General features: G+C 61.9%; 58 protein-coding genes, 1 tRNA gene and 4 pseudogenes (2 of these 63 running past the window's edge). 32 read left to right on the top strand and 31 right to left on the bottom strand.

Annotated elements, in window-relative coordinates; genetic code table 11:
• Both repB and repC read left to right on the top strand, forming a co-directional pair.
• Positions 1-589, top strand: the 3' portion of a protein-coding gene (repB, locus tag HJC04_RS21945; RefSeq protein WP_221123512.1) for a plasmid partitioning protein RepB. 386 nt of this gene lie to the left of the window's left edge; only the last 589 of its 975 coding nucleotides appear in the window; its start codon lies beyond the left edge, outside the window; the stop codon is at positions 587-589.
• Between the two features lie 210 nt (positions 590-799).
• Positions 800-2089: a plasmid replication protein RepC gene (repC, locus tag HJC04_RS21940; protein ID WP_210632089.1), complete on the top strand. Its 1290-nt coding sequence runs from the start codon at positions 800-802 to the stop codon at positions 2087-2089.
• 11 nt (positions 2090-2100) lie between these two features.
• Here repC and HJC04_RS21935 read toward each other — a convergent pair whose 3' ends face one another.
• From HJC04_RS21935 to HJC04_RS21925, 4 genes and pseudogenes are all read right to left on the bottom strand, one after another.
• Positions 2101-3906, bottom strand: a complete 1806-nt coding sequence (locus HJC04_RS21935) for a methyl-accepting chemotaxis protein (protein ID WP_221147103.1) — start codon at positions 3904-3906, stop codon at positions 2101-2103.
• 10 nt (positions 3907-3916) lie between these two features.
• A complete protein-coding gene (locus tag HJC04_RS21930; protein ID WP_221147102.1) occupies positions 3917-4900 on the bottom strand; it encodes a cytochrome-c peroxidase in 984 nt (327 codons plus the stop codon).
• Between the two features lie 178 nt (positions 4901-5078).
• Positions 5079-5335: pseudogene (locus HJC04_RS31890) on the bottom strand (MFS transporter); the annotation flags it as partial.
• 145 nt (positions 5336-5480) lie between these two features.
• Positions 5481-5957 (bottom strand): ProQ/FINO family protein, encoded by a 477-nt coding sequence (locus tag HJC04_RS21925; RefSeq protein ID WP_221147100.1) that lies wholly within the window; start codon positions 5955-5957, stop codon positions 5481-5483.
• A gap of 243 nt (positions 5958-6200) precedes the next feature.
• Between HJC04_RS21925 and panC the strand changes: the two genes are divergently transcribed.
• Complete coding sequence (gene panC / locus HJC04_RS21920; RefSeq protein ID WP_221124298.1) at positions 6201-7127, top strand: pantoate--beta-alanine ligase; 927 nt, start codon at positions 6201-6203, stop codon at positions 7125-7127.
• The gene (gene panB / locus HJC04_RS21915; RefSeq protein WP_210632084.1) at positions 7124-7945 is read left to right on the top strand and encodes a 3-methyl-2-oxobutanoate hydroxymethyltransferase; all 822 of its coding nucleotides are present in this window, start codon (positions 7124-7126) and stop codon (positions 7943-7945) included. Before panC ends, panB begins: the two co-directional genes overlap by 4 nt.
• A gap of 45 nt (positions 7946-7990) precedes the next feature.
• Here the strand turns inward: panB and HJC04_RS21910 are convergent, their stop codons facing one another.
• Positions 7991-8905: a hydrogen peroxide-inducible genes activator gene (locus HJC04_RS21910; RefSeq protein ID WP_221147097.1), complete on the bottom strand. Its 915-nt coding sequence runs from the start codon at positions 8903-8905 to the stop codon at positions 7991-7993.
• Between the two features lie 144 nt (positions 8906-9049).
• Here HJC04_RS21910 and katG point away from each other — a divergent pair, with 144 nt between their 5' ends.
• On the top strand, positions 9050-11233 hold the full coding sequence (gene katG, locus HJC04_RS21905) for a catalase/peroxidase HPI (RefSeq protein WP_221147096.1): 2184 nt from the start codon (positions 9050-9052) through the stop codon (positions 11231-11233).
• A gap of 108 nt (positions 11234-11341) precedes the next feature.
• Here the strand turns inward: katG and HJC04_RS21900 are convergent, their stop codons facing one another.
• The 5 genes from HJC04_RS21900 to HJC04_RS21880 all read right to left on the bottom strand — a co-directional run bounded on the left by HJC04_RS21900 (position 11342) and on the right by HJC04_RS21880 (position 14212).
• Positions 11342-11752 carry a type II toxin-antitoxin system VapC family toxin gene (locus HJC04_RS21900; protein ID WP_221147092.1) on the bottom strand — a complete coding sequence of 137 codons (411 nt, stop codon included), beginning with the start codon at positions 11750-11752 and terminating at the stop codon, positions 11342-11344.
• On the bottom strand, positions 11749-12009 hold the full coding sequence (locus HJC04_RS21895; RefSeq protein WP_210632185.1) for an antitoxin: 261 nt from the start codon (positions 12007-12009) through the stop codon (positions 11749-11751). Before HJC04_RS21895 ends, HJC04_RS21900 begins: the two co-directional genes overlap by 4 nt.
• A 75-nt stretch (positions 12010-12084) precedes the next feature.
• Positions 12085-12642 carry a DUF3299 domain-containing protein gene (locus HJC04_RS21890; protein ID WP_221147091.1) on the bottom strand — a complete coding sequence of 186 codons (558 nt, stop codon included), beginning with the start codon at positions 12640-12642 and terminating at the stop codon, positions 12085-12087.
• A gap of 276 nt (positions 12643-12918) precedes the next feature.
• Complete coding sequence (locus HJC04_RS21885; protein WP_221147090.1) at positions 12919-13494, bottom strand: pyridoxamine 5'-phosphate oxidase family protein; 576 nt, start codon at positions 13492-13494, stop codon at positions 12919-12921.
• A 13-nt stretch (positions 13495-13507) separates the two neighbouring features.
• Positions 13508-14212, bottom strand: coding sequence for an SDR family oxidoreductase (locus HJC04_RS21880; protein ID WP_210632078.1), 705 nt, complete (start codon positions 14210-14212; stop codon positions 13508-13510).
• A gap of 105 nt (positions 14213-14317) precedes the next feature.
• Between HJC04_RS21880 and HJC04_RS21875 the strand changes: the two genes are divergently transcribed.
• Positions 14318-15208, top strand: a complete 891-nt coding sequence (locus HJC04_RS21875; protein WP_221147089.1) for a LysR substrate-binding domain-containing protein — start codon at positions 14318-14320, stop codon at positions 15206-15208.
• Here HJC04_RS21875 and HJC04_RS21870 read toward each other — a convergent pair.
• The 3 genes from HJC04_RS21870 to HJC04_RS21860 form a co-directional block, all read right to left on the bottom strand.
• Entirely contained in the window at positions 15205-15456 is a 252-nt protein-coding gene (locus tag HJC04_RS21870; protein WP_311043528.1) for a nuclear transport factor 2 family protein, read from the bottom strand. The two genes, HJC04_RS21875 and HJC04_RS21870, sit on opposite strands and share 4 nt — an antisense overlap.
• Before the next feature lie 3 nt (positions 15457-15459).
• Positions 15460-15567: transfer RNA gene (locus HJC04_RS21865), tRNA-OTHER, on the bottom strand.
• Positions 15568-15840: 273 nt separating this feature from the next.
• Positions 15841-16083: a BON domain-containing protein gene (locus HJC04_RS21860; RefSeq protein ID WP_210632076.1), complete on the bottom strand. Its 243-nt coding sequence runs from the start codon at positions 16081-16083 to the stop codon at positions 15841-15843.
• A 679-nt stretch (positions 16084-16762) separates the two neighbouring features.
• Between HJC04_RS21860 and HJC04_RS31885 the strand changes: the two genes are divergently transcribed.
• From HJC04_RS31885 to HJC04_RS21850, 3 genes and pseudogenes are all read left to right on the top strand, one after another.
• The gene (locus tag HJC04_RS31885; RefSeq protein WP_259665272.1) at positions 16763-16891 is read left to right on the top strand and encodes a hypothetical protein; all 129 of its coding nucleotides are present in this window, start codon (positions 16763-16765) and stop codon (positions 16889-16891) included.
• A gap of 11 nt (positions 16892-16902) precedes the next feature.
• Positions 16903-17259 (top strand): annotated as a pseudogene (locus HJC04_RS21855) (LysR substrate-binding domain-containing protein); the annotation flags it as partial.
• Positions 17260-17282: 23 nt separating this feature from the next.
• Positions 17283-17555: pseudogene (locus HJC04_RS21850) on the top strand (ketosteroid isomerase); the annotation flags it as partial.
• Between the two features lie 143 nt (positions 17556-17698).
• Here HJC04_RS21850 and HJC04_RS21845 read toward each other — a convergent pair.
• Entirely contained in the window at positions 17699-18667 is a 969-nt protein-coding gene (locus HJC04_RS21845) for a zinc-dependent alcohol dehydrogenase family protein (protein WP_221147087.1), read from the bottom strand.
• A gap of 53 nt (positions 18668-18720) precedes the next feature.
• Here HJC04_RS21845 and HJC04_RS21840 point away from each other — a divergent pair, with 53 nt between their 5' ends.
• Genes HJC04_RS21840 through HJC04_RS21830 form a run of 3 tightly spaced genes read left to right on the top strand, consistent with a single transcriptional unit; the run spans position 18721 to position 21834 of the window.
• The gene (locus tag HJC04_RS21840) at positions 18721-19137 is read left to right on the top strand and encodes a thioesterase family protein (RefSeq protein ID WP_221123504.1); all 417 of its coding nucleotides are present in this window, start codon (positions 18721-18723) and stop codon (positions 19135-19137) included.
• A 2-nt stretch (positions 19138-19139) separates the two neighbouring features.
• The gene (locus tag HJC04_RS21835) at positions 19140-20657 is read left to right on the top strand and encodes a class I adenylate-forming enzyme family protein (protein WP_221147086.1); all 1518 of its coding nucleotides are present in this window, start codon (positions 19140-19142) and stop codon (positions 20655-20657) included.
• Positions 20635-21834: a thiolase family protein gene (locus HJC04_RS21830; protein WP_221147085.1), complete on the top strand. Its 1200-nt coding sequence runs from the start codon at positions 20635-20637 to the stop codon at positions 21832-21834. The genes HJC04_RS21835 and HJC04_RS21830 overlap by 23 nt, the downstream gene beginning before the upstream one ends.
• A gap of 59 nt (positions 21835-21893) precedes the next feature.
• Here the strand turns inward: HJC04_RS21830 and HJC04_RS21825 are convergent, their stop codons facing one another.
• Positions 21894-22841 (bottom strand): LysR family transcriptional regulator, encoded by a 948-nt coding sequence (locus HJC04_RS21825; RefSeq protein ID WP_221147082.1) that lies wholly within the window; start codon positions 22839-22841, stop codon positions 21894-21896.
• A gap of 110 nt (positions 22842-22951) precedes the next feature.
• Between HJC04_RS21825 and HJC04_RS21820 the strand changes: the two genes are divergently transcribed.
• The 3 genes from HJC04_RS21820 (at position 22952) to HJC04_RS21810 (ending at position 25084) form a co-directional block, all read left to right on the top strand.
• Positions 22952-23413, top strand: coding sequence for a cupin domain-containing protein (locus HJC04_RS21820; RefSeq protein ID WP_210632070.1), 462 nt, complete (start codon positions 22952-22954; stop codon positions 23411-23413).
• A gap of 442 nt (positions 23414-23855) precedes the next feature.
• Positions 23856-24620 carry an SDR family oxidoreductase gene (locus HJC04_RS21815; protein ID WP_221147081.1) on the top strand — a complete coding sequence of 255 codons (765 nt, stop codon included), beginning with the start codon at positions 23856-23858 and terminating at the stop codon, positions 24618-24620.
• Positions 24621-24670: 50 nt separating this feature from the next.
• Positions 24671-25084 (top strand): cupin domain-containing protein, encoded by a 414-nt coding sequence (locus HJC04_RS21810; RefSeq protein ID WP_210632068.1) that lies wholly within the window; start codon positions 24671-24673, stop codon positions 25082-25084.
• Between the two features lie 47 nt (positions 25085-25131).
• On the opposite strand, the gene HJC04_RS21805 is transcribed toward HJC04_RS21810, so the two are convergent.
• From HJC04_RS21805 to HJC04_RS31880, 3 genes are all read right to left on the bottom strand, one after another.
• Complete coding sequence (locus HJC04_RS21805) at positions 25132-26415, bottom strand: cystathionine gamma-synthase family protein (RefSeq protein ID WP_221147080.1); 1284 nt, start codon at positions 26413-26415, stop codon at positions 25132-25134.
• Positions 26416-26551: 136 nt separating this feature from the next.
• Positions 26552-27631, bottom strand: a complete 1080-nt coding sequence (locus tag HJC04_RS21800) for a YihY/virulence factor BrkB family protein (RefSeq protein ID WP_221147079.1) — start codon at positions 27629-27631, stop codon at positions 26552-26554.
• Between the two features lie 434 nt (positions 27632-28065).
• Positions 28066-28650 carry a hypothetical protein gene (locus tag HJC04_RS31880; protein ID WP_247241776.1) on the bottom strand — a complete coding sequence of 195 codons (585 nt, stop codon included), beginning with the start codon at positions 28648-28650 and terminating at the stop codon, positions 28066-28068.
• A 597-nt stretch (positions 28651-29247) separates the two neighbouring features.
• Here HJC04_RS31880 and HJC04_RS21790 point away from each other — a divergent pair.
• The 3 genes and pseudogenes from HJC04_RS21790 (at position 29248) to HJC04_RS21780 (ending at position 31756) form a co-directional block, all read left to right on the top strand.
• A complete protein-coding gene (locus HJC04_RS21790) occupies positions 29248-29673 on the top strand; it encodes a hypothetical protein (RefSeq protein ID WP_221147077.1) in 426 nt (141 codons plus the stop codon).
• A 669-nt stretch (positions 29674-30342) separates the two neighbouring features.
• Complete coding sequence (locus HJC04_RS21785; RefSeq protein ID WP_221147076.1) at positions 30343-30774, top strand: GFA family protein; 432 nt, start codon at positions 30343-30345, stop codon at positions 30772-30774.
• A gap of 406 nt (positions 30775-31180) precedes the next feature.
• Positions 31181-31756 (top strand): annotated as a pseudogene (locus HJC04_RS21780) (AAA family ATPase).
• 77 nt (positions 31757-31833) lie between these two features.
• Here HJC04_RS21780 and HJC04_RS21775 read toward each other — a convergent pair.
• Together HJC04_RS21775 and HJC04_RS21770 are read right to left on the bottom strand one after the other, a co-directional pair.
• Entirely contained in the window at positions 31834-32772 is a 939-nt protein-coding gene (locus HJC04_RS21775; protein ID WP_221147075.1) for a sugar kinase, read from the bottom strand.
• Positions 32759-33793, bottom strand: coding sequence for an SPFH domain-containing protein (locus HJC04_RS21770; protein WP_221147074.1), 1035 nt, complete (start codon positions 33791-33793; stop codon positions 32759-32761). The genes HJC04_RS21775 and HJC04_RS21770 overlap by 14 nt, the downstream gene beginning before the upstream one ends.
• A 128-nt stretch (positions 33794-33921) precedes the next feature.
• Here HJC04_RS21770 and HJC04_RS21765 point away from each other — a divergent pair, with 128 nt between their 5' ends.
• From HJC04_RS21765 to HJC04_RS31870, 3 genes are all read left to right on the top strand, one after another.
• The gene (locus tag HJC04_RS21765) at positions 33922-34617 is read left to right on the top strand and encodes an NrtR DNA-binding winged helix domain-containing protein (RefSeq protein ID WP_221147073.1); all 696 of its coding nucleotides are present in this window, start codon (positions 33922-33924) and stop codon (positions 34615-34617) included.
• A gap of 100 nt (positions 34618-34717) precedes the next feature.
• Positions 34718-35413: an MFS transporter gene (locus HJC04_RS31875; RefSeq protein WP_259668915.1), complete on the top strand. Its 696-nt coding sequence runs from the start codon at positions 34718-34720 to the stop codon at positions 35411-35413.
• Entirely contained in the window at positions 35370-35912 is a 543-nt protein-coding gene (locus tag HJC04_RS31870; RefSeq protein WP_247241774.1) for an MFS transporter, read from the top strand. The genes HJC04_RS31875 and HJC04_RS31870 overlap by 44 nt, the downstream gene beginning before the upstream one ends.
• A gap of 169 nt (positions 35913-36081) precedes the next feature.
• Here the strand turns inward: HJC04_RS31870 and HJC04_RS21755 are convergent, their stop codons facing one another.
• Positions 36082-36978, bottom strand: a complete 897-nt coding sequence (locus HJC04_RS21755) for a universal stress protein (RefSeq protein ID WP_210632059.1) — start codon at positions 36976-36978, stop codon at positions 36082-36084.
• Between the two features lie 260 nt (positions 36979-37238).
• Between HJC04_RS21755 and HJC04_RS21750 the strand changes: the two genes are divergently transcribed.
• The 7 genes from HJC04_RS21750 (at position 37239) to HJC04_RS21720 (ending at position 45883) form a co-directional block, all read left to right on the top strand.
• The gene (locus tag HJC04_RS21750) at positions 37239-37559 is read left to right on the top strand and encodes a hypothetical protein (RefSeq protein WP_221147071.1); all 321 of its coding nucleotides are present in this window, start codon (positions 37239-37241) and stop codon (positions 37557-37559) included.
• Positions 37560-37992: 433 nt separating this feature from the next.
• Positions 37993-39846 (top strand): ABC transporter ATP-binding protein, encoded by a 1854-nt coding sequence (locus HJC04_RS21745; protein ID WP_221147070.1) that lies wholly within the window; start codon positions 37993-37995, stop codon positions 39844-39846.
• Between the two features lie 78 nt (positions 39847-39924).
• Positions 39925-40929 carry a LacI family DNA-binding transcriptional regulator gene (locus HJC04_RS21740; protein WP_221147069.1) on the top strand — a complete coding sequence of 335 codons (1005 nt, stop codon included), beginning with the start codon at positions 39925-39927 and terminating at the stop codon, positions 40927-40929.
• Positions 40930-40965: 36 nt separating this feature from the next.
• On the top strand, positions 40966-42258 hold the full coding sequence (locus HJC04_RS21735) for a sugar ABC transporter substrate-binding protein (RefSeq protein ID WP_221147067.1): 1293 nt from the start codon (positions 40966-40968) through the stop codon (positions 42256-42258).
• Positions 42259-42347: 89 nt separating this feature from the next.
• Entirely contained in the window at positions 42348-43280 is a 933-nt protein-coding gene (locus HJC04_RS21730) for a carbohydrate ABC transporter permease (protein WP_221147066.1), read from the top strand.
• Positions 43273-44166: a carbohydrate ABC transporter permease gene (locus HJC04_RS21725; protein WP_210632053.1), complete on the top strand. Its 894-nt coding sequence runs from the start codon at positions 43273-43275 to the stop codon at positions 44164-44166. The genes HJC04_RS21730 and HJC04_RS21725 overlap by 8 nt, the downstream gene beginning before the upstream one ends.
• A 4-nt stretch (positions 44167-44170) precedes the next feature.
• Positions 44171-45883: a glycoside hydrolase family 32 protein gene (locus HJC04_RS21720; RefSeq protein ID WP_221147065.1), complete on the top strand. Its 1713-nt coding sequence runs from the start codon at positions 44171-44173 to the stop codon at positions 45881-45883.
• A gap of 75 nt (positions 45884-45958) precedes the next feature.
• Here HJC04_RS21720 and HJC04_RS21715 read toward each other — a convergent pair whose 3' ends face one another.
• Entirely contained in the window at positions 45959-46462 is a 504-nt protein-coding gene (locus HJC04_RS21715) for a ferritin-like domain-containing protein (RefSeq protein ID WP_097601680.1), read from the bottom strand.
• A 286-nt stretch (positions 46463-46748) separates the two neighbouring features.
• On the opposite strand from HJC04_RS21715, the gene HJC04_RS21710 reads away from it, so the two are divergent.
• Together HJC04_RS21710 and HJC04_RS21705 are read left to right on the top strand one after the other, a co-directional pair.
• A complete protein-coding gene (locus tag HJC04_RS21710) occupies positions 46749-47276 on the top strand; it encodes a sigma-70 family RNA polymerase sigma factor (protein WP_183704965.1) in 528 nt (175 codons plus the stop codon).
• Between the two features lie 125 nt (positions 47277-47401).
• On the top strand, positions 47402-48724 hold the full coding sequence (locus tag HJC04_RS21705) for a cytochrome P450 (RefSeq protein WP_221147063.1): 1323 nt from the start codon (positions 47402-47404) through the stop codon (positions 48722-48724).
• Between the two features lie 42 nt (positions 48725-48766).
• Here HJC04_RS21705 and HJC04_RS21700 read toward each other — a convergent pair whose 3' ends face one another.
• The 5 genes from HJC04_RS21700 to HJC04_RS21680 all read right to left on the bottom strand — a co-directional run bounded on the left by HJC04_RS21700 (position 48767) and on the right by HJC04_RS21680 (position 51324).
• Complete coding sequence (locus HJC04_RS21700; protein ID WP_221147062.1) at positions 48767-48940, bottom strand: hypothetical protein; 174 nt, start codon at positions 48938-48940, stop codon at positions 48767-48769.
• Positions 48937-49089 (bottom strand): hypothetical protein, encoded by a 153-nt coding sequence (locus HJC04_RS21695; protein ID WP_210632049.1) that lies wholly within the window; start codon positions 49087-49089, stop codon positions 48937-48939. The genes HJC04_RS21700 and HJC04_RS21695 overlap by 4 nt, the downstream gene beginning before the upstream one ends.
• 66 nt (positions 49090-49155) lie before the next feature.
• Positions 49156-49800: an NrsF family protein gene (locus HJC04_RS21690; RefSeq protein WP_210632048.1), complete on the bottom strand. Its 645-nt coding sequence runs from the start codon at positions 49798-49800 to the stop codon at positions 49156-49158.
• Positions 49797-50345 carry a sigma-70 family RNA polymerase sigma factor gene (locus HJC04_RS21685; RefSeq protein ID WP_210632047.1) on the bottom strand — a complete coding sequence of 183 codons (549 nt, stop codon included), beginning with the start codon at positions 50343-50345 and terminating at the stop codon, positions 49797-49799. The genes HJC04_RS21690 and HJC04_RS21685 overlap by 4 nt, the downstream gene beginning before the upstream one ends.
• 223 nt (positions 50346-50568) lie before the next feature.
• Positions 50569-51324 (bottom strand): Crp/Fnr family transcriptional regulator, encoded by a 756-nt coding sequence (locus tag HJC04_RS21680; RefSeq protein ID WP_210632184.1) that lies wholly within the window; start codon positions 51322-51324, stop codon positions 50569-50571.
• Positions 51325-51722: 398 nt separating this feature from the next.
• Here HJC04_RS21680 and HJC04_RS21675 point away from each other — a divergent pair, with 398 nt between their 5' ends.
• Complete coding sequence (locus HJC04_RS21675) at positions 51723-52703, top strand: alpha/beta hydrolase (RefSeq protein ID WP_221147060.1); 981 nt, start codon at positions 51723-51725, stop codon at positions 52701-52703.
• A 113-nt stretch (positions 52704-52816) separates the two neighbouring features.
• Entirely contained in the window at positions 52817-53536 is a 720-nt protein-coding gene (locus tag HJC04_RS21670; RefSeq protein ID WP_221139250.1) for a Crp/Fnr family transcriptional regulator, read from the top strand.
• Positions 53537-53560: 24 nt separating this feature from the next.
• Here the strand turns inward: HJC04_RS21670 and HJC04_RS21665 are convergent, their stop codons facing one another.
• From HJC04_RS21665 to HJC04_RS21650, 4 genes are all read right to left on the bottom strand, one after another.
• Positions 53561-53986 (bottom strand): DUF983 domain-containing protein, encoded by a 426-nt coding sequence (locus HJC04_RS21665; protein WP_221147059.1) that lies wholly within the window; start codon positions 53984-53986, stop codon positions 53561-53563.
• Between the two features lie 68 nt (positions 53987-54054).
• The gene (locus tag HJC04_RS21660; RefSeq protein WP_221147058.1) at positions 54055-54234 is read right to left on the bottom strand and encodes a hypothetical protein; all 180 of its coding nucleotides are present in this window, start codon (positions 54232-54234) and stop codon (positions 54055-54057) included.
• Positions 54235-54251: 17 nt separating this feature from the next.
• Positions 54252-54536, bottom strand: a complete 285-nt coding sequence (locus HJC04_RS21655) for a hypothetical protein (RefSeq protein ID WP_183704944.1) — start codon at positions 54534-54536, stop codon at positions 54252-54254.
• A 134-nt stretch (positions 54537-54670) separates the two neighbouring features.
• Positions 54671-54904 carry the 3' portion of a hypothetical protein gene (locus tag HJC04_RS21650; protein WP_210632043.1) on the bottom strand. It continues 138 nt past the right edge of the window, so 234 of the gene's 372 nt are visible here — the last part of the coding sequence; its start codon lies off the right edge, out of view; the stop codon is at positions 54671-54673.

Below are 54904 nucleotides of genomic sequence, written 5' to 3'. Positions count from 1 at the left end.
GATCGACGACCGGACCCATGTGATCGCCCAGGGGCAGGAGAATTCCGCCCGCGCCGACCTCACCTTCATCGAGCGCGCGCTCTTTGCCAGGCGGCTTGAGGAACTCGGCTATGACAGGGAGGTGATCTCGACGGCGCTCGCCGCCAATGCGGCTTCAGTCTCGAAGATGCTGTCGGTCATGGATCGTATCTCGCCGGAGGTCGTCCAGGCGATCGGCGCCGCACCCGGCGTCGGCCGCGAGCGCTGGGTGGAGCTGTCGCTGCTCGCCGGCAAATCGGCCAATGCGGCAAATGTCGCCAAAGTCCTGCAAGACGACAACTTTCATCAGCTACCTTCCGACAAACGTTTCGAGGCACTCCATGCGGCGCTGAACAAAAGCGCGCGGCCGGTGAAGAAAACCGTCGCCGCGAGGAAGATGACATGGCAGCCGCTTGATAAGGCGGTCCAGGCGGAAATGAAGAATGACGGTAAGGCGTTCTCGCTCTCGATGAAGGCGAGAAATGCCGGTCGCTTCGGAGAATTTCTCTCCGGCAGGCTGGATGCGCTCTATGAGCAATTCCTCGCCGAGGAGGGCAAACAAGGAGACTGAAACCGCAAAAGAAAAAGGCCCCCAAACGAACGAGTCGTGGAAGCCCTTCTCATATCCTTAGCAAGACAGAGAATCGCATTTTCACGAATCCCCGTCAAGAGTCCTGCAGCGCCTGCGCGTCTTTTCAGACGCGTAAATGATGCTGCAGCACCTTTTCCCTCGCATCGTTTCGGTGAGCGGATTTCTTTTGCCCGATGAGAGGTGAAGGAAATGGAGAGTGACTATGTGACGACGCCCTTCGGGCGGCGGCCGATGACGCTCGCCATGCTGCTGAAACAGCGGCGAGGCGAAGCGATTGCGGCCGAGACGACGCGCAGCAAATGGAAACTGTTCCGCTCCGTCTGCGAGGCGCGGGCAGGGCTCGACGTCTCCGACAGAGCGCTGACGGTGCTCGATGCGCTGCTGAGTTTTTATCCTGAGGACGAACTGTCCAGCGAAAAAGGACTGGTGGTCTTCCCCTCGAACGCGCAGCTTTCGCTCAGAGCCCGCGGCATGGCCGCCGCCACTTTGCGCCGGCATCTCGCCGTACTCATCGAGGCCGGCCTGATCTCCCGCAAGGACAGCCCGAACGGCAAACGTTATGCCCGCCGCGGCCGGGGGGGCGGAATCGACGAGGCCTATGGCTTCAGCCTCGCCCCGCTCCTCGCCCGGGCCGGCGAGATCGAGGTGATGGCGGCACGGATCGCCGCTGACCGGCAGATGCTGCGCGCCATGAAGGAGCGGCTGACGATCTACCGGCGCGACATCGCCAAGCTGATTTCCGCAGCCGTCGAGGAAGCGGTTGCGGGAGATTGCGAGCGCGTGTCCTCAATGTTCCATTCTATCCTGGATCGGATTCCGCGAGCCGCGACGATCGAAACCCTCACGCCCGTCCTCGAAGACCTCGAGACACTCCGCACAGATATCGTCAACCTGTTGGAGCTGCACGCGAAAATGCAGATGGCGAGCACCAGTGAATCCCGGATTGAGCGCCACATACAGAATTCTCACACCGAATCCCTTTCTGAATCTGAACCGCGCTTGGAAACGGGGGCGGGGCAGGCCGGCCGGGATCCGCAACCGGGGACGAAGCCGCACGATGACGGGCCGAAAGCGCAAACACGCGGCCGGGAGGGATCGCGCCTCGCCGTTTGGCCGAGAGTATGCGAACTGAAATCCTTCCCGCTCGCCACTGTTCTCCAGGCTTGCCCCGACATCATGGACTACGGACCTGGCGGCAAGGTCGACAGCTGGCGGGATCTGATGACAGCGGCCATCGTCGTGCGCTCGATGCTCGCCGTCAGTCCGTCGGCCTATGAGGCGGCGTCACGCGTGATGGGGCCGGAAAGCGCCGCCACCGTCATGGCCTGCATCCTGCAAAGGGGAGAGTGCATCAACTCCGCCGGAGGCTATCTCAGGGACCTGACGCGGCGCGCCGAACGCAGTGAATTTGCACTCGGCCCGATGCTGATCGCCCTGCTGCGTGCAAAAAGCCCGGCTGTCAGCCGGGCCGGGACCTAATCGTGCTTACCTCACGCTGCGTCGCGATAGCTCCGCGTGCCGGAGTCTGCCCCACCCAGTTCGAACTGAGTGACCAGTTCGCGCAGCCGTTCGGCTTCGCTGGCCAGTGTGACGCTGGCGGCGGTCGTTTCCTCCACCATGGCGGCGTTCTGCTGGGTTACCTGGTCGAGCTGACTCATGGCCGAATTGACTTCCGAGAGGCTGGTCGCCTGGTCGCGCGCCGAGGCGGCGAGCGTTTCCATGCGCTGGTTGATATCGACGATGAAGCGGCCGATGTCGCCAAGTGCCGCGCCGGTGTGGTTGACCAGTTCGACGCCGCTCGCGACCTTGGCGGATGCTCGCCCGATCAGCTCCTTGATCTCCCGGGCGGCCTGGGCCGAGCGTTGGGCGAGCTCTCGCACTTCCTGGGCGACGACGGCAAAACCCTTGCCGGCCTCGCCGGCGCGTGCGGCTTCGACCCCTGCGTTGAGCGCCAGCAGATTGGTCTGGAAGGCGATCTGGTCGATGACGCCGATGATATTGTTGATCTGCTTGGAGGATTCCTCGATCTGACTCATGGCGTCGACGGTCTGGGCCACCACCTTGCCGGATGCGATCGCGCTGCGATTGGCGTTGTCGGCAACGCTGCGCGCCTCTTCGGCGATATTGAAGGCTTCGGTCACCTTGGCCGTGACGACGTCGAGCGCAGCGGCGGTCTCCTCGAGCGTTGCCGCCTGCCGCTCGGTGCGGCCGGAAAGCTCGCTGGAGCCGTTGTTGATCTCGCGGGTACCCGTATTGATGATCGACACGCTTTTTGAAACCGAAAGCAGGGTGCGCCCGAGCTGCTCCACCGACGCGTTGAAATCATGCCGCAGCGGCTCGAATTCAGGCGCGAACCGATCCAAGAGCTGGAAGGCGAGATCGCCCTCCGCAGGCCGTTTCAGGCCGGCGGCGAGGCCCGAGGTCGCAGTCTTCAGCCGTGCTGCAGCGCTGCGCTCCGCCTGCTCCTGGTCGGCCAGCCGGTTTGCTTCGGCCAGACGCCGGTTTTCCTCCGCCTGGCTTTCCAGTTGGATGCGCGCAATGGCGTTCTGGCGGAAGACTTCGACGGAGCCCGCCATCAGGCCGATCTCGTCGCCACGCCCGGCATAGGGGATCGCATTGTCAGTCTCGCCGGAGGCAAGTTCCTGCATGGATCGGGTGATGCGCTGGATCGGACGCGACACATGCCGGGCGATGGCAATGAGAATGCCGAGGCCGACGATGGCGGCAAGGCCCGCGAGCGCCAGTTCAGTTTCGATCTTCGTTTCCAGGGCCTTGCCGGCCTCGGCGACGCTTTCGGTCGCGATCCTGTCGACGATACCGTTGACGGCGGTGATGCCTTCCATGATCGCCTGCTGCGAGCGCGCCAGCTTCTCGGCCGTCGGCACTTGGTCGGCCTGCTGCAGGCCGAGGCTCACCTTGACGTCCTTTTCCCAGGCGCCGTGCGCCTCGCGAAGCGAGCGCACCCCCTCGGTCAGCGACATGGCGAGATCGACGCGCCCAAGCTCATCGAGCGACTGCGAAAGCGCGCCATTGCTTTCCTCGAACGCTGCCTTGACCTCGGCTGCCGGCACGAAATTCGTCATCGAAAGCACCCGGTCGACCACCGATGTCGCCTGCCGGAACTGCTGCTCGATATGGGCCGAGCTCAGCTTGGCGTTCACCGCCTCCTGCACCACAGCGGCAACCCGAGCCTGGCCGGTGATAGCCTGGTTGCCGATCAGGAGGGCGCTGCCGAATCCGACGACGATCGTCGCCACCATGGGGACGAGGATCTGCATGCGTATGGAGAGCTTCATGGTATGCACCTCAGTTCGGCAACGTCGGCAGGGGAATGTCCTGCTTTTCGGCGGTCAGAGTTCCCAAAAAGGCGATCAGATCATCGCGCTCCTGGTCAGTCAGCAAGAAGGGCATCATGGCGGGATCTTGCGAGGGGCGGCCGACGCCACCGCTTTCGTAGTGGGCGATCACCTCGTCCATGCTCTTCAGGCTGCCGTCGTGCATATAGGGGCCGCGATAGAGCGTGTTGCGCAGGCCCGGCGTCTTGAAAGCATGCTGATTGTTCGGGCTGCTCGGATCAATCTTGAAGCGGCCTATATCCTCATCCGGCAGGCCGATGTCATGAAACTTGTTGTCCGTGAAATTCCAGCCTGAGTGGCAGGCGGAGCAGCCGGCGCTGCTGGTGAAGACCTCGAAGCCGCGCTTGGCGCTGTCGGAAACCGCCTTCTCGTCGCCATCCACCCAGCGGTCGAAGGGCGACCAGTTGGAAACCACTGTCCGCTCATAGGTGGCGATCGCCGTCAGAATCGTCTCCCTTGTGATCCCTTTATCGGGGAAGACTTCGCCGAACCACGCCTTGTAATCGGGAATGTTCTGCATTTCGGTGACAGCAGTTTCGAGCTTGCCGTTCATCTCGGCGGCTGCGGTGATGGGGCCTGCCGCCTGATCCTCCAGGTTCTTCGCGCGGCCGTCCCAGAAGAAGGGTGAGACCCACGCGACGTTCAGGACTGTCGGCGCCTGGCGGGCGAGCGCGGTATTGGCCGCGCCGATCGGTGTCTTCACCGGCGTCTCGATGCCGAAGGAAGGATTATGACAGCTGGCGCAGGTCATGTTCTTGTTGCCGGAAAGCCGGGGATCGAAGAACAGCATCTTGCCGAGCGTCGCGAGTTGCGGCGAATAGGGCGTCACTTTCTCGAAAGGCACCGTCAGCGGCCTTTTGTAGGCGGAAAGATCGGCCGCCGCGGACTGGGCTGCGGCCATTGCAAAAAGGGAAGCTGCAACCAGAAAACGCATCGTTTTAGAACGTCCAGCGAGATTTAATAGCTGGTGCTTAAATTAGAATAATAGCGTTAAAGCTCTGTAAAGCGTGAAATACATGAAGTTATAACCACCTGACGTTGCGCAGAAAATAGTTTGGTGTGAGAATACACCAGCAGGTTATTCTTCCATTGCATGTCGAGCGCAATATTCTTCAAGACTTCTGCGTCATGGGTGCTTTCACGACGAGGAGGGCCGCGCCCGCGAGCGCCGCGAAGGCGGCGCCGGCGGTGAAGGTGATGGCGGCCCCGCCGCTTCCCACAGGGCGCCCGCCACCACACTGGCGAGCAGAATTGCAACCCCCGAGACGAGGTTGAAAAACCTAAACCCCGTGCCGCGCAGATCAGCAGGTGCCGCGTCGGCGACGAGCGCCGCGAAAACGCCTTGTGTGAAGCCCATGTGCGGGCCCCAGAAGAACCCGGCCCTTCGTGATGATATCAGCCATCTGCGGATCCTCCGGGCGGGGCATTTTTCTGGCGCAACCGTCAACCCGCCCTGTGCCATGGAAATGCTCAGGGCTTCACCGAAGGAGGAGCAAGGCTGACGTCGTTTCACCCTATTGGGCGGCGTTCCTTTTGCCGAGAAGGGCGGCGCGGATCTGCTCGTTCTTGCTGATGACAGGAGGAGGAACCACCACAGGCGCTGGCTCAGGCTCCTCGGCCTTCGCGGCGCTCTGCTTGAGGCTCAGGAAACGCTTCTGCGCGACCAGCCGGTCTTCCTCCGACAGCAGCTCAACGGGCTCGCCGTCGAGATTATGGCGCATGGAGTCGGGCTGGGCGCTGGCGAAATAATAGCGCCGGCAATGGACATAGGCAGCGGTCGCGCGCCGAAGCGTCGTCACGCCGGCATCGGGCTTCAGGAGCGGGCGCAGCTCGTTGAAGAGGCCGACGGCGAAGGGAAGGACGGGATCGCCAGGCTTTGTCGGAAGCACGCCGACCGGCCGGACCAACAGCGAGTTGATCGCGTTTGCCTTCTCCACGTCGAGCTCCGTCGCCGCAATCGGCCCACGGCTGATTTTCCAGGGTTTGTCCATGCATCCTCCATAACGGCCGACTGTGATGGTATCTTGACGGAGAGGGTAGATAGAGGCGCAGGTCGCACATTGCTAGCCCTACGGCAAGCCGGATGCGAGAGACGATTTCCCGGCGGATATGAGTGGGGTTTATCGGCCTGCCATGCATCTAATCGTTTTTTGTCGCGGAAGTGCATTGACCTCCCGCTTCGATTACACTTCTTATCCGCGCCCAAGATGAGTGACCGGCCGCGGGGAGGATGTATGCGGGTTTTCTCGAATATTGAAGAGCTGCGCCACACGCTCGATGCGCTGAAGCGGCAGGGGCGCACCGTCGGCCTCGTTCCGACCATGGGCTATCTCCACGCCGGACATCTCAAGCTCGTCACCCGCGCCCGGGCCGAGAACGACCTCGTCGTCGTCTCGATTTTCGTCAATCCGCTGCAGTTCGGCCCCGCCGAAGACCTCGGCAAATATCCGCGCGATCTCGAGCGCGATGGCGACATGCTCAAGCAGGCCGGTGTGAATTTCCTCTTCGCGCCGGGCGTCGAGGACATGTATCCCCGCCCGATGATGACGGTGGTCGACGTTCCCGATCTCGGCCGCGAACTCGAAGGCGCGGTCAGGCCCGGCCATTTTGCCGGAGTGGCCACCGTCGTCACCAAGCTTTTCAACATCGTCCAGCCGCAGACTGCCTATTTCGGCGAGAAGGACTACCAGCAGGTCGTCATCATCAAGCGCATGGTGGAAGATCTCGCCGTGCCGGTGCGGGTGATCTCGGTGCCGACGGTGCGCGACAGCGACGGCCTCGCCTTGTCCTCGCGCAATGTCTATCTCAGCCCCGATGAGCGGCGCGCGGCAGTGATCGTTCCGCAGGCGCTCGACGAGGCCGAGCGGCTCATCGCCGAAGGCCTGACGGATGCGAAAGAACTTGAGGCGAAACTCACCGCCTTCATCGGCCGCGAGCCTCTGGCAAGGGTCGAAGTCGTCGCCGTCAGGGATGCGGTAACGCTGGCACCGGTCGCTTCGCTCGAAGACCCCATCGTCGTGGCGCTCTTCGTGCGAATCGGCACGACGCGGCTTCTCGACAACAGAGTTGTCGGAGACAACAGCAGCCCGGCAAGCGGGAACAGCAAAATGATCCGGGACAACCGAGTGAGCGGCCAGCCGGGGAAGGGAGTGACGAAATGAGCGCCACCGGATCTCAGAAGCGCCTGACGCCGACGCGGATCGCAGCCATGAAGGGCGGTAAGCCGATCGTCTGCCTCACCGCCTATACGACGCCGATGGCGCGCCTTCTCGACGAGCATTGCGACCTGCTGCTGGTCGGAGACTCGCTCGGCATGGTGCTCTACGGCATGGAGACTACGATCGGCGTGACGCTCGACATGATGATCGCCCATGGCAAGGCGGTGATGCGGGGCGTCGCCAATGCCTGCGTCGTCGTCGACATGCCGTTCGGCAGCTATCAGGAATCCAAGGAGGTCGCCTTCCGCAATGCCGTGCGCATCATGCAGGAAACCGGCTGCGACGCCGTCAAGCTCGAAGGCGGCGAGGAGATGGCCGAAACAATCGCCTTCCTGACCAAGCGAGGCATTCCCGTGCTCGGCCACATCGGCCTGATGCCGCAGCTCGTTCACACTGCAGGCGGCTATCGCTCCGTTGGCCATTCCGAACACGAGACCTCCAAGATCCGCCGCGACGCGCATGCGATCGGCGGCTCCGGCGCGTTCGCCGTTGTTGTCGAAGGCACGGTGGAGCCGCTCGCCCGCGAGATGACGACCTCGATCCACATACCGACCATCGGCATCGGCGCCTCGTCCGCCTGCGATGGCCAGATCCTGGTCTCCGACGATATTCTCGGCCTCTTCAATGACTTCAGGCCGCGTTTCGTCAAGCGCTACGATGAACTCGGCAAGAGGGTCGCTGACGCCGCCGCCTCTTATGCCGAGGAGGTGCGCGCGCGCAAATTTCCGGCAGCCGAACATACGTTCAAGCGCCGCAGCTGAGGCGAGGGCAGGGGTCTTTGGCACTCAACTGGCAGCCATCGTCCGTCACCCGCCCATATGCTGCTCCCGCATCGTCTCGGCTGAGCGGCGGACCGCGTCGGCGACCTCCTGCAACTGCTTGGCCATCGGTGTCGAATTGCGCCAGACCATGCCGATCGTTCGCGAGGGCTGTGGCGAGGGGAAGCGGGAGATCGAGACATGGGCCGAGCGTGTTTCGACGGGAACGGCCATCTCCGGGATCAGTGTCACGCCGATGCCGGCGCCGACCATCTGGACGAGAGTGGAGAGCGAGCTGCCTTCCATGATCTCCCGAGGACGGGCAGGGCCCACCTTGCAGAAGGACAGCGCTTGATCGCGGAAGCAGTGGCCCTCTTCGAGCAGCAGCAGCCGCATTTCGCGCAGCGCCTCGCGCTCGGGCACCGGCTTGTCTCCGTCCTCCTGCCGCCTGACCAGCACGAACTCCTCCCTGAAAAGCTCGAGTTCGGTGAGCGAGGGTTCCGACACCGGCAGCGCCACGATCGCCATATCGAGTTGGCCCTGCGCCAGTTCATGAACCAGCTTGCCTGTCTGCGTCTCGCGCACCTCGATCTGAATTCCGGCGAAGGTTTCGTTGAGATCGTTTATAATTGCCGGCAGCAGATAGGGCGCGATCGTCGGGATGATGCCGATGCGAAGACGCGTGAGGAAGGATTCGCGCGAAGCGCGGGCGAATTCCCCTAGCTCATCGACGGCGCGCAGGATGTCGCGGACCCTTAGGGCAAAGCTCTGGCCGAATGGGGTAAGCTTGACCTCGCGCGCGCTTCGCTCGAAGAGTTCGCCGCCCAACTCCTGCTCGAGTTCTTTGATCTGCATGGAGAGCGCCGGCTGGGAGATGGCGCAGGCGTCGGCGGCGCGGCGGAAGCGGCCATCCCGCGCCAGGGCTTCAAAATAACGCAGCTGTTTCAGGGTAAGATTCTTCATAACCTCAGCTTATCGCGGCAATCAGTAAATCCAACTTAAAATTATTGAACGCTTCCGATATGAAGACTGCAAGGGAGAGAGTGGGGCGTCAGCTCGGCTCATCTTTTTGAACCGCAGACAGATCAAGCAATGAAGGAGACGATCATGGACAACCCCACTGACAGCACAGGCAAATGCCCTGTGGCCCATGGCAATACGCCCCGCGGCCGCGCCAACCGTGACTGGTGGCCGAACCAGCTGAACGTGCAGATTCTTCATCACAATTCCGGCCGCGCCGACCCTATGGGCAAGGAGTTCGACTATGCCGAGGAGTTCAAGAAGCTCGATCTCGACGCGCTGAAGCAGGATCTTCACGCGCTGATGACGGATTCGCAGGACTGGTGGCCGGCCGACTTCGGCCATTATGGCGGCCTCTTCATCCGCATGGCCTGGCACAGCGCCGGCACCTACCGCATCACCGACGGCCGCGGCGGCGCCGGCCAGGGCCAGCAGCGTTTCGCACCGCTGAATTCCTGGCCTGACAACGCCAACCTCGACAAGGCTCGCCGCCTGCTGTGGCCGATCAAGCAGAAATACGGCAACCGCATCTCCTGGGCCGACCTCCTGATCCTGACCGGCAACGTCGCGCTCGAATCCATGGGCTTCAAGACCTTCGGCTTCGCCGGCGGCCGCGCCGACGTCTGGGAACCGGAAGAGCTCTACTGGGGTCCTGAGGGCACCTGGCTCGGCGACGAGCGCTACAGCGGCGAACGCCAGCTGGCGGAACCGCTCGGCGCCGTTCAGATGGGCCTCATCTATGTCAACCCGGAAGGCCCGAACGGCAATCCCGATCCGGTCGCGGCGGCCCGGGACATCCGTGAAACCTTCGCCCGCATGGCAATGAACGACGAAGAAACCGTGGCGTTGATCGCCGGCGGCCACACTTTCGGCAAGACCCATGGCGCGGGCGACCCGTCCTTCATCGGCGCCGAGCCGGAAGGCGGCGCGATCGAGGACCAGGGCCTCGGCTGGAAGAGCTCGTTCGGCACCGGCGTCGGCAAAGACGCGATCACCGCCGGCCTCGAAGTCACCTGGTCGCAGACGCCGACCAGGTGGAGCAACTATTTCTTCGAAAACCTCTTCGCCCACGAGTGGGAGCTGACGAAGAGCCCTGCCGGCGCCCATCAGTGGCGGGCCAAGAACGCCGAAGCCTCCATTCCGGATGCTTATGAGCCGGGCAAGAAGCATGTTCCGACCATGCTGACCACCGATCTCTCGCTGCGTTTCGACCCGATCTATGAGAAGATCTCGCGCCGGTTCCTCGAAAATCCCGGTGAGTTCGCCGACGCTTTCGCCCGCGCCTGGTTCAAGCTGACCCACCGCGACATGGGGCCGAAGGTGCGCTACCTCGGCCCGGAGGTTCCGGCCGAAGACTTGATCTGGCAGGACGTGATCCCGGCCGTCGACCATCCCCTCGTCGACGGCAAGGACATTGCCGACCTCAAGGCAAAGGTTCTCGCCACAGGCCTTTCCGTACAGGAACTGGTCTCGACCGCCTGGGCCTCGGCTTCGACCTTCCGCGGCTCCGACAAGCGCGGCGGCGCCAATGGCGCGCGCATCCGCCTTGCTCCGCAGAAGGACTGGGAAGCCAACCAGCCGGCCCAGCTCGCCAAGGTGCTCGGCGTTCTCGAAGGCATCCAGAAAGACTTCAACGCCGCCCAGACGGGCGGTAAGAAGATCTCGCTCGCCGACCTGATCGTGCTCGCCGGTGCGGCCGGCGTCGAGAAGGCGGCAGCTGCCGGCGGCAACACCATCAGCGTGCCCTTCACGCCGGGCCGCATGGATGCGTCCGACGCTCAGACCGACGCACATTCCTTCGCCGCACTCGAGCCGCGCATCGACGGCTTCCGCAACTATGTGAACGGCAAGCGTCTGCAGTTCATGAAGCCGGAAGAAGCGCTTGTCGACCGCGCTCAGCTCTTGACGCTGACCGGGCCCGAGATGACGGTCCTCGTCGGCGGCCTGCGCGTGCTGAGGGCCGGCAACCCCGAGCACGGCGTCTTCACGTCGCGGCCCGAGACGCTGACGAACGACTTCTTCGTCAACCTGCTCGACATGGCGACGCAATGGGTTCCCGCCGGCGAGGACGGCATCTATGAAGGGCGCGACCGCAAGACGGGTGCCGCCAAGTGGACCGGCACCCGCGTCGACCTGATCTTCGGCTCGCACTCGCAGCTGCGCGCCTTCGCCGAAGTCTACGGCCAGGCCGACGCCAAAGAAAAGTTCGTCAAGGACTTCGTCGCCGCCTGGAACAAGGTCATGAACGCCGATCGCTTCGATCTCGTCTGATCGGCAGGCATGCCCAAGGCGTGCCGTGTGGCACGCCTTGTCCATCCTGAACAGGCGCGAGGCGGAGTCTCGAAGAACACGCCGAAACGCCGCTGAAGCTCTCTTGGACTACCGCCCGACCGTCCAATCCTCGACGCACAAGCCTTCGACGCGCTGGAATTCCCCGACATTGTTGGTGACGAGAGCCAGATCGCGGCTCCTGGCTTGCGCGGCAATCAGCACATCGTAGGGACCGATCGGCTTTCCCTTGGCCGCCAATGCGGCGCGGATCTCCCCGGCTGCCAGCGCATCCTCGCGCTCGAAACCGACGGCTGGGAAATCCGCCATGAACAGGCGCAGGGTTTCGAGATTGTAGGAAATTTTAGCGCTCTTGTAGGCGCCGTAATAGAGTTCGTGCATGACCACGGTGGAGAGGCCGATCGATCCCTCGTCGCTCTCCATCACGCGGGAGAGCAGCATGTCGGACTTGCGACCGATCAAGGCAATCACGGCATTGGTGTCGATCAGATGCGTAATCACTTGAACAGGCCCTGAAGACCAGGCCTCTCCTGATCCTCCGGCTGTTCTCGCCCTTGTGCCATGAAATCGTCGCTGAGCCCGCGTTCAAGAGCGTTTCGCAACGACGCCCACTGCACGCGGCTATCGACCCGCGGCCGGAGAATGACGGCATCGCCTTCCCGCGTCACTTCCACTTGTTCCACATCGAAACGGAACTCCTTCGGCAGCCGCACGGCCTGCGAATTGCCGGATTGAAACACGCGTGCATATTGCGGCATAGAGAACTCTCCACAGTCTGTATATATAAACATGTATATACGCGACACGCGCCGTTTCTGCAAGAAGCCTTTCCATTAACGAGGCAGAATGCCGAACGGCGAGAGCGTCAGCAGATCGGGATCATCAGTCGCCGTCGCTTTCCCCACCTCGGCATGGCTGATGCTGTAGCCGTAGGCAAGGATGCGGACGCCGTCGATCATGAAGAACTGCGCCTGATCCAGGCCAGGCCGCAGGCTGCCCGTCACGGTCACGGTCTCGTACATTCTTTCGAGATGCAGAGGTTCCTGCGGAACGACGCGCACCAACTGGTTGGGCGGCGGGGAGGGCATGTGGCTGCAGGCTCCAGCCCAGGGCACCAGCATGAATTCGTAGACAAGGTCGCCGTCCTGGTCGATCGGCAGGACGAAGCCCGTCAAGTCGACCGGATGCTCCTCATCATGCCAGGCTAGCGTTTCGCCCTGCGGACCGCTGACCGCCTTGCCCGACAGCGGCACTGTCGCCTTGGCCTGATCGGCCGGCCGCAAAGCACTCCAGAAAATGGGCTGCGCTGCAGCGAAGGTGTCGGAAACCGGCCATGCCAAGCCGAATGCCAGCATCGCGAACGTCAGGAAAAAAGGTCTAAGCTTCATCATCGCATTTCCCCGGGCCGGTCGCTTGACCGCCTGCCACTGCCGCACGGATGCTACTCCCGATCCCGCTCGCGGGTCCATCAGCCGAGCTCCCTATGCGTATTGGCCGTCCGCGAATGCTGGCCGAGCAGCTCGGCGGCGATCGGCAGCAGCGAGGCGACCTCCGCAAGCCCGGCGGGACACGCACGCACAGCCGCTGCAATATTTCGTGTATCCGAGAATAGGCTGCCATCCTATTCATGTCATGCACATGACGAGGATTCGCACCGTCATTTAGGCTCAAGGATTGACCCATCGCCTATGGGTGAGCGCGCCGGTTTCGTCATAGCTGAACAGGGCTCTTCGGTTGTCCTGCTGACGCAATTGAAACCAGTCCAGCATCCGCGCGCGAAAACTCAGGACGCCAAAGCGAGCCTTCCCCTCCACTTCGCCGCGAGGCTCCGGCAATTCGGCCACGGTTTCGAAGGCTCGTTCATCTCCCGGCGGCCCACCGATGTAAGTCATCCGCGTCCGGTTGGGCAGGTTTTCCCAAGCCGCGTCGGCGCGTTCGCTTCCGGGGCCGTGGCGTTCGACGGTGCCTTGGAGCCGTAACTGCAGCCGGGCCTGCGGGCAGAAGCCGAGCACCGTAACGTCGGGATTTGCCGAAAGCTCCAGCCATTTCGGGCTTCGCGTATCGGTGTGGAATTCAAGGCTGCGCCTCGCTCTATCGGCCACCCGCAGCACCACCATGCGCGCCTGCGGTCTGCCCTCGGCGCCCACCGAGCAGAGGTTCACATAGCGGAAACCCGACTGCGGACCCGCCGCAGCCGTTTCGAGCTCCGCCCATGCCGGGGCATCGATGTCTATGAGATCCACCGCCAGGCCTCGCTCAGACGGAACGGGCGATGCCGCCGTCGACGCGAATGTTCTGGCCGGTGATGTAGCCGGCCCCATCCGACAGGAGGAAGGCGATCGTCGCCGCAATTTCCTCGCTCGTGCCGTAGCGGCCCATCGGAACGCTGTCGCGCCTCTCGTCGGTGGCCGGCAGGCTGTCGATCCAGCCCGGCAGGACGTTGTTCATGCGGATGTTCTTGGCCGCATAGGTGTCCGCGAAGATCTTAGTGAAGCTCGCCAGGCCCGCCCGCGCGACCGCCGAGGTGGGGAACATCGCAGAGGGTTCGAAGGCCCATGCCGTGGAGATATTCACGATCGCGCCGCCGCCCTGCGCTTCCATGATCGGCGTCACCAGCCGGATCGGCCGCACGGCGCTAAGGAAATAGACCTCGATGCCCTTGTGCCAGTCCTCGTCGGAGATTTCGAGGATCGGCGCACGTGGGCCGTGGCCGGCGGAATTGACCAGCGCGTCGATACGGTCCCACCGCTCCATCGCCAGATCCACGAGCCGCTTCACATCGTCGTTCGACTGGTTCGAGCCGGTGACACCGACGCCGCCGAGTTCCTTTGCCAGCGCCTCTCCCTTGCCGGAGGAGGAGAGCACGGCGACGCGATAGCCGTCCGCGGCGAGCCTCCGGGCAGCCGCAGCCCCCATGCCGGACCCGCCTGCAGTGATGAGAGCGACTTTTCCTTCAGACATTGAGACCTCCGATAGCTGATATTGCGAGCATTATGGCAGATGCCGACGGGACTTTCGCGCGAGAAAGAAAGGTGCCAGACTGTAGAAAATCTCCTGGATATGCCGATGACCCAATCCCGCCGCACGCTGCCGCCTCTGAATGCCCTGCGCGCCTTCGAGGCCTCGGGCCGCCGACTGAATTTCCGCGCCGCCGCCGAGGAGCTCGGTGTCACGCAAGGGGCGGTCGCGCAGCAGGTTCGCGCGCTGGAAGAGCAGCTCGGCCTCAGGTTGTTTCTACGCCTTGCCCGCGGCCTTGCGCTCACTGCCTATGGCACGGCCTATCTGGCGGATGTGACCCGCGCCTTCGATACGCTCGCGGAGGCAACCGGGCGGCTTCTCGACCGGCCGGAAATGGTGACGATCAGCGCCACCCCCACGGTCGCCACCAGGCTGTTGATCCCGCGGCTCGCCGAGCTCTACGCGGCCCTTCCCGACATCGATCTGAGGACGGTCGCCACCGAGGCGCTGTCGGATTTCGACCGCGACCAGGTAGATATCGCAGTACGCCTCACCCGCCCGCCTTTTCCGGCGAACCTGCAGGCACAGTTGCTGTTCCGCCAGGAACTTGTGGCAGTCGCAAGCCCGCATCTGGTCGAAGGCCTGATCTTACCCTTGAGCGGCGAAGACCTTCGCAAACTGCCGCTTCTGCATGACTCGCTCGATCAATGGCCGGCATTCCTGCACTCGCGTGAGAAGCTGCCCGGTGCAGCATTCAACCATACGACACTGGCGCTGGATGCCGCACTCGCCGGCCAGGGCGTCGTGCTGGTTTGCCGGGCGTTCGTCGCAACCGATCTCGAAACAGGGCGGCTGGTGCAGGTGACCGATGCGACGGCAACCATGGGACCCGATTACTACCTGGTGCGCAAACGCTCCTCATCGCCGAGAAAGGCCGTGGACGCCGTCTGGGACTGGTGTGCAACGCGGCTGTCGCCGCCCCTGATCGACGCGGCTTAGAACATGGTGTTCTTGTTGGCCGACTCGCTCGGAACGGGCTGGATCACATCCCCATGCTCGACGATCTTGCCGTCCCTGACGCGGAAGATATCGACGATCGCCTGGCCGCGATCGGCCGCGCCGTTCGTCGCATGCACATGCGGCCAGGCGAGATCGCCATCGGCAGCGCTGCGGACGATCTTAGCCTTCGACTGGGCGTTGAAGGAGCCGACGAGAAATCGCAGACTTTGTTCGATTGTATCGAATATGGTTGTCGGGGCAGGGATTCGAACCCCGCGTCACAGCTCGAAAGCTGGAAGCAACCTCGCATACCCGAGGGATGGGGAGAGCGCCGCGCTCCAATTACGCTTACGCCCGACTAAGCATTAACTACCTCGCCTTGCGATTGTTCCTAAAGGGATATTCTGCTGCCAAGATGGTGTGGGCTTTCTGCCCATATCACCCCCGGCTATCGAACCACGCCAACATACAATTCAACCTCCGTAAAGAACGGCGGCACGCCGATAGTGATCATGGGCCGTGCAGTTCGAGGCAAACTTTAAGAGCGCTGCCTTCAGTGTGCGCGCTCTTCGCATTCAGAAACAACCTTGAAGACTTCATTATGGTTGGGTAAGCTCGCCCCTGTTGCGGTGTTATCCATTTATCTCTTCACGGTCCTGCATCCTGTCGTGCACGTTCTCCGGGCCCGCGATCAAGGCGGCGATCGCCGTCACCTTCTCCCGATCACCATAACCGGCCACATAGCCCTCCAACAGGACGCTTCTGCCCACCATGCTTACAGAGATGGACGAGCTTTCTAGTTCTGGCTCCGCGGATACCGCGGCCTGCACGCTCGCAAGCTGATCGTAGGCTAGGCTTTCCGGCTCAAAGGTCATGGCAGTCCTCCTTGGTGATACGAAGGAAACAGCGCGAGGCCAATTTGGTTCGGAGCCGGGACTTAGGTCCCAGAAGCCATGACCGGAAGTCTTATCGGTCCTGTGGTCTCGGCCTTCGGGGACCTGACTGGAGCGACCGGCTCGCGGCGATCATGGGCGACAATATGACTGGCTGCTCACGAGAGCTTGATGGCCATAAGCCTGTCTGTTCTAGCGAAACTCTTCATTGTTCCAAGTCCATTTGCTCGAGCTAAACGGCCGAAGAGGCTTGAATTCCACCGCCTGCGCAGCGCCCGGAAAGGTTGTCATCTTTGCCCGCTCTTTAGAGAGCTCCGCCCACCACTTCGAGGTGGTCCTGATCCGATCAATGCCATCAAGTATACAAAGCATATGTCGGGCTTCCGTGGCCTCCATTCTTACGAGGGGTATGCCGTCCAATCGGGCCGGTGCACCAGTCGCTTCGTCGATTACGGCCCAAGTGGTATCATTCGCTTGCAAACGGTAATTGCTTGCCATTTCGTCCCTCCCGGTCACAAGGGAAGATTGATGTAAAAATTCCAGTGCGCACATCCTGCAAAAGGGATTGGCTTCACCACCAAAAGGTGAATGCGGCCGTTTGAACATACCTCAGCGCTGCTGTTTCAATCGATTAGGGATCACCTCAAGCGAGGCGTATGACATGACGCCCAACGTGGCCGATGCAGGCCAAAAGCAGTGCATCAATTCGGACGGTATTCCTTTGAAAGACGACTACTGGCCCGGCTGGAGTGCGGTCGAAAGCTTTGACACGGTGGAATTCACTCTTTGACCGGCGAATAGCTTCGCAAGCTGCCGCTTCTGCACGACTCGCACGATCATTGGCCGGCATTCCTGCGCTCGCGTGAAAAGCTGCCCCGTGCAGCATTCAACCATACGACACTGGCGCTGGATGCCGCTCTCGCCGGCCAGGGTGTCGTGCTGGTTTGCCGGGCGTTCGTCGCTGCCGATCTCGCAACAGGGCGGCTGGTGCAGGTGACGGATGCGACGGCAACCATGGGACCCGATTACTATCTGTTGCGCAAACGCTCATCATCGCCGCGCAAGGCTGTCGACGCGGTCTGGGCCTGGTGTACGATGCAGTTGTCGCTGCCGTCGGTTGCGTCGCAGGAAGTCCGGGGAGAGGACCGTGGACGCTGAAATCGAAAAGTTGAAACGCATTTACCGACGACGTCGCATGGGCCAACGGCATGGAGGGCGGCCACGTTCATGGGCGCGAGGCCGTTCGCGCCTACTGGACCCGCCAATGGGCGATGATTGATCCCCACGTGGAACCTGCAAGCTTTCACAGGACTTCTGACGGCGCCATCGTTGCAGATGTCCACCAGTTGGTGCGGGATCTCCAGAGCGCACTTCTGCAGGACAAGATGGTTGGACATGTCTTCCACCTCAGGGACAGCAAGATCATTCGCTTCGACATCCAGGAAGTCTCCTGACGGACGGGTATGACGCACTCAAAAGGAATCGCGGCCCTGGAAAGTCGCATTCGCCGGAACGCCGCGGTCCTCGAGGGCCAACGGGGCATGCCTGCATCTCCGGAGCGGCGTTTCAACCGGTGCGGTGAGAGCGCAGCTTGCCATCACGCCAGCAGCACCTTCCCGCCAGTGCGGAAGGGCAGGGCGGTACGCAGCGCCTCGCCGATCTTTTCCAGTGGAAACACCTGTCGCACTTCGGTGGCGATGACCTTGGCCGTGATCTGCGCGGCCACTTCGGCATATGCGCGCTGGACGTCTTCCATCGCTTCGGAATGGACCCATTCGCGCAGGTGGCAGAAGGAAAAGGCGATATCGAGATGGGGGGCCCAGAAGGAGGGTGGGATGCTCTCCCCCGACAGCAGGCCGTAATGCAGGAAATGCCCGCCGGGCCGCAGCGCATCGGCGAGGATTAAGGCGCGTGCGCCACCGACGCAGTCGAGCACCGCATCGAGCCCGTGCCGGCCCGCGAGGCCGGCGGCGAGATCACCGTCCGACCGGTCGACGATAACTGCCTCCAGCCGGCCGCTGAGGCGCGAGAGGGACTCTTCGCTGCGGACGATTGCGATCGGCTCGACGCCAACCGCGTTTGCCATGCCGATCAGGATGGACCCGATCGAAGACGCCGCGGCATTGATGGCGATGCGCATGCCGGGTCTCAGTCCGATTTTCTTGTGCAGCATCAGCCAGGCCGTCATCGGGTTGACGTAGCTCGTCGCCGCCTCGAGATCGGAAATCGCGTCGGGAACGCGAAGGCACCAGCTTGGGTCGGTGTCCTTGAATTCCTGCCAGCCGCCGGCAGTGCGCACCGGCAGGACGCGCGTCCCCGGCACAAGTCCGTGCACCTCTGCGCCGCATTCTTCCACCACGCCAAAGGCTTCAAAACCCGGAATGAGGGGCAGTGTTGTTCGGCCGGCATAGGCGCCCGAGATGGTGATGATATCTGAGGGATTGATCGATCGTGCCAGCAGGCGCAGCCTCACCTGGTCACGCGAGAGCGGCGCCAGTTCGGCGCGTTCGATCCCGACGACCTCCTCGGCCGGCCCGAATTTTCGCACGACCGCCTGATATTGCATTTGCATCCCCCACACAGTCGGTTAGAACACGCCGTCGAAATTTCGGTGATCGAATGAGCGTTGACGACAGGCCTTTAGCATCGTTCCGGGTCTCGATGCGAGACATCGACATTTATGGTCATGTCCACAACTCGGTTTATCTCGACTATTGCGAGGATGCGGTCGTCGAATTCCTGCGCCACCGCGAGATCCTCACCCACTTCCGCCACACCACCTCGGGCGTGGCCTATCACGTCAAGAAGGCGGAGATCACCTTTCACAATCCGATCGATGTCGACGACGTCGTCGAGGCGAAGGTCAGGGTCGAGAAGATCGGGCGGTCGAGCCTCTCCTTTACGATCGAGCTCTATCGCCAGCGCGATGGCGCCCATTGCGCCTCGGGCGGACTCGTCTGGGTCTGCGTCGGCCTTTCCGACAGCCGCCCGACGCCGATCCCCGAGGCCACCAGGGCCGCCTTGTCGCAGGGCTGACCATGCCGATCCATAGAGCGCTTATTCGACACGCCACGGAGAAACCGGAGAAGGCGGCGGTCGTGATCGACGGCCGCGCCTTGAGCTATGGCGAACTCTATGGCCGCGCCGGCGCGATCTACCGGTTCCTCCAAGCGCTTCCGCGCTCGAACGGCCGTTCATTCGATCTGCCCGGCGTCGAGAAGCTTGTAGCGGTCAGCCTCGGCAATCACATCGGCTTTGCCGAGTATTTCGTCGCCTCCACCGCGCTGGCGAATGCCTGCGCCGTCATCGATCCGGTGATGCCGGAAGCCAGAATCGAGCGTATCGTCGAGCGCCTGGCGCCCGACGTGCTCGTCGTCGACGACGCTGCGAGCCCGAGCGCCGAGATCGGCCGCAGGCTCGGCATTCCCGTCATCGTCGCCGGAGCCGAGCCCTTCGATCTCACATCGACGGGAGACGACCTTCCAGCCGATGCCGACGGCATCTTCCTGATCGGTTTTACCTCGGGTACGACAGCCGAGCCGAAGGCCTATTACCGCTCGCGCGAACAGTGGCGCCGGAGCCTCGACCGGGGACGGATCGTTTTCGAACTCCAGGACGCGCCCTCGACCCTGTGCCCGGGAGCTCTCGCGCACGGGCTCGCGCTTTATGCCCTGGTCGAGGCGCTCGATGCCGGAGCGACCTTCCATTCGGTGGGGAAATGGGATGCCGGAGCGGTCGCGCAGATTCTGTCTTCCGGGATCGAACGTCTGGTCGCCGTGCCCACCCATATAGCGGGCATCGCCCGGGCATGGGCGGGTGAGCCGATGGCGTCCTTGCGTGACGTGCTGACGGCCGGCGCCAAGCTCAATCTCAACGAGGTCGAATCCATGCGCCGCCTCTTTCCGAAGGCGCGCATCCGGGAATATTACGGCGCCTCCGAAATCGGCTTCATGACGGTCTCGACACTTGTCGGCGGCGTACCCGATTTTCCGATCGACCGGGTCGGACGAGCCTATCCCGGCGTCGAAATTTCCATCCGCGACTCTGGGGAAAACGATGTCGGCGCCGATGTGCCCGGCACCATCTTCGTCAACAGCGACCTGATCGCCGACGGCTATCTCTGGGGCGACGACGGCCAGGCGTTCCGGGTCACGCCGGCGGGTGCTACCGTCGGCGATCTCGGCGAGATCGATGAAAACGGCATGCTGCGGGTGATCGGCCGGGCGGGCGGCATGATGATATCGGGCGGCAACAACGTCTATCCCGCCGAAGTCGAGAGCGCGCTCAAAACCTGCCCCGGCGTCGAAGATGCCGTCGTCTTCGGGTTGCCGGATGCCTATTACGGCCAAAGGATCGTCGCCATCGTCTCGGGCGAGGCGACGGATGCGAAAATGCTTGCCGAGCATTGCGCAGGCAGGCTTGCAAGGTTCAAGGTCCCCAAGCAGTTCTACCATATCGGCTCTTGGCCGATGACGAGCAGCGGCAAGATCGCGCGCGGGCAGGTAGAGGCATCGGTGATTTCGGGAGATGGTCTTGTCCTACGCCTATCAGCCTGACGAGGATTGGCAGCCGGTCGTGGTCGCCGCCTACCGCACGCCGATCGGCCGGGCCTTCGGCTCGCTTTCGACGGTTGCAGCCGAAGACTTGGCTGCGCCCATCATCCGCCGCATCCTTGCAGAAACGGGCGTTGCGCCCGACGCCATCGACGACGTGGTGGTCGGCAATGCCACCGGCGGCGGCGGCAATATCGGCCGACTGGCGGCGCTCAACGCAGGCCTGCCCATGGAGGTTCCCGGTGTCGCCATCGACCGGCAATGTGGTTCCGGTCTGGAAGCGATCATCCTGGCCGCCCGGCTGATCCAGGCGAAGGCCGGTTCGTGTTTCCTTGCCGGGGGCGTCGAAAGCGTCAGCACCGCGCCATGGCGCGTCGAAAGACCGAAAGCCAATGGCGCCCTGCCGCGCTTTTACGGCCGCGCACGCTTCTCCCCCGAGGCGATCGGTGATCCCGAAATGGGCATTGCCGCCGAAAACGTCGCGTGCCAATTCGGCATATCGCGCCAGCGGCAGGATGAATTCGCCCTTCGCAGCCACAGGCTCGCCGTCGCAGCCGCCGAAGCGGGCCGCTTCCGGCCCGAGATCGTAGAGATCGCCACCGGCCACGGACTGGTGGAACGGGACGAATGCCCGCGACCCACGACGTCGATTGAAGCACTGGCAAAACTCCGGCCCGTCTTCCTGGCCGACGGTTCGGTGACGGCAGGCAATGCCTGCCCGCTGAATGACGGCGCCTGCCTGGTGCTCGTCATGAACCGCGGCATGGCGAAAAGCATGGGCATCGAAAAAGGCCTCGCCTTCATCGACAGCGCCGCCGCCGGCGTCGACCCTAACCTGCTCGGCATCGGCCCGGTCGCCTCGACGGATAAGCTTCTGCAGCGCCAGCCCGGCTTCTCGCTTTCCACGATCGATGCGATCGAATTCAACGAGGCTTTCGCCGCGCAGGTCCTGGCTTCACTCGATCAGCTGGATATATCAGCCGACGCGGTCAACAAGGATGGCGGCGCCCTGGCGCTCGGCCATCCGTTCGGAGCCTCTGGCGCGATTCTTGTTAGCCGGCTATATAGTCAGCTGGTGCGCGGGAATGACTGGTCGCTCGGCGCGACCGGTCTCGCCATGATCGGCATCGGCGGCGGCATAGGACTGACGGCGCTGTTCGAGGCGGTCAGGCTATTCTGAGAAGACAGCCATTCAGGCAGGTGCGCTGCCGGCTTCGATCCTCTTCTGATCTGGCTCGGTCATATCGGAAACCAAGGCGGCGCCGGCGCGGCGAGGGCCTGCGCGATCTGATCCCGGAGCCACACACTGCCGGGATCGCGATCGAAACGACGAAGCCAATACATGGTCACGTCCATTTTCGGCGAATCCACCGGAGGCATGAACACATCAAGCATCAGCCGGCCGGTCAACATGCGAGCGAAATGAACCGGAATGCTCCCCAGCATTTCGCTCGCTTCGACGGTAAGAGCGACCGCCTGGAAATGCGGTACCGTGACCATGACACGCCTGGCAAGGCCCAGGCGTGCAAGGGCGGGATCAATCGTCCCCGTCTTGCTGCCATCGGCGGAGCGCAGAACGTGGGGAACAGCGCAGAATACGTCCGCCGGTATGACTTCTCCTGGACAAATGCCATGATTGGCAAGGAGCGGATGTCCTCGCTTCGCAATGCATACCAACCATGATTGGAACATCTTGCGGCTGACAACCCATTCAGGCGGTTCGAGCGATCGATCAATAACAATGTCAGCTCGGCCGTCACGCAACATCTCGAAGACTTCGGATGAAGCATGATCGATCATCTGCAGGGTGGTGGACGGCGCCGCTTTGGCGACGCGCGCAGCGAGGGGCGGCATCAACAGCGAGGAAAAATAGTCCGATCCGATCAACATGAAGGATCGGGTAGACGTGGCAGGGTCGAATGCAGCATTCGTCGCCAACGCCTCTTCCATGCCGGCCAATGCTTGTCTTATCGGTTCACGCAGCTCAAGCGCCCGCGCTGTCGGCATCATCTGATTGCCTTCCCGGACGAACAATTCGTCGTCCAAGAGGGCGCGCAGTCTGCCCAACGCCGAACTCACGGCCGGCTGGGACAAGCCGACACGCTCGCCAGCTCGCACCGTCGAGAGCTCCGCCATCATGGCGTCGAATACACGCAATAGATTGAGATCGAGGGCTGAGAAATTCACGGGCTCAATATCCCTTATACGATCATTCAATTTCCGCGCTGCCGCTTCCGGCGATAGTTTTGGACAGCAGTATAAAACTCTATTCCATTCAACCTTGGAAGGAAATTGCGATGAACGTCGCTGGGCGCATCAGTCGGACCATAACCTGGCTGGGCACCGCCTACACCATCAATGTGGGAAGGATTGAGAGCGGCGGAATTGTCGGAGTTTTCGAAAGCACCGTGCCGGCGGGCGGGGGGCCGCCCGTCCACATCCATCACAATGAGGATGAGGTGATCCACGTCATCGAGGGCGCCTATGAATTCTGGCTGAACGGCGCGATCATCCCGGTTGCCGCGAGCAGATCAATCTTCCTGCCACGAGGCGTGCCGCATACTTTTCGGGTGGCGAGCGCGTCTCCGGGACGCAACCTCACCGTCCTGACACCGGGCGGGCTGGAAGAATTCTTCATCGAGGCCGCTGTGCAGGCTCCGCGCCTACCGGAACACATGGATCGGTTGCTGCAGCTTGCGGGACGCTACGGTATCGAATTTCGCGGGCCGCCGGATTGGGACACCGCCCGGGCGTCCTGACGACGGCGCCCTTCATCAACGATTGCAAAGTGCCTCTCCGACCCCTGGTACGAACCCAGCGCTTGAGCGCCTTCGTCTCCGTCGCGACGGAATCGAAGGCGGCTTGCGCGATCGTGATGACATTCCTCAGTTTCTGTTATCTGCACCGACGGCACGTCCGGCCGAGACCGGATGAAACCAGCCTTGTCTGTTCCGACGGGACACCTCGACCACAGGTGAGGTGCGCTACTGCCTTGGCATAGGACGGCAGCGACCGAGAGAGAATGGTTCGAGCCCCCGATCCGGCGCATTCTCCTGCCGTCGGCTGTGGTCGGCCGCGCCGGGAATCCGCTCGGCGATTGTTCTCATGCCGATCAAGTCGCCTGCCCTACTGAAGAGGCAGTTTGCAGCTCATCTTAAAATCAACAGAGGACATTCCTCGTAAAGGACCAGGGAGATTACCATGAAAATCGTCGTTATCGGCGGCACTGGCCTCATCGGCTCGAAGACCGTGGAAAGATTGCGCAAGAAAGGACATGACGTTTTGGCGGCCTCGCCGAATTCGGGCGTCGACACGATCACCGGCAAGGGCGTCGCCGAAGCGCTTGCCGGGGCGCAGGTGGTGCTCGATCTCGCCAACTCGCCTTCCTTCGAAGACAAGGCCGTGCTCGAATTCTTCCAGACCTCGGGCCGTAACCTGCTGAAGGCGGGGGCTGCGGCCGGCGTGAAGCATCACATCGCGCTGTCGATCGTCGGCATGGAGCGGCTGCAGGGCAGCGGTTACATGCGCGCCAAGATGGCCCAGGAGCAGCTGATCAAGGGCTCCGGCATTCCCTACACCATCGTCCGCTCCACCCAGTTTCATGAGTTCATGGCCGGCATCGCCCAGTCGAACACGGTCGGCCAGACCGTGCATCTGTCGCCGGCCTATCTGCAGCCGATCGCCTCGGACGATGTCGCCGACGTCATGGCGGAGGTGGCGCTCGCTGCACCGCTCAACGGCACGATCGAGATCGGCGGGCCCGAGAAGATCCGCCTGACCGATATCGTGACGCGTCTCTTCAAGGCGACGCACGATCCGCGGCAGGTGATGACGGATCCGCACGCCCGCTATTTCGGCGTCGAACTCGACGACACTTCGCTCGTCACCGGTCCGAATGCCCGGCTCGGCAAGATCCGCTTCGACGACTGGCTGAGCCAACAGTTGCTTCAGAAGAAGAGCGCCTGACGGCGAAGCGTCACCTGTCGAGCTATTCCCATCATCGGAGGAGACCAGACATGCTCAGGAAAATCATCTCGGCCGCGGCCATTGCGCTTGTCCTTGCCGCCGGCACTCAGGCTGACGCCGCTGGCGGCAAAGCCAAGGTGACCGTCGTCTTTGAGCAGAAGCTGCCCAATGTTCCCGGCAAGAGCATGAAGGCCGTGCTGGTGGAATATGAGCCGGGGGGCCAGTCGCCCGGCCATACGCACCCGAAGTCGGCCTTCATATACGCCACCGTTCTCGAAGGGGCGATCACCAGCAAGGTGAATGACGGGCCGGAGAAGACCTACAAGGCCGGCGAGAGCTTTCCCGAATTTCCCGGCGATCACCACGCCGTCAGCAAGAACGCCAGCAAGACAAAGCCGGCGCGCCTGCTTGCGGTGTTCGTGCTCAACACCGACGAGACGGAACTGACGACCGACGACAAATAACGCGCAACCGATGCCCGGCGCCGCCGGGCATCGGTTGCGCCGCCGTGTCAAACAGCCTGCAGCGCCAATTCCAGATCGGCGATCAGATCGTCCGGATGCTCGATGCCGATCGACAGCCGGATTGTCGATTCCAGCACGCCGATGCGCTCCCTGACATCGGCGGGCACGCCGGAATGCGTCATGGCGGCGGGGTGGCTCGCGAGCGACTCGGTGCCGCCGAGGCTGACGGCGAGCTTGAAGACCTGCAGCGCGTTCAGGAATTTGAAAGAGGCCGGCTGGCCGCCGCGGATATCGAAGGAGAAGGTCGAGCCGGCGCCGGTGCACTGGGCGGCGAAGGTGCGGCCCGCAGGCGAGTCTGTATCGTGGTAGGGGAGATAGTGGACCTTCTCGACCTTCGGGTGATCACGCAGGAAATCGGCGACGGCGCGCGCATTGCTGTTCGCCCGCTCCATGCGCAGTTGCAGCGTTTCCAGCGATCGGCCGAGCATCCAGCAGGAATGCGGATCGAGCTGCGTGCCGATCGCCCCGCGCAGCGCCTTGACCTGCTTGATGACAGCCTTCCGCCCGAGGACGGCGCCGGCAATCAGATCAGAATGGCCGCCGACATATTTGGTCAGCGAATAGAGAGAGATATCGGCGCCATGCTCGATCGGCCGCTGGAAGACCGGCCCGAGCAGCGTGTTGTCGCAGACGACGACCGGCACATGCCCCTGCCTTGCGCCGATCGCATCAGCCACGCGCCGGATCATCGCGACGTCGACGAGGCTGTTTGTCGGATTGGCCGGCGTCTCGATCAGGATCACGGACACGCGGCCCTTGCCGACCGCCTCATCCGCCGCCTTCTGCACCGAGGCCTCGCTGACGCCATCGGCAAAGCCAACCGCGGCGACCCCGAAATTGAGGAAGGTCTTCGCCAGCAAGGTTTCCGTGCCGCCATAGAGCGGCTGCGAATGCAGGATCGCATCGCCCGGCCGGACGAAGGCGAAGAGCGTGGTGGCGATCGCCGCCATGCCCGAGGAAAATAGCGCGCCGCTTTCCGTCCGCTCATAAACGGCGAGCCTGTCTTCGACGATCTCGCTGTTGGGATGATTGAAGCGCGAATAGACGAGGCCGGCGCCCTTGCCTGCCGGCGGCTCGCGACGGCCGGAGACATAGTCGAAGAAATCCTTGCCATCTTCGGCGGAGTTGAAGACGAAGGTCGAGGTCAGGAACACCGGCGGCTTGACTGCCCCTTCCGAAAGCTCGGGATCGTAGCCGTAGTTCAGCATCTGCGTTTCGGGATGCAGCGCATGATTGCCGATATGGGTTTTGGAAGGATGCGGGGCGGTCATGATCGTCTCCTCTGTCGAACCTGCCGAAGGACAGGATACATCAATTCGAGGAGCAGTCATCGAGACTGCTCTATTAACAGGGGAGCATGATGTCGTCCGAAAAACCGCTCACGCTTTTCGCCTCATGCTCAGACGCTCAGCTCACGATCTCGCCCAGGGTATCGGCGACATAGGCGCCGCGCGCGCCCATCGGCAACGGGTGGCCCGTCGTCGTGTCCCGCGCCGTCTGATGCTCCAGCTCGGCATTGAGCTCCGCGCCGACGATGAGAATGACGACGGAAAGCCAGATCCAGATGAGGAACCCGATCAGTGCGCCGAGGGTGCCGTAGGTCGCGTTGTAATTGGCGAAATGCTCGAGATAGAAGGAGAAGCCGAGCGACATGGCGGCCCAGGCCGCGGCGGTCAAGGCTGCGCCCCAGGTCATCCACCGTATTCTCGCCGGTTCGCGGCTCGGACCGAAGCGATAGACCAGTGTCACGGCCACGGCGACGACGGAGAGAAGCAGCGGCCATCTCAGGAGAAGCGCCATCTGCTCCTTGAACTGATCGAGCCAGAGATAGGAGAGCACGACCGGCATTACACCGACGAGCACCACCATGATGACGGCGAAGAGCATCGCGCATAGCGTGAAGCAGAGGCCGATCAGGTTCAGCCGCACGAGGCTGCGTTTCTCCCTCTCCTCATAGGCGACGTTCATCGCGTCGAAGATCGCCAGCGTGCCACTATGGGTGCTCCAGAGCGCAATACCGAGACCGACGAAAAAGGTTATGCCGAGCGTGCTCTCGCGGTTTTCGACCAGCGCCTTGATCTGATCGGCAAGCAGATCGAAGGCGCCGGGCGGCAGGAGGACAGCCAGTTCGCGCAGATGTTCGGAGATGGTGACGGGATCGGCGATCAGGCCGTACAGCGAGACCAAGGCCGCCAGAGCAGGAAACAGGGCCAGGAGCAGATAGAAGGTGACGCCCGCGGCAATGAGGGTGACCCGGTCGTCAAGGACCTCATGGAAGAGGCGCCAGAACACATCGCGAAGACCGCTCATCGGAATAGCCTCCGGCGTCGCCGCGCTGCGCCCATGATCATCACCCGACCAGCCAGCGGCCGCAGGCGGGGTGAGCGAACCGCACTGCCTTGTCTGAACCAGCACGAACGCCCCGACCGCAGCCACCATCATCGCCGCAGCGAGCGGATATCTCTTGAGGTGGAGCCCATCAGCCATTACCCTATCCTCCGATTTGCTTCGGGGATAACGCCGGGTGCCGCTAAAGGATGCAAGCTGATGCTTTTCTGCGGAAACCCGGGGCGGGGGAGGGGGATCGCGGCGGCCAATGGCGCGCTTGAGCGAAGATCCGGCGCCAGCCTCGCGACCTACAAGCCACTGATCTTATTGGAACCGCGCTCCACTACGGAAGCGAATCGCGAGTTTAGTTTCGTTAGTGCGGTACGGATGATTTCGCGCGCGCCCAGTAGCGGCGATTTTAAGACCTTGGGGACGGCGAATTGACACGCCGCAGACCTGAATTCCGCCTGCCACCGTTTAAATCCGGCGCCTGCCAGGCAGCTGCGACCGGCAATCCGCAGCGTAGAGACGCTGCACGACAATGCCCCATAAACAATAGCGCCAGCGGCAACCGGCAGCAATAGCCGCGACCTTTATCCCGGGAAAAGATTGGCTTCACAGTGCTTGCTTTGGACGCCAGTCATTGAAGCATCCGACAATTTCCCCGGCGACCCCTTGGCCGCCTCCAATGCGTATCGCCCGGAAATGTGCAGCCGTTCCGAGATAACGACATGAGGGAAGCAAGGCGCCAAGGCCGCCAACGACGTCTCCGCCGCCCAACGGACGGTCGGCGGCTTGGTGATCGATGCGCGAGCTACCCCGCATTGGCCGCCGTCGGCCTCCTGCGCGCTGGACAACATGTCCGGTTTTGCTGTCGTACCGGTCATCGGGAAATTCGATATTCCAGACGAGACGACGCAACCGCTCCGGGGCGATGTTTCGATACCAAGCTCCTCCAAACGAAGCAGAAGCAGCAGATGAACGCTCTCGACGACCAGCCCGGCATAGGCGACGAGCTGATACAGCGCCGGATGCATGGCGGCATAGGATTTGAACCCGAACGATGCGGCGATCGCCTCATCGAGGTGCGACGACTTGATGTGAGGATACTGGCCCCGCAGAGCCTTCTTCAGAGCGGCGATATTCGCAGGCGAGAACCTGATGGATGGGTTCAGCATATGACGATCCAATGTCCCTGGCCGAGCCTGCCGATTACGCTTCGACCTTGGTGAACATGGTCGTCGAGAAACTCCACTCGCCCTTCAACCCGGCAGCAGGTTCGGATGGGCTTCCAGGCTGAGACCTTAACCTGCGGACGCTTCTTGCTCAGGATATGGGATCGACAGTGAGGCAAGTCGCCCACGCCAACTGCCCATTGCCTCACCAATTGGGATAGTCGCCCAGTCGGCCGTTGTCCGCGGACAACGGAGCGATCGCTTCGAGATCAGCTGGATCGTGCCGGGTCATGCCGATGGCGAGCAAAGGCTCTGTTTCAGATAAAGGACACACTTGCCATCAAGCCGGCATTCCGGCAGTTTCGCTGCATGGATCTTGCTGCCCTCGTCTCTCGCATACGCGCTCAATTTCGCAACTTCACTCAAAAACACCTGGCGAACTGTGTTCAGGGAGTAACCGAGATAAAGTTGCAGCTGAGCGAGGAGAGCAAGCCATGTCCTTTGACGCCGTCAGAGCCACATTCGGCAATTCGTCTTTCCTGATCGAGCACTTGATGGGGGACGGTGTCTTGATCCGGCATAACCTTGAACAACTGCCGTATGATCATCTCTCCAGATGGTTTCGATTGTGATTGCGGGGATGAACGGCATGCCCCGGCCGCGGACGTATCCGCCGCGATCCATTCGATGCTGCTTCAGCCAGACTGCACCAACATCGATTTCGGCACCGCTCCTCCCAACGCCTTTTGGGAGATCCTGCAATTCTCGAAGCCGCCGGAGCGACGCAAATTGAGATCAGCAACTCGCGAGCCGAATCGGATAGGCTCGTCTAATCGGCTGATGATCCCAGGCCACATGGCGAGCCTCGTTCGTGCGGTGCTATTGAATCTAGGCAGGCACCTCGGCACGTTGTCCGCGGACAACGCCGTGCCCAAGCCCGACACGGCGCCGTGCCTGCAACATCATCTGTACGATATTGACTCAGCCCTTGGCTTGAATTCGCCGCATTGCGGCACTACCTCGTGACGAGCCGAAGCGCTGCCCCTCCTAGCTGCTTCGGCCCGATAGACAGCACTCCTCCTCCCATGCTGTCGGTCACTATCGAAGCCCGGCGCCCTCTCTCCCGCGCCGGGCTTCTTTCACTTTGACACCGAACACTCGCCGCGTCCTTTGAGGCCCTCGGGCGCGTTTTTCCAACACCTCTCGTCGGCTGCGGCGCTCGCCAACGGACATTCCAGCCATGCCGATACCTCCAAGCCGCGACATCCTCCACCGCCCTTGTACGTTGCCGTTGCTGTATAGTGGGGTCGTGCGACGGGGTGCGCATTTCGGGATGAGAGTGGATGGGCATGCCGTGGGGCACCCCTCTGGCCTGCCGGCCATCTCCCCAAATGGTGGAGATCGGCTGGGCGTGACGGCTTCCCCAAACAACTAAAGTAGTGTGATGGTCGCTGCCGCCTGAGAGGGAGCGACGTTCAGACCACCTGCCAATCTCCACCCTTGTGGGGGAGCTGACCGGCAGGACAGAGGGGATGCCACACGGCACGCCGCCCCCAAGAGAGCCTCATCCTTGTCGTTACCCGGCGCACGGTGCACCCATGCTCTTCAGACGCATCTCGAGTGCCGGTGCGATATCTTCCAACTCTTCTCACCAGAAACACCGAACGAGATCAACAGGAACAACCGAGGTGACAGATGAATAGACTTGCGCAATGCCATTGCGGGTCACTCCGCGCAAAGACATCAGGCGATCCGCTCATGGTGGGCGTCTGCCACTGTCGCGATTGCCAGCGCAGAACCGGCGCCGTGGCGAGCAGCGGTGCGATCTTCACGAAGACAGAGGTAACGGTCGAAGGAGAGCGGAAGGTCTTCGAGCGTGACGCCGCGCAGGGGCGCAAGGTTCGATTTCATTTCTGCCCGAACTGCGGCACGTCTCTCTACTGGGAAGGCGATTTCAACCCGGAACTCTGCGTCGTCGCCGTCGGTGCCTTCGCAGACCCGGCATTTCCGCCGCCCCTGGTTTCCGTCTACGAGGAATCGAGACATGATTGGTTTCAACTGCCGGATGGGATGAAGCATGCGCAACGCGGACTGGCTTCGCTAGCGGCCGCGGCCGGTAACGAATAGTCCGGCAGGTGAACAAATCAACCCGGAGACGCGGTCGAGGCGCTTCCCAGGACAGAGCGGAAGAAGCACCCACGCGCAGTCGCGTCAGCTATGGGCGCCACGCTAGCTGATGGCGAAAGGAACAATTCAAGCATCATCTTCGCACTTGTAACGGGCAATCCAGCATCGCTCATTATCGACACCCACGACAAGTGACGGAAGCGAATGGCGATATTGTTTCCGCAACCGAATCCATCCAAACGAAAACAATACCTTATTTCTACCGACAAGGAACTGTGGCCGCCAACAGCGCCTTGACGCTTTCGGCATCAGGGGCGCAAATGTTGCGCCGATGGTTCGTAAAACCGCGCAGGCTGACTATTGTCCCACTATGCCGGGCTCGAGAGTTAGTGGAGCTAACGTCGCTATGAGCGTATTCATTCTCCTCTTGGGCTTTCCTGGCGTCGGAAAGCTGACGATTGCGAGAGAGTTAAGCCCGCTGCTGGATGCGAAGGTCATTGATAATCATTGGTTCAACAACCCGATACTGCGGCTGCTCGATGACGATGGAGCGACGCCCCTCCCGAATGGAATATGGGAATATACCGGAAGGGTCCGGCAAGCCGTCCTGGATGCGATCGTCGCCTATGGCCCTCCCACGGCGAATTTCATTTTCACACATGCCGGCATAGAAGGTGATGAGCGTAGCAATCGCACCTTTCAGTAGATTGCCGGCGCGGCGCAACAACGCGAAGCGCTGCTGGTGCCTGTGAGATTGCTCTGCGACGAGGAAGAGTTGGCGCGGCGCGTTGCCACACCGGCGCGTCGCGAGCGGTTGAAGTCGATTGACGTGCAGGTTGCTAGAGAGAGAAGCAGACGAGCCCAGGTCCTCGACCCTCAGCACCCGTTCACGCTGACTTTGGATGTCACCTCAAAGACGGCGGAAGCGAGCGCAGCAGCCATTCACAATCATGTCTTGAGTATCGCGCAGACGACGGGTTAGAACCCAGCCTCCGACAAAATATCTGCATATGCCAGATAGCTCGCCCCCCCGGATCGTTCGGAGCGCAAGCCCGTCCCTCATACCACCAGCATCCCCTGTCGCTCGGCCAGCGTCACCTCCGCCCGCGTTCCGGCGTTGAACTCCAGAAAATCCGCCTCGATGCCGTCGCTGAAAATCACTCCGTGTTCCGGCATTTCGGAGACGATGGTGAGCGGCTGGTCCTTAGAGACGAGACCGGCGACGATGGTGGTGCCGGTGGTGCGGCTCGGGAAGGGTTCGCGCACGAAGTAGCGCAGATAGTCCGCATCCCAGGCGAAGGACATGTCGATCTCTTGGTCGGCGGGTTCGAGGCCGAGTGCGCTCGCGGCTCCGAGCCAGCCGGAATAGAGGCTCTTCAGCCAGCCGGTCGAGCCCATGCCGGTCGAGACAATGATGCCGCTCGAGGACTGGCGTTCTTCGCGCTCTTCGGCCTGCAGGATATAGCGCGCCGAGACATGGCTTTTCGGGCCGATGAAGAGGTCGTTGACCGCGTGGACGACGGCGCCGGTGTTGAGCGTAGCCTTGGCCATGCTGACATGTTTGATCGGCCGCTTGTCTTTCAGCGCCTCGCCGATCACTTTCGGAAGGCTCTTCGGGTTGAAGGGCAGCAGCAGACCGTCCCAGCGCTTGGGATCGGGGTTGACGCCGAGGACCGGCTGGCCCTCGAGATATTTGAGCGTGTTGGCGACGAGGCCGTCCTGGCCGAGCACGACGACGACATCGTCGGGGCCGAAGACGAAGCTCGCGAGGTAGCGGCGGTCGAGACGCTGGACGCGGGCGACGGCGCGCAGGCTTGCTTCCACCTCTGATATAGCAGTTTCGTAGCGCTTCTTCTCGGCGAGATAGTCGCTGAAGTCGGCGCCGAGATGTTCGACATAGAACTGCGCCTGCTGCACCGTGTTGTAGCGGGCGATGAGTTCGTCGAGCCGGGTCGGCCTGACGACCAGGATGATCTTGCGTTCGTCAGAGGCCGGCACGGTCCTTGCCCTCCTGCGGCTGCAGGATCTCCCTGAGAAGATCGGGCGAGACATTCAGCTGGCCGATCTTCGTCGCATTGTCGGCAAGGTCGCGGAAGGCGAGCGCCATGAGCTGGCCCGGCTGCATGCGGACCGAGGCGAGAGCCTGCAGCACTTTCGGATCAGCTTGCTCGACGGATTTCATCATCGCCGTCAGCGCATAGGCCTGGGCGTCGGCCTCGGCCCGCGCGTTGGTCGCGGCCAGCGTCACCAGGTCGCGGTTCTGCTCTTCGAGCGCGATCTTGCCGGCCATTTCTTCCCGGCGGATCTGCAGCTGCCGCTCCTGCACGGCGCGTTCGGCTTCCATCTGGGCTTCGCGCACTTGGCGCCTCTTGTTCTCCAGGGTGATCTCGGTGGCGATCTCGTTTTCCTTGATCGTCCGCTCCTGCTCGATCGCGGCGTTGCGCCTGCTATAGATGGCTTCGTCGGCTTGGCGCAGCAGCGCTTCGCGGGCATGTGCTTCCAGCGCCTTGGCGGTTTCAGGCTTCGGCATGACGGCAAGCAGCGACAGGCCGAGGATTTCGAGGCCGAGCGCTTCGACCGTCGGATGCACCTTGAGCGCGTCGGCCACGCCGGCGACGAGCGCCTCGCCCGAAGCAAGAACCTCCTTCAGCGACAGCGTCTGAACCTCGGCTCGCATCGCCACCTGGACGCGGTCGATCACGCGGGTCGAAAGCTTCTGCGGATCTTCCGAAACATAGTGGCCCTTGCGGTCGAGCGTGAAATTCAAAAGTGCCGCCGTACGCCGCGGCTCGGCAATACGGTAGGTGATCTGGCCCTGCACCGTCACTTCCTGGAAGTCCGATGTCACCAGGGGAAAAATGAAAGGATCGTTGACGCTCGCCGTCGGCACCAGCACGAGGGAACTCGAAGGCGAAAAATGCCAGAAGGCAAGGCCGGCACCCTCGCGCACGGCTTTGCCGTTCTGATATTGAATGACGTATTGTGTGGGTTCCGTCTTGATGAAGCGCAGTCCGAACATGTCCGTTTCCCTGTTACCGGCGCGAGCCCCGCGCTCGTGTCGAAAAGGAGAAAACACGGCTTAGTGATAAATGTCAACTAACTTAGTTGAAGATTTACACTAAGGCGTAGGCGTGCTATCTTCCCACCATGACCACACACGACAACGACGCCTTCAAACCGATCGCGACCGTCGATCTCGCGATCTTTTCGCTGTCGTCGGAAGGGCTCGCCGTGCTTCTCGTCCGGCGGGCGGCCGCGCCCTTTTCCGGCGAATGGGCCTTGCCCGGCGGCTGGATCCATATTGACGAGGATGCGGATCTGGAGGCTGCGGCGCGGCGGGTGCTGAAGGAAAAGACCGGCGTCGAAACACCCTATCTCGAACAGCTGCAAACGACTGGCAGCGCCGGCAGGGACCCGAGAGGCTGGAGCATCAGCATCGTCTATATCGCGCTGCTTTCGGCCGATGATGTCGCGGAACGGCGGAACGCCATGGCCGAGGAGGCAGAATGGCGGTCGGTCGAGGGCGAGGGCGTCGGTTTTCCCATTGCTTTCGACCACGCGTCCCTGCTCAAGGAGGCGCTCGGCCGTATCCGGAGCAAGGTCGAATATACAAACCTGCCCGGCCATCTGCTGCCGGCCCATTTCACATTGAGCGAACTGCAATCGGTCTATGAGAGCCTTCTCGGCCGCAAGCTCGACAAATCGGCTTTTCGAAAGCGCATGGCGGAAGCCGATTTCCTGGAGCCGGTCGAAGGCGAGATGCGCCGGGCAAGCAATCGGCCCGCCCAGGTGTTCCGCTTGAAGGACATCCGGTCGCTGGTGCTCTTCGACCGCAGAATTTGATCTCTGCATCCTGAGGGATCAGGCGTTGAGACGCTGCTGCGTCTGCCGGTCGAAGAGGCGAGCAACGTCCGCGTAATAGATGCGGTAGAAGGAGTCGCATATGAGAGGGCTCGATAGTGGCGGTTCGTCCGCCCTCCGCTTCGTGCTGATCATGGGAGTCGTCAATCTTTTCGGCGACCTCACCTATGAAGGTGGCGCGGCGATCAACGGCCAGTTCCTTGCGATGCTGGGGGCGAGTGCCGCTGCGATCAGCGTCATTGCCGGCATAGGGGAATTCCTTGGATATGCGCTGCGGCCCGTCGCCGGCTGGATCGCCGACCGGAGCCGCGCCTATTGGGCGATTACCTTTGCCGGCTACGCGATCAATCTCTGCGCCGTGCCCGCAATGTCACTGGCGGGGAGTTGGGAGCTTGCGGGGGCCCTGATCATTGCCGAACGGGTTGGCCGTGCCATGCGCAAGCCGACGGTCGAGACAATGATCTCCTATACCACCGGCGAACTCGGGCGAGGCTGGGCCTTCGGCCTCAATACCGCCCTCGACGAGGCGGGGGCGACGCTGGGGCCATTGATTGCCGCTCTCATTTTGTTCCTGCGTGGCGACTATCGAACCGCCTACGCCCTGCTAACCATTTCTGTTGTGCTTGCAATCATGGCACTCATCGCTGCGCGGCTGACGTTCCCCGTTCCCGAGCGATTGGAGCAGGGCCGCACCGCCACGGCGAAAACGCTAGGCCTGCCTTTACTGGCTCTACATGGGCGCCGGCGCGCTCTTTGCCGCCGGGTTGCTCAGTTATGAGCTCGGAGCATACCATCTGGAGCGCACTCGGACCGTCCCATCTGAATGGATCCCGGTGTTGCTTGCCTTCTCCACCGGATCAGGGGTGGCGGCCAACCTGATCCTCGGCAGGCTCTACGACTGGTCGGATAAGGTGGCGCTCACTGTGGGGATCGTGCTGTCTGCTTGCTTCGCGCCGCTTCTACTCCAGGGCGGCTTCGCGATGGCTGTCATCGCAATGCCATTGTGGGGCATCGGTTACGCGGTGCAGGACACGCTGATGAAGGCAATCATCGCCGGGCTGCTCCCGGAAGGGCGTCGGGGTCTGGGGTTCGGCATGTTCTATTCGGCCTATGGTGGAGGTTGGCTGCTGGGCAGCGTCGCAACGGGATTGCTCTATGATCGCTCGACGCCTGCGCTTGCCGCGTTCGTCGCAACGGCGCAGCTTGCATCCCTTCCGATCTTTTTCCTGGCTCGAAGGGAAGCGCGTCGGGAGACGCAGTCAAACCGGTCGGAATAGCCCCATGCGAGATTCTGAACCTGCGCAGCTTCGCGACCGTCGCTAAGCATAAGCACTTCGCGGCCCTGAATCATCGGGGCACAGAGCAGCGGGGGAGTGTTCGCTGCGGTTCCTTGGAAAGGCACGCGCGAAAATCGCCATCGACGGCGGGAACGAAAATCGCACCTCTCTAATGCTTCATCATCAAGGGAAGTCTCGCGTGCGACAGCAGGTAGCGAGTGACGCGGCCGAGAAGCAGTTCGAGGAAATAGCTATGCTTGAAAGCGCCGATCAGCAGGCAGGTTGCGCCAACGGAACCCGCGAAATCTAGAATGGCCTCGGCAACCGGACGACCCTCCGAGCGGATCGCGACGATGTCGCCTTTCAAGCCGAGCTGCGCAATCAGTTCCCTGGCGGTAAACTGATAGCTGCCGTCGGGCTTGTCGTTGACGCACAAAACGGTGACGTGCTCCGCCACCGCCAGCCAGCGCCTTGCGGCAACGACGGCCGCTCGTGCATGATCGTGCGGTTTCCAACCGATCACGACACGCTGGAGGAGATGGCCGGAATAGCAGCCTGCAGGCGGCACGAGCACGAGCTTGCGTTCGTTGAAAAGCAGGTCGTGGAATGCATCGCGGGCATCCATGTTGCCGTGGTACGGCGTGACCACCAGTGCACTCTCGTGGCATTCGGATGTGACGCAGCGACCGAGATCACCGCGACAATCATCAAGCAGCAGGTCGCTTCGGCCCGGATTGACTTTCTTCCAGCTCTCGAAGACGCTTATCACCCGCTCAAGGCGTTGTTGTGGCGAACCCTCGTCCATGTCGCGCAGCATCTGCAAATCGATTTCTTCGGGTGCGGCGATCATCCGTTCCGGATCTGCACCGACATGGGCGGCCGCCATGCTGCCATTGATGGCTCGAGCGGCGTCTTCCGCGATATCGAGGCAGATGCGAGCACTCGCCGGGTCGGGCAGCAAGGCGATGACATCCGCGTGGGCGGTCAACTCGTGGACCCGCAGGGCCGAGATCACCGCGGGGGGCAACGTTTTTGCGTCGCGACCGTTTGAAGGTGACGTATTCATCAGGACCTCCGTGCGCGATGATCACTCATCGCTCCTGGTCCAATCCTAAAATCATAATACGCCCGCGCCTGGTGGCCCGCAACACGCCAAAGGCTTGAACAGATCGGAGGGCTAATGCCGGCGATGAAAAGCCATCATGGCGGGTGTTGATGGAGCGTCGGGGGGTGCGGCGCAATTTGTCATCAGCAGCTGCGGAACAATGATGTCCTGGCGAGGTTGTGGATGGGCCAGTCACGCAACATCCCAAGGAGGATATCAGGATGCGTATGAAACTCGTAGCAGCCTCGCTTCTCGCACTCGGCATGGCGACATCAGCCTTCGCCCAGTCCAATCCGGCTCCGGCCGGCGCCACGATCGACAAGAACCAGGCCGATCAAGGCGGTGGCGCAAGCAGCGACATGAAAGCCAAGAAGCCGATGGCCACGGATACCACCACGACCGGCTCGACGACCGGCGGCACGATGAAAATGGACAAGACCAAGTGCCCGAACCCGGTCAACAACTCCGCCAACCTCCAGACGCAGGGTGGCACGAGCAACGCCACTCCGATGGACGAAGCTTGCGCGGCGCATAACAACTGACCGGCCTGCCACGCACCAAGAACCCCGCTTCGGCGGGGTTCGGCTTTCAAGAGAGCCTCATACTGAGGTGTCCCGAGGGGCCTCGACAGACGAGGCGGGTGCGCCGACTTCCGATGAATGCAAGGAGCAGCGTTGGAAGGCGTCCTTCGAGGCTCCTCCCCCTCCGGCCTGCACGCGTCACGATGGGGAAGCCGGAGGGCGCCCGCGCCATCCAGGCAGAGACGCCGCATCCGAGAAGGGCGTTGAGAATGATATAAGAAGCTAACCTATTTCCGCGCGATCCGCGCACCCTCCAGCCCTATTTTTCGTTAGCCTCCCGCCCGCGAACAATCACCAAAATTCTAGTTGAGATTGCAGCCGCAAGGTGATCCTATCCTCCGGCTGCGTAGCATTGAGTCCCTCGCCCTTATTTCAACATTCGACCGAGCGGCCCATGTCGATTTCAGATGCGATCTATCGTCCCTTCGAAACCCTGATCCGGCCGCTCGACATTCCCTACCGACCGCTGCCGTCGAAGGGGCCGGTCACCGTGCTCCTGCATTTCATCTCGATGTTCCGCGGTGTGCTGATTGCGCTGGCGCTTTGCTCCATGGTGTTCGAGGTGATCAACCTGACGATCGTCTGGGGGCTCTCGGTCATCGTTGACGGCGTGACTGAGCAGGGCGCTGCCGTCTTCCTGCGCAGCGAATGGCTGCTACTGACCGTTCTCGGTTTTCTGATCTTTCCGGTGATGCCGATCGTGTCTTTCGTGCTCAATACGCTGAACTCGCATACATTGGGCATCGCCATGCCGGCCGCCATCCAGTGGCAGGGTCATAAGGCCGTCGAGCGGCAGGATCTTGCCTTCTTCCATGATCTCTATGCCGGCCAGGTTTCCTCGCGGCTGCAGCAGGTCTCCTCCGCCGTCCAGCAGCAGATCCTCGCCGGCTTCCAATCCATTCCGCGCTTCCTGATGCAGCTGGTGGGCTCAGTGATTTTGCTGAGCGCGCTCGCCTGGCAGCTTGCTTTGCCCGTCGTCGTCTGGATCACGCTCAACGTCGCCTTCACCGCGAGGATCGTGCCGATCTTCGTCGAGCGCTCGCGCCGCACCGCCAAGCAGCGCAGCCTGGTCGCCGGCGCCATCACTGATCTCTACACCAACATGCAGATGATCAAGCAGTTTGCGGCCGAAGACAGCGAGGCGGGCGCCATCCGCCGCATCATCGGCAAGGCGGTGCAGACGCAGCACAGCGAACAGCGCATCTACCGCTCGTCGGAAGTGACCGTCGTCATTTTCAATACGCTGCTGTGGCTGAGCATGCTGGCGATCGGATTTTCCGGCCTCGTCAAAGGCTTCCTCACGGTCGGCGAGTTCGTCGGGGCGATCTATATCCTCCACCGGCTGTCGTCGCAGATCTTCGTCTTCCTGCAGATGGGCCAGCAGATCTTCCAGGCGATCGGCACGATCAAGGACGCCATGCCTGTCATGACGACGCCACCCACAATCATCGACCGGCCGGATGCGACCAACCTCACGGTGCAACAAGGCGAAATCCGCTTCGAAAGCGTCCGCTTCGCCTACAAGTCCGGCAAACCCGTCATCGACAATCTGTCGCTGACGATCCGGCCAGGCGAGAAGGTCGGTCTCGTCGGTCTGTCAGGCGCCGGCAAGACGACGCTGGCAAATCTGCTCCTGCGATTCTACGACATCAACGAGGGCGCGATCCTGATCGATGCGCAGGATATCCGCGCGGTCACCCAAGCGAGCCTTCGCCGGGCGATCGGCGTCATCGCCCAGGATGTCGCGCTGCTGCATCGCTCGGTCGGCGACAATATCCGTTACGGGCGGCCGGAGGCGACGCGGGAAGAGATCGAGCGGGTGGCAAAGATGGCGAGCGCCGATGCCTTCATCGCCGATCTTGCCGACAGCGAAGGCCGCAAGGGCTACGATGCCTTCGTCGGCGATCGCGGCATCAAACTGTCGGGCGGCCAGCGCCAGCGCGTCGCAATCGCCCGCGTGCTCCTGAAGAATGCGCCGATCCTGGTCCTCGACGAGGCGACCTCGGCGCTCGACAGCGAATCCGAAGCCGCTATCCAGGACCGGTTGAACCTCGTCATGGAGGGAAAGACGGTGATCGCCATCGCCCACCGCCTGTCGACGATCGCCAGGATGGACCGGATCGTCGTGCTCGACCACGGCGGCATCGTCGAAGAGGGCAGCCCGGAGAAACTGGTCGAGCAGGACGGCCTGTTCGCCCGCCTGTGGAAACGCCAGACCGGCGGTTTCATCCCCGAGGAGATCGATTGAACGGAACCGGCGCTGCCGCTTGACTCGGCCAGGGACGATGAGTATTGTTTGGGTAATCGATAACCCATGGCGAGACCCGTGACCGCTTCACTCAACGACATAGCCGCCCGCGCAGGCGTTTCGGTCAAGACCGTGTCAGGCGCCCTGCATGGCGGCTCGGCGCGTATGTCGGACGAAACGCGCCAGCGGATCAAGGAGATCGCCGAGGAACTCGGCTATGTCACCAACTTCGCCGCGCGCAGCATGCGGCAGGGCTGGATGCCACTCGTTGGGCTCGTTGCCGATGATCTGATCACGTCACCCTTCGCGACTGAGATCATCAGGGGGCTCGACGGCGCCGTGCGCGCTTCCGACATGGCCGTCTTCGCCATGACGCTCAGCGGCCACCGCAGCGTGGGATCGATCCTCGATGAGATGCGGCGCTTTCGCCCGCGGGCGATTGCCTATGCCGCCATGTATCACAAGAGCGTCGACCTGCCGCCCGAATTTGCCGACACGGTCGGGGTCATGATCAACTGCCGCGACGCCAACGACCGGGTGACGTCGCTGGTGCCGGATGAAACGGGAGCGGCGGCCGAGATTACGGCCCATCTCATCGAGGCGGGCCGTCGCAATATCGCCTTCATCAATCTGCCGGGGATTCTCGCCGGGGAACTGCGCGAACTCGGTTTTCGCCAGGCGCTCGATCACGCCGGCATCGGTGGGGCAGGGGCCATCGTGTTGCCCGCCGTCAGCAAGGCCATCTACAGCGACCGGGCACACAGCCTTGTTCCTCAGCATGTGCATGATCTCATGACGGGTCCGCGACGTCCCGATGCCATCCTGTGCGGCAATGATCGCGTGGCGATGGAGGTCTATGCCGCCCTGCGCCGTTCGGGCGCGACCATTCCCGATGATGTCGCCGTCGCGAGCTTCGACAATCAGGTCGAGATCGCCTCGCGTCTCGATCCGCCGCTGACCACCATGGCGCTTCCCCACCGCGCCATGGGCCGGCAGGCCGCGCACATCCTGCTTGCCGAACACCGGCCCCCGGCCGGGGTGCAGAAACTGCCGTTCCAGTTGGTGGAGCGGGCATCCGTGTAAATTGAGGAAGGCCCATTCAATTGAGGAGGATTTCTAATGGGTAAACGTTTACTTCAGTCCCTGATCCTGTCGTCGGCACTGGCCGCCACATGGGCTGTCGCAGCCGAGAAGACGGCGATCCAGGTCATGCATCAGGGCGATCCCGGTTTTGTCGCCGCCTATGGCAAGGTGGCCGAGCGCTTCGAGGCCGCCAATCCCGATGTCGATGTCCAGTTCATCTATGCGCCGCACGATGCCTATAACGAGAAGTTCAGCGCGGCCGTCATGGCCAAACAGCTGCCCGACATCATGGAACTCGATGCGCCGTTCCTCGCCAATTATGTCTGGTCGGGTTATCTGCAGCCGATCAAGCCGCTGATCGACAAGGACGTCCTCGACGACATGACGGAGTCCAACATCGCTCAGGGCACATATCCGATCGACAAGGATCTCTATGCGATCGGCCTGACGGACTCTTCCGTCGTTCTTTACGGCAACAAGAAATATCTCGAAGCGATCGGCGCCCGCATCCCGAAATCCGTCGACGATGCCTGGACGCGGGAGGAGTTCGAAACCTATCTCGAGAAGCTCTCGAAGCTCGATGGCGTGAAATGGCCGATTGACACCTTCCGCGGCTACGGCATCAAGACCGAATGGATAACCTATGCCTACGGCCCCATCCTGCAATCGGCCGGCTGCGATCTGATCGACCGCAAAGTCTGGAAATCCGAGGGCACGCTCGACAGCGACGCCTGCGTCGATGCACTCGCGATGATGCAGAAATGGGTTAAGAACGGCTGGGTCGTGCCACAGTCGGCCGGCACCAACCAGTTCTACGCCGAAGGCAATCCGGCGGCCCTGGCGCTCGGCGGACATTGGGTCTATGCGGAGGCGGTAGCCGCCATGAAGGACAACCTCGTCGTCCTGCCGCTTCCGAAGTTCGGCGCAAAGAGCGTAAGCCCCAATGGCACCTGGATCTGGGCGATCACCAAGACATCGAAACATCCCGATATCGCGGCTAAGTTCATCAGCTTCCTGCTGAAGGACAAGGAATACCGGGCCTATGTCGCAAGCCAATCCGGCTACCCCGGATTGAAGAGCTTCGCTGCCGAGTCTCCGCTCTATGCCGATGGCGGTCCGATGGCGATCGCCTTCGAACAGGCATCGAAGACCGCCGTCGCACGTCCGCCGCATCCAGCCTATCCCACAATCACGTCGGCCTTCATGCAAGCCGTCGACGAGGTGTTCAATGGCGGCGATCCCAAGGAGGCGCTCACAACAGCCGCCAAGAAGATCGACCAGGACATCGAGGACAATGACGGATACCCGCCGTTCGGTGACGAGCAATAATCGCCCTCGCCGACCAATCGGAGCCTTGCGATGTGTCCGTGTGACATCGCAAGGCGGAACCGACATCACGCCTGGAGAGGAGGAGCTGTATGGCCATGCAACAATCGACATCGTCGCGATCCGCTCGAATAACGCTCCGGCGTGACAAGGGACGGCTGATGCAGGAAGCGGCCATGCTCGCGCCGGCCGTGATTCTGTTGACCGTCTTTCTGATCGTGCCGTTCCTCCTGTCTTTCTGGACGGCGATGACCAACCAGCCTCTCGTGCCCCGGCCGACGCCCGTCCGCTTCGTCTGGTTCAACAATTTCATCCGCATCTTCCAGGACGATCTCTTCTGGACGGCTCTCTGGAACGTCTCGCGCTTCACCTTTTGGATCATTCCGGTGCAATGCGGCCTGGCTTTTGCAACGGCCCTGCTGCTCCATCAGAAGCTGCCGTTCCGCAATCTGCTGCGCGGCATGTTCTTCCTGCCGGCGATCACGTCGATGGTCGTAGTCTGCGTCATCTGGGGAACCCTATTCCAATATCCCACGGGACCGTTCAACCAGATCCTCGGCTTTCTCTCCGGGGGCGCGATCCAGCCGATCGATTGGCTCGGCGATCCCGAATGGGCGATGTTCTCGCTCGTTCTGCTCTCGGCCTGGCAGGCCTATGGTTTCCAGATGATCGTCTACCTTGCCGGGCTTCAGGGAATCCCGGACGAACTCTACGATGCCGCAAAGATCGACGGCGCCAACGCCTTCCGACGCTTCTGGCATGTCACCATGCCCGGCCTGCGGCCCACCCATGTCTTCGTCCTCGTGATCACCACCATCCAGGCGTTCAAGCTCTATACCCAAGTCGCCATCCTCACGCAGGGCGGGCCGAAGAGCAGCACCGAAACGGTGGTGCATTACATGGTCCGCGCCGGCTTTGAGGAGCAGAAGATGGGCTATGCCTCCGCCGTCTCGGTCATCCTGTTCGTCATCGTTCTCATCATCGCGCTGATCCAGCGCCAGCTCCTGAGGCGCTTCGATGTCTGATATCGCTCTCTCGATCCCGCAGGCCCGCGCTGCGCGGCCTCGCTCCGTCGCAAGGGTTTTGCGCACCATCCAGACGGTCTCTATCTTCATTATCGCCCTGGTAATCGTCTCTCCATTGCTGCTCCTGGTCGTGGCGAGCCTCAAGGACGATCGGTTCCAGATCCTGGCCGACATGGGCAGCTTCCGGGCCTTCTGGGTTTCGAACCCGACGCTCTCCAACTATGCGGAGGTCGGCCACCTCTCGGGCGAACTCGCCTTCGGCCGTTACCTCATCAACTCGCTGATCATCCTGGTCACCACGGTCTGCTCCGGCCTGATCGTCAATTCGATGGCCGGTTTCGTCCTGGCCTGGGGATCGCTCCGCGGCCGAGCGGTGATCCTGGCGGTGGTGATCGCGCTCTATGTGATCCCGCAGGAAAGCATCATCATGCCCCTCGTGATCATGGTATCCAGGGCGGGAATGTCCGACACCTTCGCGGTGCAGATCGTGCCTTGGGTCGCGAGCCCGCTCTACATCTTCCTGTTCTACCAGTTCTTTACGCAACTGCCGAAGGAATTGCTGGAAGCCGCCGAGATGGACGGCGCCTCCTTTTTCCGGGCCTACCGCTCGATTTTCCTGCCGCTCAGCCTGCCGGCGCTTGCCACCGTATCGATCCTGATGGGCATCGAGACCTGGAATCAGTATCTCTGGCCAATCCTCGTGACGCAGACGGATTATGCCCGGCCGATCGCCGTCGCCATCGCGACCTTTTTCGGGCAGGACAGCATCTACTGGGATCGCGCGATGGCCGCCTCCGTTTTGATGATGATCCCGATCCTGGGGCTCTACCTCGTTTTCCAGCGCTGGTTCGTGAGTTCCTTTATCGGCTCTGCCGTGAAAGGTTGAATTGATGACAAGACAAGTGATGTCTCCGTCCGATGAAGGCGGGCTGGAGACGATCAGCGCCGTCCTGCCGGCGGGGAGCACGATCCATGCCTGGATAAAGGCCTCGCATGGTGGCGCGCCGGGAAGGCTGAGCGCACATGTCGACGGCGATCCGGCCGGTGCTGTCGAAACGTCAAATCCCCATGAATTCGAGTTTCGGCCGCTGACGCTGGAAAGCGGCGGAGAAACTGCCTTCTCCTACGACCCTGTCACAACCGAAGTCTCGGTTCTCTATGCCTTCCGTCAGTCCCGCGTTCTCGATGAGGGCGTAAGGCTGCTGCATGTCAGGCCTGCCAATGCCGCGCCCGAGGCTGCCGGCGGCTATCATTTCCGCCCGCCTTTCGGCTGGATGAACGATCCCAATGGGTTTGGAAGGTTCGGCGGCAGGGTGCACCTGTTCTATCAGCACTATCCTCACAGTCTTCGGTGGAACAATATGCATTGGGGGCATGCGGTCTCGGAGGATTACCTTCACTGGACGCATCTTCCAATCTTTCTTCCGCCTTCGGACGAGCTCACCGCGCGGGCCGATGGGCGCGGCGGCGCATTTTCCGGCTCGGCGATTCCCGTCGATGGCGCCGGCATTCGCATCTTTTTCACCGAGCATCTGAAGGACCGGCAGCCGGAGGAGCAGGTTCAGTTCACGGCCACCAGCCGCGATCTTGTCAACGTTGAACCGGCAAGCCTGATCCTGCCGGCGCGCCCCGCCGGGCTCGGCCTGACGACCGACTTCCGCGATCCCTATGTCTTCATGGGTCCGGACGATAAATGGAAGATGCTGCTCGGCACGCGGGACCGCGAGGGCGGCGTCATCCTGCTTTACGAAACGGACGATCCGGCTGCGGCAACGGGATGGACCTTCCTCGGCATTCTCCATCGCGAAAACCGCTTCGGGATGACGGCGGCGGAGTGCCCCTGCCTGGTGCCTCTCGACGGTCCCGCGAACGACCCGTCAACGCGCTGGGCCCTGATTTTCGGTCTTCTCACAAGCCGCGACCCGGCAACGGGCCGGCGCAATATGACGATTGCGACCGTCGGCCATTTCGATGGCCGCAGCTTCTCCGTGGAATTCGAACAGGAACTGGATTTCGGCACTGACGCCTATGCCTTCCAGGCCTTCGTCGATGATAGCGGTCCGGTCGGCATCGCATGGCTCGCGAACTGGACCGATGTCTCCAAAGACATCGATATGGCGACGGCGATGACGCTGCCGCGCCGGTTGGCATTGCGTGGCGGAGCGCTGATCACGCCGCCGGTTGCCGGCGTGGAAAGCCTGCGGCAACGCCGGTTGGATGCCGATGGACTTCTGGACGGCCGGCCCGTCGGTCTTACCAACGGTGCCGTCGAAATCCTGCTCACCCTCAAGGAGCCGGGCAAGGCGTTGCGCCTCACGTTCGAACATCCGGAGGCCGCGGTCGAGGTCCTGTTGAACGACGATGGACTGAGCATTCCCTTTTCGGTGGCGAATGCCAAGGTGTCGCCACGCTATATCGCCGCCGGCGCGCGCCCGTCGACCATCCGGATATTCCTCGATGCAGGTTCGATCGAGGTCTTCGCCGACGATGGCCGCTGGACCGGAACCAAGCGGCTGCCCGGCTTCAGCGGGGTAAGCTCGGTGCGTCTCATCGCGCCCCAAGGGAATCTGCTTACCGCCGAAATCTGGCAACTCAGTCTTTGATCTGCGAGGCAGCCCCGGGAAAAGCACGGCCGCCGAGGCGGCGGCCGTTGCGAATGGACACCGCGGTCGAGCGGCTCAGGCTGCCTTGCCTTTGCCCTTGACGTTGGCCGAGGACTCGGCGAGCTGCGTGAGCTTCTTGTCAGTCGCCTCTTCTTCGGCAAGCGTAGCCTGCAGCAGTGGCACTGCATCCTTGAGGCCGAGCTGCTTTGCCCAGGCGATCAGCGTGCCGTAGCGGGCGATTTCATAATGCTCGACGGCCTGTGCGGACGAAATCAGACCAGCATCGAGGGCGACCGTGCCCTTAAATTCGTCCATGATCTCCTCGGCTTCGGCGATGATGCCCTGAATGGCCTCGCAGGTCTTGCCGCGTGCCGGTTTGCCGACCATCTCGAAAACCTGTTCGAGGCGCTCGACCTGCGCCTGGGTCTCGTCGCGATGCTGCAGAAAACCGGCCTTGCCCTCTTCCGATTGCGCGGCGCGGGCCATCTTCGGCAGGGCCTTCAGGATCTGCTTTTCGGCGTAATAGATGTCCTTGAGAGTATCGAGAAACAGATCGTTCAGAGTCTTCTCGGTTGCCATTTAATCCTCCTGTGGCGTGTCGTGACGACAATCAACTCTCGCATCGGTCGGATGTTCCGATCGGAAATATGACGCCCCCTTGGGCGGGGGCGTCATCTCTGTCCGGCCAAGGAAGAGACCGCCCGATCGAGAGTACCGGGACGGCGATCACCGAACGATTGCGGGAGGCCGTTGTTCCCGTCCTCGAGCCGGCGAGCAGTCGCCGGCCAAGCCGGGACTTTTGTCCGGTATCGTACGGCAACGAATAGGGAGCCAGCGACTTTCCTTCTCATCCCAGGAGAGAAAAATGGCTTCCTCGTCTTCAGTACGCCCCGCATCGCATTGCAAAGAAAAATCCGCGATCGAGCGGGAGATCGTCGAGCTGACACCAGCATTGCGCGCCTTTGCCCGAAGGTTCCTGCGCAGCGATGATGACATCGACGACCTTGTTCAGGAAACCCTGCTGAAGGCGCTGAACTCGCTTCACCTCTACCAGCCCGGCACCTCGCTCAAATCCTGGCTTTTCACCATTCTGCGAAACACCTTTTGCACCAATTATCGCCGGAAGAAGCGCGAGCCGGCCGGAATGGACGCGGCGATGGAACAGGTGGCGATCGCCCCGACCCAGGAGTGGGTACTGCGGGAACATGAATTGCAGCGGGCGTTGACGCGTCTTTCCGACGACAGGCGCCGGGCTCTGACATTGGTGGCTGCCGGAACGAGCTATGAAGACGCCGCCAAAATGTGCGGGTGCCGGATCGGCACGTTGAAAAGCCGGGTGAGCCGCGCCCGCGAGTGCCTGATTGCGATGCTCGGAAACCATCTCGTCGATTGAGCGGCTTGCGCCGGTCCGCTTCGCCTTGAGCGGAACAAACGGTCATGGTCCTGGTTCCAAACCTAATCGATAGGATCGGCAGATCGAATCGATATGGGCCAACCGCCGGGCCAGGCTGAAGAGTCATGAACGCGCGAAGCCACGCCATCTTTCCCAGAGTTAATCGCGCCGGATGGCTCGATACGCTCCGCGTATTGACGGCGGTCGTGGCCCCAACGGTTGCCAAGGGCATCATCATTCGCCGCCCGGCAATGGAGCGTCTGGCGGAGCGGCAAGGCTTCGACAGAACCACCGTGGAACAGATGCAGCGGCTGAGAAACAAATACGGGCCGGCTCCTCTTCTGCTGCCCATCCCATTGCGACCACAGCTGCTGATCCTCGATCCGGCCGATGTCGCCACGGTGCTTCAATCCTCGCCCGAACCGTTTGCCGCGGCGACGGCGGAAAAGCATGCCGCCCTTGTTCACTTCGAGCCGAAAAACGTCCTCATCTCATCGGACTCTCGGCGCGCCGAGCTTCGGCCTGCCCATGAGCACGCTTTGGCAGCGGCAGACCGGCTGCATCCATATGCGATGCATTTCAAAAATATCGTCGACGAAGAATTCCTGCAGGTCCTGAACTTACCCCGTGAGCTCGATTGGCCGGCCTTTTCGCAGGCCTGGTTCCGGATCGTCCGGCGAATTGTCCTCGGCGAACGAGCGCGCAACGACGTCACATTGACCGAGACCTTGAACGAACTTCGAGGCCGGGCGAACTGGGCATTTGCCGCCCCAGTCGATCAGCGCAAGCTTGCTCGGTTTCACGATCAGGTCGGCCGCTATCTTCGAGAGCCGGAGAAGTACAGTCTTGTCAATCGGTTTCCCAGAGGCGATGAGCTTGCTCCGGAAAACCAGGTGGCCCAATGGCTGTTCGCCTTTGATGCAGCCGGAATTGGCGTTTTGAGGACGCTCGCCTTGCTGGCCTGCCATGTGAGCTACTGGGGCAAAGCCGTGGAAGAGGCCATGAGCGGCGATCTCGATCGCCCCTTCACGCGCAGTTGTCTGCTGGAAGCCTTGCGCCTCTGGCCGACGACCCCCGCCATCCTCAGGCAACTGACCAGGGATCTCAAGTCAGGCGACAAGGTCATCGCTCGCGGCACTGGCGTCATCATCTTCGTCCCCTTTTTCCATCGAGACCCCGCGCTCCTCTATGCCAATCGGATGGAACCGAGCATCTGGGGACAGAACGATGCGTTGCCGGCCGCAGGGCTCGTGCCTTTCAGCGCCGGTCCTGTCATATGCCCGGCACATAATCTCGTGCCGACGATTGCAAGCCTTGCCGTGGGCACATTCTTGTCGGCCGCCGAGATTGTGCTGCTGCATCCCTCTTTAGACGTCGCCAATCTTCCCGGCACTCTCAATCACTATGGCATCCGGCTGAAGCTGATTGCGCGGCGCAGGGAGAAATAGATGCTGCCTCAATGTCCTCGGCACATTTCAGTTCGCGCCGGTTCACAGCCTTTGCATGACCCCGTAAACGAGGATCAAGACGTAGAGCAGAAAGGCGATAGCGACCAAGGTCGCGATCACGGCAATGACCAGCCACAGGCTTTTCAGCGCATCCCGCTGCCCTTCGTCGCTCGGCCGGTCCAAGCGGATCGGGTTGTCTTTCGGCCACTTCGTCAAGGATTGGCTTCCGTTGAAGATTGCGTGGGCTGACCGCTTATGCTGATCGAGTTCCACGAGAGCGTAGCGCCGAACACGATCACGAGCCCGACCAAGAGAATGGCTCCCAAATAGATCATGAAAGCGCGACGGTCCGATTCCTGGCTCATCTTCTCTCCTTCGGTCCTCGAACCAAGGGAAACCCGGAATGTTCCAGATCAAGAAATCGAGAGGGGTCACCAGCGGAGCAGGCGGGGTCCGGTGACGGCGCCGACAGCGCCGATGAGCAGGATGCCGAGCGTATACCAGATCAACACGAAAGGCATGCCGTTTTCGGTGCAGAACCAGGAATAGACCCAGGCTCCGGCTGCTCCCGCGGCAATGCCGGCGACGAAGCCGGTCAGCCGCAGATCGACAGGCGCCGCGCGGCGCAGTGCCCAGACCGTGCCGGCATAGACCGGGATCGCAAAGCCTGCGATGAGCAGCGGGCAATGCAGCGCCGAGGACCCGACGATCAGCAATCGATAGTTCTCGCTCGGTGCCATCAGGAGCTGGGTGGCCGCGACGGCCGTCATGGCAGCGAAAATCACGGCAAGCAGACCGAAAAAGCGACCTTCCGAACCGTCGGGGCGGGAAAGCCGAAAAACGGCTGCAAAGGCGGCCGCCGCAATCAGCGCGTTATAGGCCGACTTGATCCAGAAGACCGGCAGCCTCAATACGTCGGGCATATCGACCCGGGGGCCGAGAATGATCAGCATCAGCAGCAGGGAAAATGCGAGGGCGGGCGCTATGCCGAGCGCAAAGCGGCGCCCTAGCGCGTTGCGCGGCACCGGCTCCAGGTCGCTTGCCAATCGTTCGATGATATCGTCCGTCTTTGTCACGATGTGCCTCGCAATCTCTCTCCGAGCGCCTTGAGCGCCCGATGGATGCTGACTTTCACCGCCGATTCGGACTGGCCGGTGCGGTTTGCGGCGTCGGCGACCGAGCCGCCCTCGAGCTTCACCTGGCGGATCAGTTCCTGCTGTCTCGGCGGCAAGCCGTCGAGCAACCGCTCGACATCCATGCGGGCAGTCAGCCTATCCTCGCTGAAGTCGCTTTCGATCTCGTCATCAAGCTCGGTCTCCGCCAGCCTGCGTCCGCCGCGGCCGCGATGATGGTCGATCAGCTTGTAGCGGGCGATCGAGAAAAACCAGGCAGTAAAAGGTCTCGTCCGGTCATAGGTGGATCGCCGGGAATGCAGTGCCAGCAACGTCTCCTGGACCAGATCTTCCATGTCCGCCCTCGTTGCCGCAGCCATCCTGCGGCTGTAATAGCCGACAAGCAGCACGCGCAAAACCGTCAACAAACGCCGATAGGCAGCCTCGTCCCCGTCGAGGGACAGAAGCATCAATGCTTTCAGGGCTTCTTCCGAATGGGCGGTCGTCATGCTGTCAAAGAGCTCATTCGTAAAAGCAGACAATCGGTTACAGTTAAAACCAAGGATTTTTGCAATACAGCTCTATAGCACATGCACGTGAAGCTGTAACGCATTGAGACGCGCAGCTGAAAGCATCGTGCGAGTGGGTCGAGCCGATCCCCATTGGGCGGTCGCGGGGCGAATTTCCGGGGTCGTGGAGAAGAACGGTGTACCGGATTTGGCTGGCGCTGTTTCAACCAGCGTGCGATGACCCTACAAAAGTCTGTCGCTTCGATTTTCTGAGAGGTCCAATCAACCGCTCATATTCCTCCTCCGCCCTGCCGTAGGCGTCGGCGGCAAATTCCTCCAAGCCAACGCGATCTCTGACAATGACCAGGCCGCGGACCGAGCGGATGAAATGGTTGCCCTCGAGCAGATGGAGCGCCGTGGTGACGCTCGGCCGTCTGACTGCCAGCATCAGAGCGATGAACTCATGGGTGAGCGCGAGCTTGTCGCCGTCAATGCGGTCGTGGCACATCAAGATCCAGCGAGCCAGCCGCTCATCGATCCCGTGGATCGCATTAGAAAGCGCTGTGAACCCGGCCTGGGTCGCAAGGATGTGCGTGCTCTTGTGCAGCAGGCTGGTAAACACCGGCTGCGTTTTCATCAGATCCACAAGCTTGTCCTGCCGCAGCCGATAGGCAAAACCCGGCACCTGGACGGCGACCTCGGTGACGCTGATTCCTCCGTCTATCGCTGCCGCCGTGGGTGCAAACCCGTCACGGCCGAACAATCCGGCCTCGACGCGGTTTCCCTCCGGCGAAACATTGATGATCGAACCTACGCCCGAGCACGGGAAATAAGCATAGTCGATCGTTGCGCCTGCTTTAGCCATGAGAAAGCCGCGAGGGGTGTCGCAGGGTTCCAGATCAGCAACGACAGCTGAAAGCTCCTCCTGAGGCAAGAGGGCGAATAACCGGTTTTCCCTGGTCGGTGTCGTTGCTGCCAATGCTCGCCCTCCGGAAGTGTGGGTTGGGCGCAGTCTGATGGTTTCAGGTGCGAAATACTGACTCGCTAGGCGGCTCTCCCACACAACTCACCAGCCCGCTCTTGGTTCCGGATTTGCGCGGAATCGACGAAAGGAATGTTGCCGGACTTGCCGGCCGGCCTCGATCTCCGGATTGTTGTCAATCCGCTTCAACTTCCCCTGGTTCCCGCGCGTATGCAGCTCAAATCTGTCCTCGTTTCGGGAACCGACTCTCGGTCCGGTCGTACGGGCGCAATCGCCTGCTTCAACCGAATAAACACGGAGAACAATGATGCGGCTGATGCTCAACCTTTCCCTTCTCTTCCTGGCCGCGACGCCTGCCTTTGCTGCCGATGAAGCCTGATAGCGAAGTGACGGACATGACCCCTCGAACAGCATCGGGCCTGCGGCCGGCGCCGTTCACTTCCCGCGAGATCGGCGCCGCCCGCAGGCTCAATGCCTTGCTGCGCTTCCTTCCCAGCTATCATACCGATAGGCGCTGGAACGCCAAAATCGTGCAGACCTCAATTCGCGTCGCGCAACTGCTGGCTCCAGACAGGCTGCTGCGCCGCAGGCACGTTGTCACCCGCATTGTCACAGCCGATGGCAGACGGATCGGCTTGAGGTTGATGCTTCCGAACGGAGCCCCGCGCGGCCTCTATGTCCATTTCCACGGCGGCGCCTGGGTGATGGGCAACGCCCGCTTTGACGACGGCATCACCTGCCCGATCGCAAGAGACTGTCGGATAGTAGCGGCCGGCGTCGATTTTCACAATGCCGCCGACGACCGGCTGGACCTCGCTCTTCTGGACAGCAAAGCGTCGATCGAATGGCTGGCCGACCATCTTGCCGAGTTTGCGGTCGAGCGGATGATCCTCGGCGGCGAGTCCTCGGGTGCACATCTCGCCGCGGAAGCACTTCTTCATCTTCGAGCGCGCAGTAAGGCGGAGGCCGTTGCCGGCTTCGTTTCCATGTGCGGCGCATTCGATCTCGGCGGGTCGCAAAGCCTGCGCCGCTCCACCGGCAGAAGCCTGGTGATCGACGGGCCATCGGCGTTGCGCAATCTGCAGCGACTGACGCCAAGCCTTTCCGGGCGTGAGGCGAAGGGTCCGTTGTTTGCCGATCTCTCTGGCCTGCCCCCCGCCCTGCTGGTCGCCGGAGCGCTCGATCCGGTCCTCGACGACAGCATCTCGATGCATGAGCGATGGCAGAGCCAAAGCGGCAATTCCGACTGCGTCATCTTCCCCGAGGCCCCGCACGGCTTCAACCGATTGCCGACTAGGCTGGCGGCCCGAGCGAACAGGTTTGTCAGAGCCTGGATTTCGCAGAGGCTTGATCGCCCTGGCGCGAATAGTGGCTGATCCTGCGCAGACCTTCGATTCTGTACGCTATTGCACAATGTATTGCTCAATGATTCGAGATGGTTAGGTTCGCCCGCAGCAAGGGTCGGAATAACACCGATGCGCGGACGGACATGGATGACCAACAATTGATTTTTCGGAATGAACTTTTGCGCGTCATGGGCCCGCAGGAGCAGCAACTCCTGCTGCCGCATCTGGAGCCCGTCGACCTTGAGGTGCCCACGATCCTCGAAATGGAGAATAGCCCGGTCAGCGACGTCTATATTCTCGAATCAGGGCTCGCCTCGATCGTGGCGAGATTTCCAGGCGGGCGCGACATCGAAGTGGGCATCGTCGGCCGCGAGGGCATGACGGGTGCGGCTGTCATTCTCGGCGGCAATCAATCCGCTAACCGGACGTTCATGCAAGTTTCCGGCCATGGCTTCAAATTGCCGGCATCGACCCTTTCCGCGGCGATGGAGGAAAGCCGTCCCTTACGCAGCCTCCTTCTCGCCTATGTCCAGGCGCTGCTCGCGCAGACGACGTCGACGGTGCTCGCCAACGGCCATGCCAAGCTCGAGGAGCGGCTGGCGCGCTGGCTGCTGATGGTCCATGACAGGACCGACGGCGCGACCATCTGGCTGACGCATGAGTTTCTGGCGGTGATGCTGGGCGTGCGCCGCGCCGGCGTTACGGTCGCGCTGCACCTGCTGGAAGGCAAAGGGCTGATCCGGTCCACCCGACGGCAGATCGTCATCCTCAACCGGCGGGGATTGATCGAAGAGGCGCACGGATCTTACGGCGCTGCCGAAGAAGAATATCGGCGGCTGATCGGCAAGGATCTCGCCCGCTGAAAAGCATGCCGCCGCGTGAGCGCCTCAGGACCGCTCCCTCCGCTCCTTCTCGGAGGCATGCCAGGCTCTGTCGATACTGCCTTCCTCCGCCTTGTGAAAGAATTGCGAGCAGACGAGCCAGCCTTTCAGCGGCCTCAGAATGAGAATGCAGGCGATGACGCTGAGGGGCAGGCTGACGATGAGATGCACCCAGATCGCCGGCTCGAACGTGAATTGGAACCAGAGGGCAAAGGCGAGCGCCGGAACGGCGACGATCGACATCGCGAAGAAGGCCGGCCCATCCGCCGGATCGGCGAATGAATAATCCAGGCCGCAGACTTCGCAGCCTCGGGCGAGCGTAAGATATCCGGAAAACAGATGACCCCGCTGGCACCGCGGGCAGCGTCCCAAAAGTCCCGTGAGGGCAGGGTTCGTCGTTACCTGATAATTGGTGGGAACTTCATTTTCCATACCCCTCAAACCGCGCCCGAAGGAGCAGGTTCCGCAGCCGACGGTGTTTTCGGCGGACCGGCGGTGGATCAGCCTGATCCTGGCGTGATGCTCTGGTCGTCCTTCTCGGACAGCGCGCCGGCGCCGGGCGTTTTGCTTTCGTCTATGAGATGATCTTTGGCGTGAGGACCGGCGGGCGGGCTTTTCCTCGCATCGGCGGTTTCCTTTTTCGGTTCCTTCGACGTCGGTTCGCGCTTTTTCACCGTCATTCATGAGCTGCTCCTCGTCAGATTGAGATGACCGAGCGGCCGTTTCGATCTCCGCCCCCCGTGATCGCAGCAGTTCGGGAGAGCCCCTTTTTTACCGAGGCCAGACGGCCGACCGACAGCAGCTTGACCTCGTCAGTCAAACCGTGGCGATAAAGGCGAATGAGCAGAGCGGCGACCTCCTGCATTTCAGGCGAACGCACGGCTTTGCCCGCCTCGCGGCAGATCACATCCAAAACGATTTGCAGACGCTGAAGATCGGCTGAATCGAGCGCTTTCAAATGGATGGACTGAGAATCGAGCATGACCCTGGTCCTTAAGCTTTTCACCGTGCGTTTTTGAATAATGGGACTCTATTGCAGCCGAAACAACTCCTCGTCCTCCATTGTACGGAAGCGAACATCCACCGCATCGCGCGCCCGAAGGGACGCGAGGCGCTTTAGTGATAATAGGACGAGTCCCCTCCGAACAGAGCGGCGATCATCGCGTCCACGTCGGAAGGACGCCCACTGACAACAAAGCCGCCCGGCGGTGTTTCGGATCGCTCGTCATAGGCAAAGATGAAAGGAATCCGCCGTGTCTCCAACCAATCATTTATCCAGAGCATGGCTTCGTCGGAAATCGTCACATCGATGATCACCGCATCGAACAGGAGGCCCTCGCTCAAGCATTC

It is taken from the genome of Rhizobium sp. NLR8a, from assembly GCF_019685235.1.
Lineage (GTDB): Bacteria > Pseudomonadota > Alphaproteobacteria > Rhizobiales > Rhizobiaceae > Rhizobium.
The sequence above is the reverse complement of the archived record's forward strand: the minus strand, read 5'-3'. Positions and strand labels throughout refer to the sequence as shown.

What these genes read in the sequence shown, in the direction of transcription:
- repC (WP_210632089.1), top strand. Translation starts at nt 800, where the DNA reads ATGGAGAGTGACTATGTGACGACGCCCTTCGGGCGGCGGCCGATGACG.
- HJC04_RS21935 (WP_221147103.1), bottom strand. Translation starts at nt 3,906, where the DNA reads ATGAAGCTCTCCATACGCATGCAGATCCTCGTCCCCATGGTGGCGACG.
- HJC04_RS21930 (WP_221147102.1), bottom strand. Translation starts at nt 4,900, where the DNA reads ATGCGTTTTCTGGTTGCAGCTTCCCTTTTTGCAATGGCCGCAGCCCAG.
- HJC04_RS21925 (WP_221147100.1), bottom strand. Translation starts at nt 5,957, where the DNA reads ATGGACAAACCCTGGAAAATCAGCCGTGGGCCGATTGCGGCGACGGAG.
- panC (WP_221124298.1), top strand. Translation starts at nt 6,201, where the DNA reads ATGCGGGTTTTCTCGAATATTGAAGAGCTGCGCCACACGCTCGATGCG.
- panB (WP_210632084.1), top strand. Translation starts at nt 7,124, where the DNA reads ATGAGCGCCACCGGATCTCAGAAGCGCCTGACGCCGACGCGGATCGCA.
- HJC04_RS21910 (WP_221147097.1), bottom strand. Translation starts at nt 8,905, where the DNA reads ATGAAGAATCTTACCCTGAAACAGCTGCGTTATTTTGAAGCCCTGGCG.
- katG (WP_221147096.1), top strand. Translation starts at nt 9,050, where the DNA reads ATGGACAACCCCACTGACAGCACAGGCAAATGCCCTGTGGCCCATGGC.
- HJC04_RS21895 (WP_210632185.1), bottom strand. Translation starts at nt 12,009, where the DNA reads ATGCCGCAATATGCACGCGTGTTTCAATCCGGCAATTCGCAGGCCGTG.
- HJC04_RS21890 (WP_221147091.1), bottom strand. Translation starts at nt 12,642, where the DNA reads ATGATGAAGCTTAGACCTTTTTTCCTGACGTTCGCGATGCTGGCATTC.
- HJC04_RS21880 (WP_210632078.1), bottom strand. Translation starts at nt 14,212, where the DNA reads ATGTCTGAAGGAAAAGTCGCTCTCATCACTGCAGGCGGGTCCGGCATG.
- HJC04_RS21875 (WP_221147089.1), top strand. Translation starts at nt 14,318, where the DNA reads ATGACCCAATCCCGCCGCACGCTGCCGCCTCTGAATGCCCTGCGCGCC.
- HJC04_RS21860 (WP_210632076.1), bottom strand. Translation starts at nt 16,083, where the DNA reads ATGACCTTTGAGCCGGAAAGCCTAGCCTACGATCAGCTTGCGAGCGTG.
- HJC04_RS31885 (WP_259665272.1), top strand. Translation starts at nt 16,763, where the DNA reads ATGACGCCCAACGTGGCCGATGCAGGCCAAAAGCAGTGCATCAATTCG.
- HJC04_RS21845 (WP_221147087.1), bottom strand. Translation starts at nt 18,667, where the DNA reads ATGCAATATCAGGCGGTCGTGCGAAAATTCGGGCCGGCCGAGGAGGTC.
- HJC04_RS21840 (WP_221123504.1), top strand. Translation starts at nt 18,721, where the DNA reads ATGAGCGTTGACGACAGGCCTTTAGCATCGTTCCGGGTCTCGATGCGA.
- HJC04_RS21835 (WP_221147086.1), top strand. Translation starts at nt 19,140, where the DNA reads ATGCCGATCCATAGAGCGCTTATTCGACACGCCACGGAGAAACCGGAG.
- HJC04_RS21820 (WP_210632070.1), top strand. Translation starts at nt 22,952, where the DNA reads ATGAACGTCGCTGGGCGCATCAGTCGGACCATAACCTGGCTGGGCACC.
- HJC04_RS21815 (WP_221147081.1), top strand. Translation starts at nt 23,856, where the DNA reads ATGAAAATCGTCGTTATCGGCGGCACTGGCCTCATCGGCTCGAAGACC.
- HJC04_RS21810 (WP_210632068.1), top strand. Translation starts at nt 24,671, where the DNA reads ATGCTCAGGAAAATCATCTCGGCCGCGGCCATTGCGCTTGTCCTTGCC.
- HJC04_RS21805 (WP_221147080.1), bottom strand. Translation starts at nt 26,415, where the DNA reads ATGACCGCCCCGCATCCTTCCAAAACCCATATCGGCAATCATGCGCTG.
- HJC04_RS21800 (WP_221147079.1), bottom strand. Translation starts at nt 27,631, where the DNA reads ATGGCTGATGGGCTCCACCTCAAGAGATATCCGCTCGCTGCGGCGATG.
- HJC04_RS31880 (WP_247241776.1), bottom strand. Translation starts at nt 28,650, where the DNA reads ATGCTGAACCCATCCATCAGGTTCTCGCCTGCGAATATCGCCGCTCTG.
- HJC04_RS21790 (WP_221147077.1), top strand. Translation starts at nt 29,248, where the DNA reads ATGATCATCTCTCCAGATGGTTTCGATTGTGATTGCGGGGATGAACGG.
- HJC04_RS21785 (WP_221147076.1), top strand. Translation starts at nt 30,343, where the DNA reads ATGAATAGACTTGCGCAATGCCATTGCGGGTCACTCCGCGCAAAGACA.
- HJC04_RS21770 (WP_221147074.1), bottom strand. Translation starts at nt 33,793, where the DNA reads ATGTTCGGACTGCGCTTCATCAAGACGGAACCCACACAATACGTCATT.
- HJC04_RS21765 (WP_221147073.1), top strand. Translation starts at nt 33,922, where the DNA reads ATGACCACACACGACAACGACGCCTTCAAACCGATCGCGACCGTCGAT.
- HJC04_RS31875 (WP_259668915.1), top strand. Translation starts at nt 34,718, where the DNA reads ATGAGAGGGCTCGATAGTGGCGGTTCGTCCGCCCTCCGCTTCGTGCTG.
- HJC04_RS31870 (WP_247241774.1), top strand. Translation starts at nt 35,370, where the DNA reads ATGGGCGCCGGCGCGCTCTTTGCCGCCGGGTTGCTCAGTTATGAGCTC.
- HJC04_RS21755 (WP_210632059.1), bottom strand. Translation starts at nt 36,978, where the DNA reads ATGAATACGTCACCTTCAAACGGTCGCGACGCAAAAACGTTGCCCCCC.
- HJC04_RS21750 (WP_221147071.1), top strand. Translation starts at nt 37,239, where the DNA reads ATGCGTATGAAACTCGTAGCAGCCTCGCTTCTCGCACTCGGCATGGCG.
- HJC04_RS21745 (WP_221147070.1), top strand. Translation starts at nt 37,993, where the DNA reads ATGTCGATTTCAGATGCGATCTATCGTCCCTTCGAAACCCTGATCCGG.
- HJC04_RS21735 (WP_221147067.1), top strand. Translation starts at nt 40,966, where the DNA reads ATGGGTAAACGTTTACTTCAGTCCCTGATCCTGTCGTCGGCACTGGCC.
- HJC04_RS21730 (WP_221147066.1), top strand. Translation starts at nt 42,348, where the DNA reads ATGGCCATGCAACAATCGACATCGTCGCGATCCGCTCGAATAACGCTC.
- HJC04_RS21725 (WP_210632053.1), top strand. Translation starts at nt 43,273, where the DNA reads ATGTCTGATATCGCTCTCTCGATCCCGCAGGCCCGCGCTGCGCGGCCT.
- HJC04_RS21720 (WP_221147065.1), top strand. Translation starts at nt 44,171, where the DNA reads ATGACAAGACAAGTGATGTCTCCGTCCGATGAAGGCGGGCTGGAGACG.
- HJC04_RS21715 (WP_097601680.1), bottom strand. Translation starts at nt 46,462, where the DNA reads ATGGCAACCGAGAAGACTCTGAACGATCTGTTTCTCGATACTCTCAAG.
- HJC04_RS21710 (WP_183704965.1), top strand. Translation starts at nt 46,749, where the DNA reads ATGGCTTCCTCGTCTTCAGTACGCCCCGCATCGCATTGCAAAGAAAAA.
- HJC04_RS21705 (WP_221147063.1), top strand. Translation starts at nt 47,402, where the DNA reads ATGAACGCGCGAAGCCACGCCATCTTTCCCAGAGTTAATCGCGCCGGA.
- HJC04_RS21695 (WP_210632049.1), bottom strand. Translation starts at nt 49,089, where the DNA reads ATGAGCCAGGAATCGGACCGTCGCGCTTTCATGATCTATTTGGGAGCC.
- HJC04_RS21685 (WP_210632047.1), bottom strand. Translation starts at nt 50,345, where the DNA reads ATGACGACCGCCCATTCGGAAGAAGCCCTGAAAGCATTGATGCTTCTG.
- HJC04_RS21675 (WP_221147060.1), top strand. Translation starts at nt 51,723, where the DNA reads ATGACCCCTCGAACAGCATCGGGCCTGCGGCCGGCGCCGTTCACTTCC.
- HJC04_RS21670 (WP_221139250.1), top strand. Translation starts at nt 52,817, where the DNA reads ATGGATGACCAACAATTGATTTTTCGGAATGAACTTTTGCGCGTCATG.
- HJC04_RS21665 (WP_221147059.1), bottom strand. Translation starts at nt 53,986, where the DNA reads ATGGAAAATGAAGTTCCCACCAATTATCAGGTAACGACGAACCCTGCC.
- HJC04_RS21660 (WP_221147058.1), bottom strand. Translation starts at nt 54,234, where the DNA reads ATGACGGTGAAAAAGCGCGAACCGACGTCGAAGGAACCGAAAAAGGAA.
- HJC04_RS21655 (WP_183704944.1), bottom strand. Translation starts at nt 54,536, where the DNA reads ATGCTCGATTCTCAGTCCATCCATTTGAAAGCGCTCGATTCAGCCGAT.